This window comes from Hydrogenophaga sp. PBL-H3 (genome assembly GCF_010104355.1).
In the GTDB taxonomy this organism is placed as follows: domain Bacteria; phylum Pseudomonadota; class Gammaproteobacteria; order Burkholderiales; family Burkholderiaceae_C; genus Hydrogenophaga.
Genome location: NZ_CP044972.1, coordinates 3,766,099 through 3,820,311, shown reverse-complemented (window position 1 = coordinate 3,820,311; position 54,213 = coordinate 3,766,099). Strand labels below are relative to the sequence as shown.

At 65.8% G+C, this 54,213-nt stretch carries 60 protein-coding genes (2 of these 60 cut by a window edge); 29 read left to right on the top strand and 31 right to left on the bottom strand.

All coding sequences use genetic code 11. From position 1 onward, the window contains the following. On the top strand, positions 1–288 hold the final stretch of the coding sequence (locus tag F9Z44_RS17875; protein WP_159608060.1) for a 5-formyltetrahydrofolate cyclo-ligase. Its footprint begins 366 nt before the window's first position; 288 of the gene's 654 nt are visible here — the last part of the coding sequence; the start codon falls outside the window, past its left edge; it ends in the stop codon at positions 286–288. 88 nt (positions 289–376) lie between these two features. Here F9Z44_RS17875 and F9Z44_RS17870 read toward each other — a convergent pair whose 3' ends face one another. After that, positions 377–1,294 carry a DMT family transporter gene (locus tag F9Z44_RS17870; RefSeq protein ID WP_236574178.1) on the bottom strand — a complete coding sequence of 306 codons (918 nt, stop codon included), beginning with the start codon at positions 1,292–1,294 and terminating at the stop codon, positions 377–379. A gap of 5 nt (positions 1,295–1,299) precedes the next feature. Continuing rightward, positions 1,300–2,331, bottom strand: coding sequence for a LysR substrate-binding domain-containing protein (locus F9Z44_RS17865; RefSeq protein WP_159608059.1), 1,032 nt, complete (start codon positions 2,329–2,331; stop codon positions 1,300–1,302). A 126-nt stretch (positions 2,332–2,457) separates the two neighbouring features. On the opposite strand from F9Z44_RS17865, the gene F9Z44_RS17860 reads away from it, so the two are divergent. Further along, entirely contained in the window at positions 2,458–2,958 is a 501-nt protein-coding gene (locus F9Z44_RS17860; RefSeq protein ID WP_159608058.1) for a DUF2917 domain-containing protein, read from the top strand. 6 nt (positions 2,959–2,964) lie between these two features. Here F9Z44_RS17860 and F9Z44_RS17855 read toward each other — a convergent pair whose 3' ends face one another. After that, entirely contained in the window at positions 2,965–3,321 is a 357-nt protein-coding gene (locus tag F9Z44_RS17855) for a TfoX/Sxy family protein (protein WP_159608057.1), read from the bottom strand. A gap of 38 nt (positions 3,322–3,359) precedes the next feature. On the opposite strand from F9Z44_RS17855, the gene F9Z44_RS17850 reads away from it, so the two are divergent. The 3 genes from F9Z44_RS17850 to F9Z44_RS17840 all read left to right on the top strand — a co-directional run bounded on the left by F9Z44_RS17850 (position 3,360) and on the right by F9Z44_RS17840 (position 6,389). Beyond that, positions 3,360–3,971 carry a TetR/AcrR family transcriptional regulator gene (locus tag F9Z44_RS17850; RefSeq protein ID WP_159608056.1) on the top strand — a complete coding sequence of 204 codons (612 nt, stop codon included), beginning with the start codon at positions 3,360–3,362 and terminating at the stop codon, positions 3,969–3,971. Between the two features lie 69 nt (positions 3,972–4,040). Then, the gene (locus tag F9Z44_RS17845) at positions 4,041–5,021 is read left to right on the top strand and encodes an MBL fold metallo-hydrolase (RefSeq protein WP_159608055.1); all 981 of its coding nucleotides are present in this window, start codon (positions 4,041–4,043) and stop codon (positions 5,019–5,021) included. A gap of 87 nt (positions 5,022–5,108) precedes the next feature. Further along, the gene (locus F9Z44_RS17840; protein WP_159608054.1) at positions 5,109–6,389 is read left to right on the top strand and encodes an anion transporter; all 1,281 of its coding nucleotides are present in this window, start codon (positions 5,109–5,111) and stop codon (positions 6,387–6,389) included. Between the two features lie 12 nt (positions 6,390–6,401). Here F9Z44_RS17840 and F9Z44_RS17835 read toward each other — a convergent pair whose 3' ends face one another. Then, positions 6,402–7,322 carry a DUF6279 family lipoprotein gene (locus F9Z44_RS17835; RefSeq protein WP_159608053.1) on the bottom strand — a complete coding sequence of 307 codons (921 nt, stop codon included), beginning with the start codon at positions 7,320–7,322 and terminating at the stop codon, positions 6,402–6,404. Here F9Z44_RS17835 and glmU point away from each other — a divergent pair. After that, the gene (gene glmU / locus F9Z44_RS17830) at positions 7,321–8,721 is read left to right on the top strand and encodes a bifunctional UDP-N-acetylglucosamine diphosphorylase/glucosamine-1-phosphate N-acetyltransferase GlmU (RefSeq protein ID WP_159608052.1); all 1,401 of its coding nucleotides are present in this window, start codon (positions 7,321–7,323) and stop codon (positions 8,719–8,721) included. The genes F9Z44_RS17835 and glmU overlap by 2 nt on opposite strands. 28 nt (positions 8,722–8,749) lie before the next feature. Here glmU and F9Z44_RS17825 read toward each other — a convergent pair whose 3' ends face one another. Both F9Z44_RS17825 and F9Z44_RS17820 read right to left on the bottom strand, forming a co-directional pair. After that, positions 8,750–9,532 carry a DUF2726 domain-containing protein gene (locus F9Z44_RS17825; RefSeq protein WP_159608051.1) on the bottom strand — a complete coding sequence of 261 codons (783 nt, stop codon included), beginning with the start codon at positions 9,530–9,532 and terminating at the stop codon, positions 8,750–8,752. Positions 9,533–9,694: 162 nt separating this feature from the next. Beyond that, entirely contained in the window at positions 9,695–10,192 is a 498-nt protein-coding gene (locus F9Z44_RS17820) for an Lrp/AsnC family transcriptional regulator (RefSeq protein WP_159608050.1), read from the bottom strand. A 136-nt stretch (positions 10,193–10,328) separates the two neighbouring features. On the opposite strand from F9Z44_RS17820, the gene glmS reads away from it, so the two are divergent. Then, entirely contained in the window at positions 10,329–12,197 is a 1,869-nt protein-coding gene (gene glmS, locus F9Z44_RS17815) for a glutamine--fructose-6-phosphate transaminase (isomerizing) (protein WP_159608049.1), read from the top strand. 100 nt (positions 12,198–12,297) lie between these two features. On the opposite strand, the gene F9Z44_RS17810 is transcribed toward glmS, so the two are convergent. The 3 genes from F9Z44_RS17810 to F9Z44_RS17800 form a co-directional block, all read right to left on the bottom strand. Continuing rightward, complete coding sequence (locus F9Z44_RS17810) at positions 12,298–14,289, bottom strand: PAS domain-containing hybrid sensor histidine kinase/response regulator (protein WP_159608048.1); 1,992 nt, start codon at positions 14,287–14,289, stop codon at positions 12,298–12,300. 21 nt (positions 14,290–14,310) lie between these two features. Beyond that, complete coding sequence (locus F9Z44_RS17805; protein ID WP_201449984.1) at positions 14,311–14,850, bottom strand: methanogen output domain 1-containing protein; 540 nt, start codon at positions 14,848–14,850, stop codon at positions 14,311–14,313. 185 nt (positions 14,851–15,035) lie between these two features. After that, positions 15,036–15,518 carry a MarR family winged helix-turn-helix transcriptional regulator gene (locus tag F9Z44_RS17800; RefSeq protein WP_159608046.1) on the bottom strand — a complete coding sequence of 161 codons (483 nt, stop codon included), beginning with the start codon at positions 15,516–15,518 and terminating at the stop codon, positions 15,036–15,038. A 65-nt stretch (positions 15,519–15,583) separates the two neighbouring features. Between F9Z44_RS17800 and F9Z44_RS17795 the strand changes: the two genes are divergently transcribed. From F9Z44_RS17795 to gdhA, 7 genes are all read left to right on the top strand, one after another. Then, positions 15,584–16,111, top strand: coding sequence for a thioesterase family protein (locus F9Z44_RS17795; RefSeq protein ID WP_159608045.1), 528 nt, complete (start codon positions 15,584–15,586; stop codon positions 16,109–16,111). 39 nt (positions 16,112–16,150) lie between these two features. Beyond that, entirely contained in the window at positions 16,151–16,582 is a 432-nt protein-coding gene (locus F9Z44_RS17790) for a hypothetical protein (protein ID WP_159608044.1), read from the top strand. A 157-nt stretch (positions 16,583–16,739) separates the two neighbouring features. After that, positions 16,740–17,909, top strand: coding sequence for a branched-chain amino acid ABC transporter substrate-binding protein (locus F9Z44_RS17785; RefSeq protein WP_159608043.1), 1,170 nt, complete (start codon positions 16,740–16,742; stop codon positions 17,907–17,909). A gap of 342 nt (positions 17,910–18,251) precedes the next feature. Then, entirely contained in the window at positions 18,252–18,653 is a 402-nt protein-coding gene (locus F9Z44_RS17780) for a GreA/GreB family elongation factor (RefSeq protein WP_159608041.1), read from the top strand. Positions 18,654–18,727: 74 nt separating this feature from the next. Further along, on the top strand, positions 18,728–19,627 hold the full coding sequence (locus tag F9Z44_RS17775) for a universal stress protein (protein ID WP_159608040.1): 900 nt from the start codon (positions 18,728–18,730) through the stop codon (positions 19,625–19,627). Between the two features lie 112 nt (positions 19,628–19,739). Then, a complete protein-coding gene (locus tag F9Z44_RS17770) occupies positions 19,740–20,405 on the top strand; it encodes an N-acetyltransferase (protein WP_236574177.1) in 666 nt (221 codons plus the stop codon). A 4-nt stretch (positions 20,406–20,409) separates the two neighbouring features. Further along, on the top strand, positions 20,410–21,753 hold the full coding sequence (gdhA, locus tag F9Z44_RS17765) for an NADP-specific glutamate dehydrogenase (protein WP_159608039.1): 1,344 nt from the start codon (positions 20,410–20,412) through the stop codon (positions 21,751–21,753). 60 nt (positions 21,754–21,813) lie between these two features. On the opposite strand, the gene F9Z44_RS17760 is transcribed toward gdhA, so the two are convergent. After that, a complete protein-coding gene (locus F9Z44_RS17760; protein WP_159608038.1) occupies positions 21,814–23,265 on the bottom strand; it encodes a winged helix-turn-helix domain-containing protein in 1,452 nt (483 codons plus the stop codon). A 186-nt stretch (positions 23,266–23,451) separates the two neighbouring features. Here F9Z44_RS17760 and F9Z44_RS17755 point away from each other — a divergent pair, with 186 nt between their 5' ends. Genes F9Z44_RS17755 through F9Z44_RS22800 form a run of 3 tightly spaced genes read left to right on the top strand, consistent with a single transcriptional unit; the run spans position 23,452 to position 25,278 of the window. After that, the gene (locus F9Z44_RS17755) at positions 23,452–23,727 is read left to right on the top strand and encodes a DUF4242 domain-containing protein (RefSeq protein ID WP_159608037.1); all 276 of its coding nucleotides are present in this window, start codon (positions 23,452–23,454) and stop codon (positions 23,725–23,727) included. Positions 23,728–23,784: 57 nt separating this feature from the next. Then, entirely contained in the window at positions 23,785–24,366 is a 582-nt protein-coding gene (locus tag F9Z44_RS17750) for an OsmC family protein (protein WP_159608036.1), read from the top strand. Between the two features lie 12 nt (positions 24,367–24,378). Next, the gene (locus tag F9Z44_RS22800) at positions 24,379–25,278 is read left to right on the top strand and encodes a choice-of-anchor E domain-containing protein (protein ID WP_201449983.1); all 900 of its coding nucleotides are present in this window, start codon (positions 24,379–24,381) and stop codon (positions 25,276–25,278) included. On the opposite strand, the gene F9Z44_RS17740 is transcribed toward F9Z44_RS22800, so the two are convergent. Continuing rightward, on the bottom strand, positions 25,251–25,973 hold the full coding sequence (locus tag F9Z44_RS17740) for a gamma-glutamylcyclotransferase (protein ID WP_159608035.1): 723 nt from the start codon (positions 25,971–25,973) through the stop codon (positions 25,251–25,253). The two genes, F9Z44_RS22800 and F9Z44_RS17740, sit on opposite strands and share 28 nt — an antisense overlap. A 323-nt stretch (positions 25,974–26,296) precedes the next feature. Between F9Z44_RS17740 and F9Z44_RS17735 the strand changes: the two genes are divergently transcribed. After that, on the top strand, positions 26,297–28,477 hold the full coding sequence (locus F9Z44_RS17735; protein WP_159608034.1) for an ATP-binding protein: 2,181 nt from the start codon (positions 26,297–26,299) through the stop codon (positions 28,475–28,477). On the opposite strand, the gene F9Z44_RS17730 is transcribed toward F9Z44_RS17735, so the two are convergent. The 3 genes from F9Z44_RS17730 to F9Z44_RS17720 are packed head-to-tail and all read right to left on the bottom strand — an operon-like array spanning position 28,426 to position 31,072. After that, on the bottom strand, positions 28,426–29,391 hold the full coding sequence (locus tag F9Z44_RS17730; RefSeq protein ID WP_159608033.1) for an NAD(P)-dependent oxidoreductase: 966 nt from the start codon (positions 29,389–29,391) through the stop codon (positions 28,426–28,428). The genes F9Z44_RS17735 and F9Z44_RS17730 overlap by 52 nt on opposite strands. Beyond that, positions 29,388–30,071, bottom strand: coding sequence for an RraA family protein (locus F9Z44_RS17725; protein WP_159608032.1), 684 nt, complete (start codon positions 30,069–30,071; stop codon positions 29,388–29,390). Before F9Z44_RS17725 ends, F9Z44_RS17730 begins: the two co-directional genes overlap by 4 nt. A 26-nt stretch (positions 30,072–30,097) precedes the next feature. Continuing rightward, a complete protein-coding gene (locus F9Z44_RS17720) occupies positions 30,098–31,072 on the bottom strand; it encodes a Bug family tripartite tricarboxylate transporter substrate binding protein (RefSeq protein ID WP_159608031.1) in 975 nt (324 codons plus the stop codon). A 125-nt stretch (positions 31,073–31,197) separates the two neighbouring features. On the opposite strand from F9Z44_RS17720, the gene F9Z44_RS17715 reads away from it, so the two are divergent. After that, positions 31,198–31,974 carry an IclR family transcriptional regulator gene (locus F9Z44_RS17715; protein WP_159608030.1) on the top strand — a complete coding sequence of 259 codons (777 nt, stop codon included), beginning with the start codon at positions 31,198–31,200 and terminating at the stop codon, positions 31,972–31,974. 64 nt (positions 31,975–32,038) lie between these two features. On the opposite strand, the gene F9Z44_RS17710 is transcribed toward F9Z44_RS17715, so the two are convergent. Genes F9Z44_RS17710 through F9Z44_RS17700 form a run of 3 tightly spaced genes read right to left on the bottom strand, consistent with a single transcriptional unit; the run spans position 32,039 to position 33,182 of the window. After that, positions 32,039–32,311, bottom strand: coding sequence for a DUF2798 domain-containing protein (locus tag F9Z44_RS17710; RefSeq protein WP_159608029.1), 273 nt, complete (start codon positions 32,309–32,311; stop codon positions 32,039–32,041). 1 nt (position 32,312) lies between these two features. Beyond that, positions 32,313–32,762, bottom strand: a complete 450-nt coding sequence (locus F9Z44_RS17705; protein ID WP_159608028.1) for an OsmC family protein — start codon at positions 32,760–32,762, stop codon at positions 32,313–32,315. A gap of 6 nt (positions 32,763–32,768) precedes the next feature. Further along, a complete protein-coding gene (locus F9Z44_RS17700) occupies positions 32,769–33,182 on the bottom strand; it encodes a DsrE family protein (protein WP_159608027.1) in 414 nt (137 codons plus the stop codon). Positions 33,183–33,402: 220 nt separating this feature from the next. Between F9Z44_RS17700 and F9Z44_RS17695 the strand changes: the two genes are divergently transcribed. The 8 genes from F9Z44_RS17695 to F9Z44_RS17660 all read left to right on the top strand — a co-directional run bounded on the left by F9Z44_RS17695 (position 33,403) and on the right by F9Z44_RS17660 (position 41,687). Then, a complete protein-coding gene (locus tag F9Z44_RS17695; protein ID WP_159608026.1) occupies positions 33,403–34,266 on the top strand; it encodes a hypothetical protein in 864 nt (287 codons plus the stop codon). Positions 34,267–34,592: 326 nt separating this feature from the next. Next, on the top strand, positions 34,593–35,699 hold the full coding sequence (locus F9Z44_RS17690) for a BMP family ABC transporter substrate-binding protein (protein WP_159608795.1): 1,107 nt from the start codon (positions 34,593–34,595) through the stop codon (positions 35,697–35,699). A gap of 25 nt (positions 35,700–35,724) precedes the next feature. Further along, on the top strand, positions 35,725–36,810 hold the full coding sequence (locus F9Z44_RS17685; protein ID WP_159608025.1) for an ABC transporter permease: 1,086 nt from the start codon (positions 35,725–35,727) through the stop codon (positions 36,808–36,810). After that, a complete protein-coding gene (locus tag F9Z44_RS17680) occupies positions 36,810–37,730 on the top strand; it encodes an ABC transporter permease (RefSeq protein ID WP_159608024.1) in 921 nt (306 codons plus the stop codon). The genes F9Z44_RS17685 and F9Z44_RS17680 overlap by 1 nt, the downstream gene beginning before the upstream one ends. A gap of 28 nt (positions 37,731–37,758) precedes the next feature. After that, on the top strand, positions 37,759–38,775 hold the full coding sequence (locus tag F9Z44_RS17675; protein WP_159608023.1) for a formamidase: 1,017 nt from the start codon (positions 37,759–37,761) through the stop codon (positions 38,773–38,775). Beyond that, complete coding sequence (biuH, locus tag F9Z44_RS17670) at positions 38,775–39,461, top strand: biuret amidohydrolase (protein ID WP_159608022.1); 687 nt, start codon at positions 38,775–38,777, stop codon at positions 39,459–39,461. The genes F9Z44_RS17675 and biuH overlap by 1 nt, the downstream gene beginning before the upstream one ends. A gap of 10 nt (positions 39,462–39,471) precedes the next feature. Continuing rightward, a complete protein-coding gene (locus F9Z44_RS17665) occupies positions 39,472–41,031 on the top strand; it encodes an ABC transporter ATP-binding protein (protein WP_159608021.1) in 1,560 nt (519 codons plus the stop codon). Continuing rightward, a complete protein-coding gene (locus tag F9Z44_RS17660; protein ID WP_159608020.1) occupies positions 41,028–41,687 on the top strand; it encodes a cysteine hydrolase family protein in 660 nt (219 codons plus the stop codon). The genes F9Z44_RS17665 and F9Z44_RS17660 overlap by 4 nt, the downstream gene beginning before the upstream one ends. A gap of 6 nt (positions 41,688–41,693) precedes the next feature. Here the strand turns inward: F9Z44_RS17660 and F9Z44_RS17655 are convergent, their stop codons facing one another. The 9 genes from F9Z44_RS17655 to F9Z44_RS17615 form a co-directional block, all read right to left on the bottom strand. Continuing rightward, positions 41,694–42,434, bottom strand: coding sequence for a GntR family transcriptional regulator (locus tag F9Z44_RS17655; RefSeq protein WP_159608019.1), 741 nt, complete (start codon positions 42,432–42,434; stop codon positions 41,694–41,696). After that, the gene (hpxZ, locus tag F9Z44_RS17650) at positions 42,434–42,808 is read right to left on the bottom strand and encodes an oxalurate catabolism protein HpxZ (RefSeq protein ID WP_159608018.1); all 375 of its coding nucleotides are present in this window, start codon (positions 42,806–42,808) and stop codon (positions 42,434–42,436) included. The genes F9Z44_RS17655 and hpxZ overlap by 1 nt, the downstream gene beginning before the upstream one ends. Beyond that, on the bottom strand, positions 42,809–44,203 hold the full coding sequence (locus F9Z44_RS17645) for an AtzE family amidohydrolase (protein ID WP_159608017.1): 1,395 nt from the start codon (positions 44,201–44,203) through the stop codon (positions 42,809–42,811). A 9-nt stretch (positions 44,204–44,212) separates the two neighbouring features. Continuing rightward, positions 44,213–44,419: an AtzG-like protein gene (locus F9Z44_RS17640; protein ID WP_159608016.1), complete on the bottom strand. Its 207-nt coding sequence runs from the start codon at positions 44,417–44,419 to the stop codon at positions 44,213–44,215. Continuing rightward, a complete protein-coding gene (locus F9Z44_RS17635) occupies positions 44,416–45,237 on the bottom strand; it encodes an ABC transporter ATP-binding protein (RefSeq protein ID WP_159608015.1) in 822 nt (273 codons plus the stop codon). Before F9Z44_RS17635 ends, F9Z44_RS17640 begins: the two co-directional genes overlap by 4 nt. Beyond that, positions 45,234–46,073, bottom strand: a complete 840-nt coding sequence (locus F9Z44_RS17630; RefSeq protein ID WP_159608014.1) for an ABC transporter permease — start codon at positions 46,071–46,073, stop codon at positions 45,234–45,236. Before F9Z44_RS17630 ends, F9Z44_RS17635 begins: the two co-directional genes overlap by 4 nt. 5 nt (positions 46,074–46,078) lie before the next feature. After that, complete coding sequence (locus tag F9Z44_RS17625) at positions 46,079–47,095, bottom strand: ABC transporter substrate-binding protein (RefSeq protein WP_159608013.1); 1,017 nt, start codon at positions 47,093–47,095, stop codon at positions 46,079–46,081. A gap of 191 nt (positions 47,096–47,286) precedes the next feature. Next, positions 47,287–47,436, bottom strand: a complete 150-nt coding sequence (locus F9Z44_RS17620) for a DUF3096 domain-containing protein (protein ID WP_159608012.1) — start codon at positions 47,434–47,436, stop codon at positions 47,287–47,289. Positions 47,437–47,505: 69 nt separating this feature from the next. Next, positions 47,506–47,847 carry a hypothetical protein gene (locus F9Z44_RS17615; protein ID WP_159608011.1) on the bottom strand — a complete coding sequence of 114 codons (342 nt, stop codon included), beginning with the start codon at positions 47,845–47,847 and terminating at the stop codon, positions 47,506–47,508. A 163-nt stretch (positions 47,848–48,010) separates the two neighbouring features. On the opposite strand from F9Z44_RS17615, the gene F9Z44_RS23185 reads away from it, so the two are divergent. Beyond that, on the top strand, positions 48,011–48,142 hold the full coding sequence (locus F9Z44_RS23185; protein WP_268894198.1) for a hypothetical protein: 132 nt from the start codon (positions 48,011–48,013) through the stop codon (positions 48,140–48,142). On the opposite strand, the gene F9Z44_RS17610 is transcribed toward F9Z44_RS23185, so the two are convergent. Both F9Z44_RS17610 and F9Z44_RS17605 read right to left on the bottom strand, forming a co-directional pair. Next, positions 48,126–49,097, bottom strand: coding sequence for a PDR/VanB family oxidoreductase (locus tag F9Z44_RS17610; RefSeq protein WP_159608010.1), 972 nt, complete (start codon positions 49,095–49,097; stop codon positions 48,126–48,128). The genes F9Z44_RS23185 and F9Z44_RS17610 overlap by 17 nt on opposite strands. 3 nt (positions 49,098–49,100) lie before the next feature. Continuing rightward, positions 49,101–50,660: a Rieske 2Fe-2S domain-containing protein gene (locus tag F9Z44_RS17605; RefSeq protein WP_159608009.1), complete on the bottom strand. Its 1,560-nt coding sequence runs from the start codon at positions 50,658–50,660 to the stop codon at positions 49,101–49,103. A 154-nt stretch (positions 50,661–50,814) separates the two neighbouring features. Between F9Z44_RS17605 and F9Z44_RS17600 the strand changes: the two genes are divergently transcribed. Further along, complete coding sequence (locus F9Z44_RS17600; protein ID WP_159608008.1) at positions 50,815–51,465, top strand: GntR family transcriptional regulator; 651 nt, start codon at positions 50,815–50,817, stop codon at positions 51,463–51,465. 12 nt (positions 51,466–51,477) lie between these two features. Here the strand turns inward: F9Z44_RS17600 and F9Z44_RS17595 are convergent, their stop codons facing one another. From F9Z44_RS17595 to F9Z44_RS17585, 3 genes are all read right to left on the bottom strand, one after another. Further along, positions 51,478–52,200 (bottom strand): aldolase, encoded by a 723-nt coding sequence (locus F9Z44_RS17595; protein ID WP_159608007.1) that lies wholly within the window; start codon positions 52,198–52,200, stop codon positions 51,478–51,480. Between the two features lie 61 nt (positions 52,201–52,261). Next, entirely contained in the window at positions 52,262–52,576 is a 315-nt protein-coding gene (locus F9Z44_RS17590; protein WP_159608006.1) for a hypothetical protein, read from the bottom strand. A 130-nt stretch (positions 52,577–52,706) separates the two neighbouring features. Then, positions 52,707–54,213 carry the 3' portion of an AMP-binding protein gene (locus F9Z44_RS17585; RefSeq protein ID WP_159608005.1) on the bottom strand. The gene runs 17 nt beyond the window's last position, so the window shows 1,507 of its 1,524 coding nt (coding positions 18–1,524); the start codon falls outside the window, past its right edge; it ends in the stop codon at positions 52,707–52,709.

The following is a 54,213-nucleotide window of genomic DNA, read 5'->3' as shown; positions in this document are numbered from 1 at the left end:
GGCTGCCCCATGGAAGAAGACGCCTACGGGATTCCCAAGCCCAAGGACACAGAGATCGTTGTGCCCACGCTGATCTTCGTGCCCTGCGTGGGCTATGGGCCGGGTGGGTTCCGTTTGGGTTATGGCGGTGGTTTCTACGACCGCACGCTGGCGAGCTTGAATCCCAAGCCGTTCACGGTGGGGTTGGGCTACGACTTTGCCTACCTGCCGTACCTACAGCCCGAAGCGCATGATGTGCCCTTGGACGCCATCTTGAGCGACACAGGCGTGATGTGGCCAGAGAGATGACGCCCCCCACGCTTCCCCGCTGCGCGAGGTCCGCTGCCCCCCCCCGGGGGGGGGGCTGTTTCGGCTTGGGGCGGCCCGGCGCCGAAACCTAGGGATGCTCCGCGTTCGCGTGCACTTCGGTGATGCGTTTCTCGCGCCGCACCAGGTAGAGCCCGCTGCCGATGATGATGGCAGCACCCCACCAGGTGTGTGAGGCCGGCAGCGTTTGCCAGATCAGCCAGTCCAGTCCCAGGCCCCAGGCCAGTGCGCTGTATTCGAACGGCGCCACCGCCGAGGCCTGGCCGTGGCGGAAGGCTTCGGTGATGGCGAGCTGGCCACAAAAGCCCGTAATGGCCAGGGCCAGCAGCAAAGGGGCATCACTGCGCTGAATGACCACCCAGTCGGGCCAGGCCAGCGCGCCCCCGCCCAGAGACATCAGCACCATCATCCACAGCACCATGCTTTCGCTGCTGTCGGTGCGGCTGGCCAGGCGGCCGGTGACGGCGGCCACCGCGTAGCACAGCGCCGCACCCAGCGTGGCCAGGCCACCCACGGTGACGAAGCCGCTTTGCAGGTCTTCGCCGCTGGGGCGCAACGCAATCAGCACGCCGATGAAGCCGACCCCGATCGCCCACCAGTGCGCGGCCGGCACACGCTCCTTGAGCACCGGCACCGACAGCATGGTGATGAGCAGTGGCGAAATGAAGAACAGCGTGTACGCGGCCGACAGCGGCAGCTCGCGCACACCCATGGTGAACAGCGACAGCATGGCGATGCCGAGCAGTCCGCGCAGCAGGTGCAGCGGCCAGCGGACCTTGACGACCGTGTGCCAGGCGCCGCGCCAGGCGATGTAGAGCAGCACCAGTGGCATGGCGGTCATGCCGCGAAGTGCTGCGATCTGCAGCACCGGGTAGCGCGCCGAGAGCGTCTTGAGCACCGCGTCCATGAGGGCGAAGAAGCCCACGGCGACCAGCATGAAGACGATGCTGCGCAGGTTGCCGGCGGCGAGGTGGCGAGAGGTCGACATGGGCCTCAGTCCATCTGGTCCACGGTGTCGGGATCGGGCACATCGCCGATGGCCTCACGCGTGGCGGCGGCCTGCAGCAGCAGCCAGTCGCAGAACGCCTTCACCTCGGGTCGCTGCGCGCTGCGCGGCGCCACCATGAGCCAGTACACCAGCGGCGAATCCAGCCGTGTGTGGGGCAACGGCTCCACCAGTGCGCCGCTGGCCAGGCTCTCGGCCACCAGCGGCAGGCGCGCGAGTGCCACGCCTTGGCCGGTGAGCGCGGCCTGCACGATCTGGTTGGCGTAGTTGAAGTACATCCAGCGCTGCGGTGAGAGCTTGGCCGGCGGTGCGCTTGTGCGCGTGCGCTTGCCCGTGGCCGCGACGGGCTTCGCGCCAAACGTGTCGAGCCAGCGTTGCCAGGTGAGCCATTCGAGGTGGCGCGTGCGGTGAGCGTCGCCGGCCTCGATCAAGGCGCACTTGGAGAGGTCTTCAATGCTCTTGATCGGTTGCGCCTTGAGCAGCCAGGGGCTGGCCACTGGCGTGAGCTGCTCGCCAAAGAGCCGCTGTGCACTGGCCGGTATGCCTTGCGGCACCGCGTAGCGCAGGGCCAGGTCCACGTCGGAGGTGGCGAGGTCGACCGCGTTGTCGGTGGCGTCGATGCGGATGTCGATGTCGGGGTGGTCGCGCTGAAAGGCCTCCAGCCGCGGAATCAGCCACATCGAGGCGAACGAGGCCCAAGTTGTGATGGCCACGCTCTTGCGCCCGGCGCTCTGGCGTATTTGCCGCACGCTCGCATCAATGCGTTCCAGCGCGGAGGCGGCCGCGCGCAGCAGCTGCGAGCCCGCGCTGGTGAGTTCCACCGCGCGGGTGTGGCGCAGAAACAGGGCGGTGCCGACCTCGTCTTCCAGCGCCTGGATCTGGCGGCTGACCGCGCTCTGCGTGAGCGAAAGCTCTTCGGCGGCCGCGCGGAAGTTGAGGTGGCGAGCCACTGCTTCAAAGGCGCGCAGGTGGCCGGCGGCAATCGGCCGGGTGCGAGGGTGGCTGCTGGTGAGCTGCATGGGGGGCTCCGGGCATTGATGCGGTTATCGAATCAATAGCTTACTGCGGATTCATTGGACGGCATGGGCCAGTGGCGCGAACATTCATTCCCAGGATGAGCCGTCGTCCCTTCTCAGGAGCTTCACATGAACACCCGTTTCGCCCCCGCTGCCATGGCCTCAGATCGCATCGTTTGCGCCGCCGTTGCGCGCGGCTGGCGCCTGGACGCGCGACGCGCGATGACCCTGCGCCCGCATGTGCCCAGCCGCCTGCACATCACCCAGGGCCGCGCTTGGGTGACATTGGGTCTGCCGCACCAGGGCGCGGGCAACGAGTCGGGTGACCTCATGCTCGCGGCGGGCGAAAGCCTGGATGTGCCAGCCGGTGCGCGCCTGGTCATGGAGCCCTGGCAGCCCGGCGCCGGGCCGGTGCGTTTTGACTGGTGCGCTGAGCCCGAGGCCCGCGCCCGGGAACAGGCCAGCCGGTTTGGCCGCGAGGTGGTGACACCTTCGCGCGAACTCGGGGTTGCGCTGGGACAGGCCGGTCTGGCGTTCGCGCGCCTGGTGCGCGGGTTGTTCGGCTACAGCGAGTTTCTGGTGGCCGGCCGGGGCAGGGTGCTCACGCCCTTTGAATCCAACCCACCTTGAGCTGGGCTAGCCGCGCGTTCGCCGCTTCGGCTTGCGCGCGGCCACAGCCGCCTCCAGCGCCAGCCTTGCCCACGGCAGCATGAGCGCTGGCGATTCGAGCGCTTCATCGGGTGGCGTGTGGTAATTCAGTTTCATGGTCTTGCCCTTGGCCGCATACACGAAAGGCCGCCCGCCAGCGGCCAGCCACTGCGCCTCGGTCTCTGTGCTGGTCTTCAGGAACAGCGTGTCCCAGGCAATGATCGCGATGTTCATGCCGTCGGTGGAGATGCCCCAGCCGCCGAACATGCGTTTGGGAATACACGGACCCACGCCTGAGAGCAGCTCGCAAGCGTGCAGCGCAAAGGGATCGACCGGTTTGACCATGGGGGCATCTTAGAAGCCTCGTCCGGCAGAATGCGCCGATGGCCCGACCCAAATCTGCTTCTCATGACTTGAAACGCGACGAAATCCTCGACGTCGCGGCCAACTGTTTCGCGCGCCAGAGCTTCCCCGCCGCCAGCATGAACGACATCGCCGCGGCCTGCGGCACCAGCAAGGCGCGGCTCTACCACTACTACGAGAGCAAGGAAGCGATCCTGTTCGACCTGCTCGACCGCTACACCCAGCGCCTGCTCGCGCTCATCGGCGAGTCGGAGGCGCGCGCGCAGCGCAAGAACCTGAGCGAACGCGACGCCCTGAGCGAACTGGTGCGCGCCTTCCTCACCGAATACGAGACCTCGGCCACGCGCCACGTGGCACTGGTGTCCGACACCAAGTTCCTCGGCGAACTTCAGCGAGAACTCATCCTGAACCGCCAGCGCGATGTGGTGGCCGCCTTCACCCGCTTCCTCAAGCGCGCCTACCCCGAGCGGGTGACACCGGCCAACCAGACCGCGCTGACCATGATGTTGTTCGGCATGATCAACTGGACCTTCACATGGCTGCGCCCGGGCGGCCCGATGAGCTACGACGCCTTCGCAGACGAGGTGATCACCCTGATGGAACGTGGTCTTGCGGGCTCGTCCCAGGGTTGAAATTAGTTCACCTATGCGAAATGAATTTCGTTTAGGTAAAATCCGCCACTTCCCTACACGGAGACCGCCATGAGCAAAGCATTCGCCTCCCAGGCCGACCTGGACGACAAGAAAACCACCTTTGAACAGCTCAGCCCGCACTGCTGGGCCTACACCGCCGAAGGCGACCCGAACTCGGGCGTGATCATTGGTGAGAAGTTCATCATGGTCAGCGACGCCACCGCCACCCCGGCCATGGCGCAAGACCTGATCAAACACATCCGCACCGTCTCCGACAAGCCGATCAAGTACGTGCTGCTGACCCACTACCACGCGGTCCGCGTGCTGGGCGCGAGCGCCTACGTGGCCGAGGGCGCGACCGAAGTGATCGCCAGCCGCGGCACGTACGAACTCATCGTGGAGCGCGGCGCACAAGACATGCAGAGCGAGATGGAGCGCTTCCCGCGTCTGTTCCGCGGCGCCGACAGCGTGCCCGGCCTGACCTGGCCCACCCTCGTTGTCGGTGACGGCAAGCCGGGCCGCCAGGGCAGCCTGGAGGTGGACCTGGGCGGCGTGAAGGTCAGCATCTGGCACCCGGGCCCGGGCCACACGCGCGGCGACACCATTGCCTGGGTGGAAGAAGAGAAGGTCTTGTTCAGCGGCGACCTCGTGGAGTACGAGGCCGGCGTCTACACCGGCGACGCGCAACTGGAAGAGTGGCCCGCCACGCTGGAGGCGTTGCGCGCTCTGGGCGCCGAGTACATCGTGCCGGGCCGAGGCGAAGCCATGAAGGGCAACGCCGACGTGAACAAGGCGCTGGACTACACGAAGCGCTGGGTCACCACCCTGTTCCAGGCCGGCAAGGAAGCCGCCGCCGCCGGCATGGACCTCAAGACCGCGATGGCCCACACCCGCAAGAGCATGGACCCGGTGTTCGGCCACGTGTTCATCTACGAACACTGCCTGCCGTTCGACGTGAGCCGTGCCTACGACGAAGCCCAGGGCATCAAGAACCCGCGCATCTGGACCGCTGAGCGGGACAAGGAGATGTGGAGCGCGTTGCAGGCCTGAGCCTGCAGCCCACCGCAGAGCGAGCCGCCTTCGGGCGGCTTTTCTTTTGCGAAAGGCTACGATCCGCTGCGTTCATCCTTGCCGCCCATGCCCACCACCGTCCTGCACCACTCCGCCACCGACTGGGGCATCGTCGCCGTCTTCGCCACCGTCTACCTCGGCATGTTCCTCGGTGGCCTGCCGCGCCTGAAGCTGGACCGCTCGGGTGTGGCCTTGCTGGGTGCGATCGCGGTGATTGCCCTGGCCGGCTTGTCGGTGGAGGACGCCGCGCGCGCGATCGATCTGCCCACCATCGTTCTGCTGTTCGCCTTCATGGTGGTGTCGGCGCAGATGCGGCTGGGCGGCTTCTACGGTGCCGTGACGCGCCGCGTGGGGGCCATGCCGCTGTCGCGCAACGGCCTGCTGGCCGCGTTGATCGTGGTGTCGGGCGTGCTTTCGGCGGTGTTCTCCAACGACATCGTGTGTCTCGCGATGACGCCGGTGGTCGCTCGGCTGTGCCTGCAGCGCGGCCTGAACCCGCTGCCTTTCCTGATCGGCCTGGCCTGCGCGGCCAACATCGGTTCGGCCGCCACCCTGATCGGCAACCCGCAGAACATGCTGATCGGCTCCGTGCTGCAGCTGCCGTTCGCGGGCTATGTGCGGCAGGCGCTGCCGCCGGTGCTGATCAGTCTGGTGCTGTTGTGGGGGTGGCTGGCGTTCGGGCCGGGGGCGACGGCGGGGAGCCCTCACCCCAGCCCTCTCCCGCCAGCGGAAGAGGGAGCGAACAGCCAGGGCGTTGAAGAGCCCGCGTTTGATGCGTGGCAGACCACCAAGGGGCTGGTGGTGGCCGGCGCGCTGTTGCTGATCTTTCTGTTCACCGACTGGCCGCGCGACGTGGCCGCGCTGGTGGGCGCGGGTGTGCTGCTGCTGAGCCGGCGCCTGCACACCTCGCATTTCATGGGTCTGGTCGACTGGCCGCTGCTGATCCTGTTCATGGGCCTGTTTGTGGTGAACCACGCCTTCGAGTCCACCGGCCTAGCAGCCCAGGCCGTGGCCTGGCTGGGCGCGCAGGATGTGGTTCTCGCCGACCCCGGGCCGCTGTTGATCGCCAGTGCGGCGCTCTCCAATCTGGTGTCCAACGTGCCAGCGGTGATGCTGCTGTTGCCGCACCTGGGTGGCGGTGGCGAACAAGCCAGCGTGATGCTGGCGCTGGTGACCACATTTGCCGGCAACCTGCTGCTGGTGGGCTCCATCGCCAACCTGATCGTGGCGGACCTCGCTCGCCAGCAGGGCATAGCGATCGACTGGAAGCGCCATGCGATCACCGGCATTCCGTTGACGCTCGCCACGCTGGCCGTGGTGTGGGGCTGGATGCGCTTCGTTGCCTGAGCGTGGCCGCGTTCAGCGCTGGGCGCTGAGCACCCGGAGATCGTCCTCGTAGCCCTTGAGCACGCGAACGGCGTTGGCGCGCTGCTCGGGTGTGGTGGTGTTGTGCAGTTGTGCAAACTGGGCGCAGCCCTGGCGAACCAGCTCGTCTGCATAGGTCTTGTAGCCCGGCGTGGGCGACTGGCTGATGCGTGCAATGTGGCTGCGCACGCGCTCGGCGGCGGTGCCGGGTGCGGCTTGCGCCTGTTTCACTGTTTGCAGCAGATCAGCCTGGCGGCGCAGCCGCTCGGCCTGGGTGCGTTGCGGGTCAAATGCAGACGCCTTGATGTTGTTGCGTACCAGTTCCTTTTGAGCAGCGTTCAGTGAGCCGTAGAGCATCTCGCCGCGCTCCAGCGCGCGGTCAAAGCGCTTCTCGATGCGCGCATCTTCAGCCGCTTGAAGGAAGTCGTCTTCAAACTCCGCGTTGCTCTTGGCCTGGCGGCTCTTGAGGTGCTCCAGCTGAGCCGCATCAAGCTGAAGCGCCAGGCGCGCCATGGGCTGCACGCTGGCATCGGCCGCGCGGTCGATGCGCTGGCGGATCACGTCGAACTCGGCGCAGGCCTGAGCGCCGGTCAGATCTTGAGAGGCCAGCGTTTGCCAGCGCTGCAGCAGCCCGGCGTACACCGGCAGTTCGTTGGCGCGGTGCCATTGAAAGAAGGCGTTGATGTCGCTGCGCACCGGGGTCGACTGGCCGTTGTTGAAATCGACGTGGCTGTCGAGCCACCAGTAGGTGAGGTTGGGCGCCTGGTTGTAGGCCAGCCGTGCCGCGGTGCAGGCCGTGAGGGCCACCGCCATGGTTGCCAGCGCACAGATCTTCACCACCCGCAAGGCGATAATCCGGCGCACGTGAGGCCCGGCAAGAACGCCGCGCAACGATTCCCCTAAAGAGGTGTTCATGTCGTTCCCAGTGGATGTGGTGGTGATGGCGGCCGGCAAGGGCACGCGCATGAAAAGTCAGCGGCCCAAAGTGTTGCACCGATTGGGCGGGCGCGCACTGGCGCAGCACGTGATTGACTGTGCGGCGCGGTTATCGGCGCGCTCCGTGGTGGTGATCACCGGCCACGGCGCCGAGCAGGTGGAAGCCGGCTTGCAGGCGCCTGCTGCCACCGCGTTGCGCTTCGTGCGCCAGGAGCCCCAGCTGGGCACCGGCCACGCGGTGCAGCAGGCCGCTCCGGTGTTGCCCGACGATGGCGTGACCCTGGTGCTCTCGGGTGATGTGCCGCTCACCCGGCCGCAAACGCTGCAGGCGCTGCTGGACCTGTGCGATGGCACTCGCCTGGCTCTGCTCACACTCGACATGCCCGATCCGAGCGGCTACGGGCGCATCGTGCGTGCGGCCGATGCGTCGGTGCAAGCCATCGTGGAACACAAGGACGCCACCGAGGCGCAACGCGCCATCACCGAAATCTACAGCGGCATCATGGCGGTGCCCACGCGCTTGCTGCGCGGCTGGCTGGCGCGGCTGGACAACCGCAACGCGCAGGGCGAGTACTACCTCACCGACGTGGTGAAGTTCGCCGTGGCCGATGGCCTGAGCGTGGCCGCGCACCGCATCAATGACGCGGTGCAGGTCGCGGGCGTGAACAGCCCGGTGCAGCTGGCCGAGCTGGAGCGCGCTTATCAGCGGCGCGTGGCCGATACCTTGATGGAACAGGGCACGCGCCTGGCCGATCCGGCGCGCCTGGATGTGCGCGGCGAACTGCTGTGTGGCCAGGACGTGGAGATCGACGTGAACTGCGTGTTCGAAGGCCGCGTGCAGCTGGGCAATGGCGTTCGCATCGGCGCGAACTGCGTGATCGCCAACGCCGTGATCGACGCTGGCGCGGTGATCCACCCGTTCACCCACATCGACGGCGAGAAGCTGGGTGTGAAGGTGGGACCTGGCGCGCTGGTGGGGCCGTTCGCGCGGTTGCGCCCTGGTGCCGACCTGGGTGCTGAGGTTCACATCGGCAATTTCGTGGAAGTGAAAAACAGCACCCTGGCCGCTGGCGCCAAAGCCAACCACCTTGCCTACCTGGGCGACGCGACCGTGGGCGAACGGGTGAACTACGGGGCTGGCAGCATCACCGCCAATTACGACGGCGCCAACAAGCACCGCACCGTGATTGAAGCCGACGTGCACGTGGGCAGCAACTGCGTGCTGGTGGCACCCGTGACCATCGGCGCGGGCGGCACGGTGGGCGGCGGCTCCACCATCACCAAGGACACGGCGCCCGGTGCGCTGTCGGTGGCGCGCGGCAAGCAGGTCGGCATTGCCAACTGGCAGCGCCCCCAGAAAACAAAAAAGGCCCCCTGAGGGGCCTGGCCGGTGGAGGGCGGGGGTCTCAGCGCCCGCCGCGCACGTCCATCGAATCGAAGCGGCTTTCGCCAGGCAATTTGCTGTGGCCGCCGCTGCTGGAGCGGCGCTGGTTGAAGCCGCTGTTGCTGTAGGCGCTGCTGAAACCACCGCGCCGGCCTTCCTGATCCAGGTCCATCAGTCCGCTCAGGCCCATCACCTCGGAATCCCGGAAAGCCGTGTTGGTGTTGATCGAGTCGAATTCCGAGAACTGGCTCTCCAGTTGCTGACGGCTGTTCTCCCGGGGTTCTTCCTTGTCTTTCACTTTGGGCTTGGGCAGTTCGGCCAGATTGAGCTGTTTGCGAAAGTCGGAAGGCGACGGCATGCGGTGCAAGCTGTTCTTCAAGAAGACAAACCGAACGCCCGCTGTCTTCAGGATGCGGTTCTTCATCTTCACCAGATGCGCCTTGTGCTTGGCATTGCTCAGCGGGTGCTGTTCAATGTCGAAGGCAAAGGTGGGTTTGCCGTCATCGCCGCATACCACGAAGTCCACCCGTTGCTGATCCAGGCGCTCTACAGCGCGCTTTTGGTTGGTCGCGCGGCGCACCGCCAGCATGTTTCTCAACATCATGTTGGGCAGCACCACCTGGCCTGGAAACGTGTCTTGCAAGTAATCCAGCATCTGGGCCTGTTCGGGTGTCATCAGGCGCTCCGGGCTGTACCGGTCATCGCGCCCCGACGATTGGCTCATCAGTTGGTAACGCCAGTACCCCAGCACAAACAGGCCCAGCACGGCCAGCGCTCCAAGCACCGCAATCCACGTCGTGTTCATCAAAAACCTCCTTGACCCAAACCAGTCGTTCAGTTGGGCTAAAAACCGAGGTTGTTACATAAAGTATTTTTCGTCAACTCTTGGTTGGGGGAAGCCGTGCGACAGCTGTGCGGTATGTATCAATTTTTCGATCCCGTTGAATACCAATGTGGTCAATTCGAGTCAGTTGATGATCTTGCTTGGCAGCGCCAGGCGCGGTTCGAATTTGGCGCGCTTCAGACTGAAGAAGGCCTTGATGTTGCGCACATTGGCATCGCTGGTGAACAGACGCTGGGCCAACGCCAGGTAGTCGGGCATGTCCCGGCAGTGCACCACCAGCACGAAATCCGGGCCCGGGCTGACGCGGTAGCACTGTTGAATCTGTGCAACAGGGAGCACCCGTTCTTCAAACGCATCCAGCAGTTCGGCGCCCTGGCGTTCCAGCGTGATCTCCACCAGCGCCGTGAGCCCCTGACCCAGCAGGGGGGCCATGCGATCGACGCTGAGCAGGGCCACTTCACGCTCGATCAGGCCCAGCTGGCGCAGGCGCTTGACGCGCCTGAGGCTGGTAGGTGGTGACAGGTGTGCCCGTTCGGCCAGAGCCTGGTTGCTCAGGGATGCATCGGTTTGCAGGAGATCCAGCAAACGCAGGTCGGCCTCGTCAATGGTGATTTGTTCCATGTTTTCTAATGTTTTGACTTTTTCTGCCGTGTCTTTTGATACTGGAAATTATTGTTGATGAATCGTGAGATTTTGAGCTTTTATTTCAGCAACTTGTCACTAGCATCGGCGTTCATCCATTTTCGGGAGCAGCAGTATGTGTGGCATCGTCGCAGGGGTTTCAGGGCGCAACATCGTGCCCGTGCTGGTTCAGGGCTTGCAGCGGCTGGAGTACCGCGGCTATGACTCGTGTGGTGTGGCGGTGCACACCGGGGGCCTGCAGCGCGCGCGCAGCACGGCGCGGGTGGCCGAGCTGGCGCAGCAAGTGCAGGCGGACGGCATCGCCAGCGGCACCGGCATTGCCCACACCCGCTGGGCCACCCACGGCGCACCCGTGGTGCACAACGCACACCCCCACTTCAGCCATGGCCCCGGTGCGGTGGCTGGTACGGCGGGCCGTGTGGCCCTGGTGCACAACGGCATCATTGAAAACCACGACGAACTGCGTGCGGCCCTGCAGGCCAGGGGCTATGTGTTCGAGAGCCAGACCGACACCGAAGTCATCGCTCACCTGATTGATTCCCTGTACGAAGGCGACGTTTTCACCGCGTTGCAGGCCGCCGTGGTGCAGCTGCACGGCGCGTATGCGCTGGCGGTGTTTCACAAGGACGAGCCGCACCGCGTGGTGGGCGCGCGCGCCGGGTCACCCCTGGTCCTGGGCGTGGGCAACCTCGACGGGGTGCGCGGCGGCGAGCATTTCCTGGCCAGCGACGCGATGGCTCTGGCCGGCGTCACCGATCAGATCGTCTACCTGGAGGAGGGCGATCTGGTCGACATGCAGCTGGGCCGCTACTGGGTGCTCGACGCCCAGGGCCGTGCACTCGATGCGACGCAGCGCCCCGTGAAGACCGTGCAGGCTCACAGCGGCGCGGCCGAACTCGGCCCCTACCGCCACTACATGCAAAAGGAAATCTTCGAGCAACCGCGCGCCATCGGCGACACGCTCGAAGGCCTGGGAGGCATCACGCCCGAGCTGTTTGGCGACGGCGCGTACAGCATCTTCAAGGACGTCGACAACGTGCTCATCCTGGCCTGCGGCACCAGCTACTACAGCGGGTGCACCGCCAAGTACTGGCTGGAGAGCATCGCGAAGATTCCGACGCAAGTGGAGGTGGCCAGCGAATACCGCTACCGCACCAGCGTGCCCAACCCACGCACCCTGGTGGTGACCATCACCCAGAGCGGCGAGACCGCCGACACCCTGGCCGCGCTGCGCCACGCCCAAGGCTTGGGCATGAAGCACACGCTGACCATCTGCAACGTGGGCACCAGTGCGATGGTGCGCGAATGCGAACTGGCCTACATCACGCGCGCCGGCGTTGAAATCGGGGTGGCCTCCACCAAGGCCTTCACCACCCAGCTGGCTGGCCTGTTCCTGCTCACGCTAGCACTTGCGCAAGTGCGCGGCCACCTGAGCGAGGAAGACGAAGCCAGCCACCTCAAGGCCATGCGCCACCTGCCCGTGGCCTTGCAGGCCGTGCTTGCGCTGGAGCCGCAGGTGATCAGCTGGTCCGAGGACTTCGCGCGCATGGACAACGCGCTCTTCCTTGGTCGTGGCCTGCACTACCCGATCGCCCTGGAAGGCGCTTTGAAGCTCAAGGAGATCAGCTACATCCACGCCGAGGCCTACCCGGCCGGTGAGCTCAAGCACGGTCCGCTGGCCCTCGTGACGGCGGCCATGCCGGTGGTGACGGTGGCGCCCAACGACACCCTGCTGGAGAAGCTCAAGAGCAACATGCAGGAAGTGCGCGCGCGCGGCGGTGTGCTGTATGTGCTGGCCGATGCCGACACCCGCATCACCAGCAGCGAAGGCATTCACGTGATCCGCATGCCCGAACACTATGGCGCGCTGTCGCCCATCCTGCACGTGGTACCGCTGCAGATGCTGGCGTATCACACGGCGCTGGCAAAGGGGACGGATGTGGACAAGCCACGCAACCTGGCCAAGAGCGTCACGGTGGAGTGAGGCGTTTGGCGGTGGCTGAGGTGTCGAGCCCTCGGGCTCGGACACTTGCGATCCCGCTGTTCACGCGGTGCTTCTCTGCCCGCGATCAAGACCCGGCGCTTCAAGCCCCAAGCACCTCTGCGAGCAGGCTGCCGATGCACTCGAAGCAATCTTCCTTGTTCAGCAGCCGCGTGTGGCCCAGGGCTTCCGAGCCCTGCTGCAACTCGTCCGTGACGTAGCCCGAGGTGATGACCACCGGCAGCATGGGGCGCAGCCGCCTCAACTCTCGGGCCAGGTCCAATCCGCTGGTGCGCGGCATGTTGAAGTCAGTAACAACCACGTCCCAGCTCGTGGCGGGCAGCTCCAGCGCGGCCAGCGCCAACTCGGCACTCTCGTAACTGCTGACCCGGTAACCCTTGCGTCGCAGCAGGCGCTCGATGACGTTGCGCATCGACTCATCGTCGTCCACGTAGGCGACATGGCGTTCATTGCCCCCCGAGCTCGACTCCTCCAGGGCCAGCTCGGACGGGGGTGGCACCAGGTCGGGAGTTGTCTGCATGTCATCGACCAGCGCCGGCAGTCGCACGGTGAAGGTGCTGCCTTGCCCGGGTGAACTCTCGGCCTGCAGCGACCCTTGGTGCTCCGCGACGATGCCGTGCACCACAGACAGCCCGAGGCCGGTGCCCTCACCGGTCGGCTTTGTCGTGAAGAACGGTTCAAAGATGCGCTCGCGCGTCGCCTCGTCCATGCCACAGCCATCGTCGGTGACGCGCAGCCGCGCCATCGGACCCTGGGATGCACAAGCGGGCTCCAGGTCCAGCGCCACCGTGACATCACCGCCGCCCGCCGACAAGGCGTGCCAGGCGTTGGTGCACAGGTTCATCACCACCTGCTGGAACTGCATCGCGTCGACCAAGGCGTGAACCGGCTTGACAACACATTGCACCTCAAGCCTGACGCGAGCGGGCAGCGTGCCGCGCAGCAGCCCGACAGCTTCTTCGACCAATGGCTGCAACCAATGACGCTCCCGTCTCTGCGGATCCTGTCGGCTGAAGGCCAGGATTTGCCGCACCAAGGCACGCGCGCGGTCGCCAGCGCGGTGGATCTGCAGCAGAGGCTGCTGCGCCGTGTGGTCGGTCGGCAGCTCCATGCGCGCCAGCGCGGCATTGGCGATGACGGAGCCGATCACGTTGTTGAAGTCGTGCGCGACACCCCCCGCCAGTGTGCCGATGGCTTCCATCTTTTGCGCCTGGCGCAGTTGATGTTCCAGCGCTCGGCGCTTGAGTTCCGCGCGCACCTCTTCATCAATGGAGCGCAGAACGAGCACCGCGCCGCAGAGCTGACCGCCCTCGTCCAGCAGCGCTGACGCCGAGGCCTGCACCAGGTGCTCGGTGCCGTCCCTGGCCACCAGGCGCAGGCGCCTCTGGTCGCGTCCGCTGCCGCTGCCTCGCAGGATGCAACCCACCGGGTCCTCAGCCGTGTCCAGATCGCTCTCGTCGGTCAGACGGACCAGCGCGTTGATGGGTCGGCGCAGTGACTGGGCCAGCGTCCAGCCTGTCAGGTCGGCCGCCGCCGGGTTCATCAGCAACACGCAGCCGTCCAGATCGGTGGCCACCACACCCTCCGCGATGCCAAGCAGCACCGCCTGCAGCCACTCGCGCTGTTGACGCATTTCGGACTCGGCCGCCTGCCGCCGCCCAACTTCCAGCCGCAGGGCAGCGATCTGGTGGTTGAGCACCTCGAACTGGCTGTTGCCTAGCCTTTGCGGAAGCAGCCGGCACCACAACTGCGATGGCACACCCTCGGCGGCAGGGCTGAGCAGCGCGATCTCGCAGCGGCAGGGCAACTCGTCGCCCCCGCTGGTGCGCAGCCGCAGACGCGCCGGCGTGGGCACCGTGCTGCGGCGACCCTGGCGCAGCACGGCGGCGCAGTGCTCGGGGCCATCTGCCACCAGGTGATCGATGTGCACACCCAGAATATCCCCCGCCGGACTGCCCATCAGCCGCAGCGCGGCGCGGTTGGCGTGCGTCAGTACGCCCATCTCGTCGATCAACCAATGCGCGTCGGGATGCGCATCCAGCATCTGGGCGCAGGCTTGGGCCGGAATTCTCATCTCTGGGAGGCGCCCGTGGCCTCAGGCACGGAAGTATTCGCGTCCGTCTGCGGCGTCGGCCTCCGCGCTCGCCTTGAGGTAGAGCACGACGCGGCAGCTCGTCGAGCCTTCGGCGATGGTCTGCTGCAAAACCACCTTGGCCTGGCCCAGGTTCTGTGCCGCGATGGTGCCGAAAACGTTGGAGGTCATCATGCACATCGAGGGCCGTCCGATCACCTTGTCTGCGAAGGGGCAGACACGGTTGCCGAGAACAATGCGCGACTCATCGGCCTCGATGACAAAAAAATCGCCCTGTATACGGCGCTTGAGGTCCACCAGCACCTCGATCACCTGCGCCCGGTCCAGTTGCGCCGTGCCCAGCGCCTGTCGGTACTCCGTGTCGATCCACTCACCAATGCGCTGGCCCACCACGCTGATGAAACCAGAGGCCTCGTGGGTGCCCACAACGGACTCAAGCGTGCCGGCCAACTCCCGCACCAGCGTGCGCAGGAAGATGTCCCGGTCAAGCGAAATGTCGGCGGTGCCGGGGGTGAATGCCAGGGAGGAGGTGGATGGGGTCATGGACGTGTGGGGGCATTGAAGGCCGTCGTTTGGCGCAGTGAGCATCCCTGGTGTAACAAATTATTGACGGTGTGCCTGTATACGTGCGGTATGTTCTGAATGGGCAGGTTGGAAGAAGGGGCATCGGAACGCCCGGCCCGGCCAAGCAAGACGAGTTCGGGTTTCGAGTCGTCACCCGTCACCCGTCACGCGCCCTCAGCCGCCCGATGGCCAAGCGCGCCCTGCAGCTTCTGGCTGACCTCGGCCATGGTGGCGCGCACCCGCTCGAGCTCTTTGTCCGTCGCCCCATCGGTCATCAGTGCCACCACCTCGGCCTGCACGGCTGCTGTTCGCTCGGCCATGCTCAAGCCGGCAGGGGCCAGAACGAGGCGCTTCACGCGCCCATCCGCCGGGTCGGGCTCGCGCTTCACCCAGCCGCGTGCCTCCATTTCGCCGAGGAGGTTGCTGACATGGCTCTTGGCGGTGAAACAACGCGCGGCAAGCGCCTGCTGGCTCAGACCCGGCTCGCGCCGCAGGTTGGCAAGGATTTCATGCTCCGCGGTCCGCACGCCCACGGCGCCCAGACGCAGGGCCATCAGCTCGCTGCACAGGTTGTAGGCGCGCACGACAGCGAGCCAGCTGCGGGTGGCGTTGTCTTCGGCTTGTGCTGGTCGTGGGGGCTTGGTCATGGATGCTTGCAGATAGTTCGTTTGCGAACTATATTGTTCGGAGCAGAACTATTCTAGGACCAATCATGAATCTCTGGCTGCGCCTTGCATGGGCGCTCCTGCGCGCCTGGCGGCTACCTCGGATAGAGCCTGGCACAACGATCGAGCGGTGCTTGCGCGTGTGGCCCGGCGACATCGACATCAACGGCCACATGAACAACGGACGCTATCTCACGATCATCGACCTGATGCTGGTGGAGTACTTCGTGCGCAGCGGCTTTGCGCGCGTGATGGTCAAGGCCGGGTGGCGGCCGATGAGCGGCGGGGCGGTCATCACCTACCGCAAGGGCCTGATGCCGGGGCAAGGCTACCGGCTGCGCTTCGCGCTGGCGGGCGCGGACCAGGCCTGGAGCTTCATGCGGTTCGAGTTCCTGCGCGAAGACGGCACGCTGTGCGCGGCCGGCTACATGAAGGGGGCCGCGGTCGGACGCGGCGGACTCGTGCCGAATGCGGAGAGCTACGCGCTCATGGGACAGGCGTTCAAAGCACAGCCTTTGCCTGCGGCGGTCGAGCACTGGCTGGCGGCCGAACGCGCGGTGATGGATGGGCGCTGAGCGCTGGTCCGCCACGCAACTCATGGTGTCCCCGGAATCATGACCAGCACGGGCGCTCAGGCGCTGATCCTTGGCGGGGCACTCACCTCGCTGGCGGCCATCGCACACCTGGCCTGCGTTGTGCTGGGCCCATCGGCCTTCCGCTTGATGGGCGCCGGTGAGCGAATGGCCCGCGCCGTTGAGGCTGGCAAGGTCCGGCCCATTCTCGTCGCGCTCGGCATTGCGGTTGTGCTGGCGGCCTGTGCTGCATATGCGTTCTCTGCGGCCGGGCTCATCAAGCCACTGCCTTTCACCCAGTGGGTGCTGTTGGCCATCACCACGGTATTCCTGGGCCGCGGCTTCGGCTTTGCGCTGCTCAAACCGGCGTTCCCGGAGAACTCGAACACCTTCTGGCTGGTGTCTTCGGGCATCTGCCTCGTCATCGGCGCTCTCCATGCCTGGGGAACTGCAGCGGTCTGGGCGCCCCCGTGAGGCCGCTTGCAGGTGCGCACGCGAGCATCTGCAAGCGGCCTTCTTCGGTGTCTTCCTCCGGCACGCTCTCCACGTGCCCGAAGATTTGCTGTAAAATGATAAGTACACTGTCTATATCGTGACGTTGACCTGTCGGGTCGTAACAAGGAGAGATTGCATGCGTGTTGAACTGAACTGGGCCCTGGTTGCTGCTGCGGTGGCTTTGGTGGCCTGTGGCGAGAAGGAAGAATCCGCTGCATCCTCGGGTGCGGACGCGCCGCTGGTGGTCAAGATCGGTCACGTCGGCGCCACCAGCGGCGCTGTGGCCCATCTGGGCAAGGACAACGAAAATGGCGCTCGTCTGGCCATCGAAGAACTCAATGCCGCGGGGCTGAAGATTGGCGAGAAGACGGCCCGGTTTGAACTGCTGGCTGAGGATGATGCAGCTGACCCCAAGCAGGCCACTGCCGCCGCCCAGAAGCTGGTGGACGTCAATGTGAACGGTGTGGTGGGGCACCTCACCTCCGGCGCCACCCTGCCGTCATCTCAGATCTACAACGATGCGGGGATCCCCCAGATCACCCCCTCGTCGACCAACCCCAAGTTCACCCGCCAGGGCTTCCAGGGGGCTTTCCGTCTTGTGGCCGACGACGTGCAGCAGGGCGGCGCCCTGGGCCGTTACGCGGTTCAGTCGCTCAAGGCCAAGACCGTGGCGGTAATCGACGATCGCACCGCTTATGGGCAAGGTCTGGCCGATGAATTCGAGAAGGCCGCAGTGGCTGCGGGCGCGCAACTGGTTGCGCACGAATACACCAATGACAAGGCCATCGACTTCAATGCCATCCTGACCACGCTCAAAGCCAAGCAGCCCGACGTGATCTTTTTCGGCGGCATGGATTCGGTGGGTGGCCCGATGCTGCGTCAGATGCGGGCGCTGGGCTTCAACTCGAAGCTGGTGGGTGGTGATGGCCTGTGTACATCCGAAATGATCACCCTGTCTGCGAACGCACTGGGCAATGAAGACGTGTTCTGTGTTGAAGCTGGCGGCGTGGATGGTGACGAGGTGGCCATCAACGACAAGTTCCGCACCGATTTCAAGGCCAAGTACGGCGTTGAAGTTCAGGCATACGCCGGCTACGCCTACGACGGTGTGAAGCTGCTGGCGGCGGCCATGCAGGCCGCTGGCTCAGCGGACCCCCAGAAGTACCTGCCAGCGCTCAAGGCCATCAAGTACCAGGGCGCTTCCGGCAACGTCGAGTTTGACGAAAAGGGGGACCGCAAGAACGCTGCGCTGACGCTCTACACGTTCAAGTCAGGTCAGCGGCTGAAGCTGGCCGTGATCCGCTGATCGCCCCTGGCAAACGACACGGTGCTGTTCATCGGCGTGGACTTGCCGAGCACGAATGACCGGGTTGCTGCCGTCAATGGCGAGCCACCCTACAATGCCTCGATGGACTTTCACCCAACCATCACTGCCCACACGGCAGCTCGCGTGCCGCTTGCGGCAGGCGACGCCGTGGCTGGTCGCAAGCTGATGGGTTCGGCGGGACTGCGCCAGCCGGCCGCACATTCTTAAGCCCGGCGATACCTCTTCCTCCTTTTTGCGCAATCCAACCATCGCCGGGCCCCAGCCCAGCGCGATCGCGGGCGCCGCCTTTTCTCGGCGCGTCTGCACCTGTTGGAGTGCAACATGCACAAGAACCCTGATGGTGAGCGTCTGCTCACCGAGATCGACTATGCGCGACTGAACAAACTGCACGGCGCGCAATTTCCGCCCGAGCTGATCGAGACACTCGACTCCCTCGATCTCGTTCCTTCGCGCGAGATACCACCCGACATCGTCACGATGTACTCGCAGGTGATCGTGGAAGACCTCGATTCTCACAAGCGACAAAAGCTCACGCTGTGCTATCCCGGTGACGCGGAGCCGCACCTGGGCTTCATCTCCGTGCTCTCCCCCGTGGGAGCGAGCCTTCTTGGCCAGCGCGTGGGCGCCATCGCGCGCTGGCGCACGCCCAACGGAGATGCGTGCGCGGCCGAAATTGTCACGCTGCTGTTCCAGCCCGAAGCCAGCGGCGACTACACCACCTAGCCGCCTCGTCGACATCGATCACACCCCGCCGGCCGTGCGCTGCGGGGCAGGCCCACGCTCGTCCAGGAATTTCCATGCACTTCGACTCCATCCTCGCCGTCTCCGACTTCACGGCGCTCTCCTCGCACGCGCTGGAGCGCGCTGCCCAGCTGGCCCGGCAACACCAGGCCATCCTGCGGCTGGTCCATGTTGCCGAGGGACCGACCACCTTTCTCACCGATCCCGTGGCGCGCCTGGCGCATCGGGCACGCCAGCTGGCCAGGCGCCACGAGATCTCGGCCCATGCGATTGAGCGGTCTGCGTCGCTGAACGAGGTGTTGGCCGAGGCCAGTGCCTCCACCTTGCTGGTGATGGGGCCGTTGTTGCAGCGAAGCTGGAAACGGTTTCACCTCGGCACCACGCTCGACCAGGCGGTGCACGGCAGCGTGTGTCCACTGCTGGTGGTGAAGCAGGCGCCTGTCCGCCCGTATGAGAAGGTGCTCGTGGCCGTCGATCTGTCGCCACACTCGAAATCCCTGATCGACTTTGCCAGTCTGTTTTCGGCGCCCACTGTGCTGAAGCTGTTTCATGCGATCGACACCATCGAAGACGCCAAGCTGCGTTCGGCCAACGTGTCGCCAGACGTGATCCAGGCCAGCCGGCTCGGTTCGCGTCATCAGGCCCGAGACCGTCTCATGCAGCTCGTCGGCGGGCTGACGGTGGAACGGCCTGCATCAGCGGGTCCGCCCCTGGTTTTTGAGGTCGGCAACGGTGACCCGGCCTATTCGACCGCACTGCATCAACAAGCCACGCAGGCCGACTTGGTCGTGGTGGGCAAGCGGCGCGGCTCTGCGCTGACGCAGTTCTTCACCGGCAGCGTGGCACAGCGCCTGGCCAAGTGGGCGGCCGGCGATGTGCTGATCGCACCGCTTGATCAACTGCACGCAGCCGCGACCGCAGACACCGGCTGGTGGATGGGGGGTCGCGATGTTTGAGCCAGGGTTGCTGGCCATGCTGGCATGGCCCTTGTTCAGCGATCGACTGGCCCGGCTCCGCGAACGGTGTGCAATCCACGGAGCGGTACGACCTTGTGCACGGCGACACACCATGGAGTTGCGTGTGGATGTGCAGTGGGGTGCTGCAGAGGTTGAAGATGAGTTGAAGTTGCTTCATGCACGCCTTCAGCGTTCAGGGCTCCTGGAACACGGAACCAGGATCATCAAGACCCCGATCCCCGATCTGATCTTTCGTCACCGCGAGGCCGACGGGGAGCACTACATCTACGTGGAAGACGTGGCTCGCGGCTGTCTGGCCGGATACACCGTCTTCAATCGGCTGATCGAGGTGAATCGGCGCCTGGATCGATTCGTTCGCGCGCCGCATTCAAAGTATGCGGGTGCGTACCAGCGTCGAGGCATTGCAACCGCTGTGTACGAATGGGCGCTGGGCCAAGGCATGTGCTTGATCAGCGGCGCGCGCCAGTCCCAGGGCGCCAACGCGCTGTGGCGGTCACTCGCCACACGTCATCGGCTCGAGTACATCGACATTCGGAACAAGTGCATCCACCTGCTGGGGGCGTCCGTCGATCAGGCAACGCAGGACAGTCTGCAGACCCGCATGTTGTTGTTTGGAGATGGGTGGGATGTTGACCGTGGCCGGTCGCAGCCATCGCCACGGCCTCCACCATTCATTCAAGAAAAGGCACCAACACGGGGCATTTTTCCTGACTCGATGCAGTTTGCGCATAATGCCATGCACATTTTTAGGGCATAACACCATGAAGTACACATCGGCGCATCACTTTCTTGACCACGTTGTCCAACACAACCCCGGGCAAACGGAATTCCACCAAGCCGTCTCTGAAGTGACGGAGAGCCTGTGGCCCTTCATTCAGGCGCACCCCAGGTACGCCGAACAAGGCTTGCTTGACCGCCTCGTGGAACCCGAGCGTGTGTTGATGTTCCGCATTTCCTGGGTCAACGACCACGGTGACGTGCAGGTCAACCGGGGCTACCGCATCCAGCACAGCTCGGCCATCGGCCCGTACAAGGGCGGTATGCGCTTCCACCCGTCGGTGAACCTGTCGATCCTGAAGTTCCTGGCTTTTGAACAGACCTTCAAGAATGCCCTGACCACGCTGCCCATGGGTGGCGGCAAGGGCGGCTCCGACTTTGACCCCAAGGGCAAGAGCCCTGGCGAGGTGATGCGGTTTTGCCAGGCCTTGATGGGCGAGCTGTTCCGCCATGTCGGCGCAGACACCGATGTGCCGGCGGGCGACATCGGCGTGGGTGGACGGGAAGTCGGATTCATGGCCGGCATGATGAAAAAGCTCAGCAACCGCGCCGACTGCGTGTTCACCGGCAAGGGTCTGTCGTTCGGTGGCTCGCTGGTGCGGCCTGAGGCCACTGGCTACGGCACGGTGTACTTTGCGCAGGAAATGCTCAAGCAACGGGGCCGTGGTTTTGACGGCCTGCGCGTGAGCGTTTCGGGCTCGGGCAACGTGGCCCAGTACGCAGTGGAAAAGGCCATGGCGCTGGGAGCCAAGGTCGTCACGGTGTCCGATTCCAGTGGCACCGTGATCGATGAAGACGGCTTCACCCCGGAGAAGCTGGCCGTGCTCATGGACGTGAAAAACCACCTGTACGGCCGCGTGAGCGACTACGCCGAACGAACCAGGAGCCGGTTTGAGCCCGGCGTGCGCCCCTGGGGCGTGCCGGTGGACGTGGCACTGCCCTGCGCCACGCAGAACGAACTCAACGCCGTGGATGCCGCCACCCTCATCAAGAACGGCGTGATCTGTGTGGCGGAGGGGGCCAACATGCCCACCACCATGGAAGCCGTGCAGTGCTTCGAAGCCGCTGGCGTGCTCTACGCACCGGGCAAAGCCAGCAACGCGGGGGGCGTGGCCACCTCGGGACTTGAGATGAGCCAGAACGCGATGCGCCTTTCATGGCCTCGCGACGAAGTCGACAACCGCCTGCACACCATCATGGTGGGTATCCATGAGGCCTGCCTGGTCCACGGACGCCGCCCGGACGGCTCTGTGAGCTATGTGGACGGTGCGAACATCGCCGGCTTCGTCAAGGTGGCCGACGCCATGCTTGCGCAGGGTGTGATCTAAGGCCTGTGCGGTGAAGCGCTCACCTTGAATGGCACCAACCGAACCTTGCGCCCCACAAGGTCACTGAACCCACAGCAGCGCCAGCCTGTCACCCACACGGCGGCCGTGGGTCAAGGCGATTTCGTTCAAGGTGAGTGATGCGCACAACTGGCGAGCCATCGCCAGCGAGGCGCTGGCTTCTGCGGGGTGTCCCTGGCGGTCCAGAATGGCGGCCTCAAGAACGCGAGCGAGATGGAACCTGGGATCGCGCCGACAGGACGTGCGCGCTTCCTCCAGGGCCTCGCTGGATCGCTCGGCCCTGAGCAGAAAGACCCCCAGGGCCCAGCCCCAGAAGCCCAGGCGCCGGTCGCGCGGGCTGATCGCCATGCCGAACCGCATTTGCTCGATGCCGGCCTCCAGTTTCCCCGTCAAGACCAAAGAAGCGCCCAGCGCCACATGGGCTTGTGCATTGCTGGGGTCGATCTCCAGGGCTTGATGAAGGACTTCAACGCCCCGGTCGTGATGCCCCAGATCACACAGGGCGCAACCGGCGTAGCCCAAGACCTCTGAGCTGCCGTCGTCCAGCCCGATGGCATGGTTGGCGGCGCCCAGCGCCTCTTGCGCCAGGCTGGCCGCGGTGGGCAGCACCCCGATGTTCATGGACAAGGCGGTCAACAAGGCATAGTGGGCGTGCCCCAGACCAAACGCCGGATCCAGGGCAACGCTCTTTTGAAGCTGCGACCGTGCCTCGGCCATGGCCTCCCTGCCCCAGCCCTGATTCGCTATCGACCCGATCGCCTGGTGGTAGTGGGCCCAGACATCCAGGTTCTCCGGGCGCTGGCGGCGTATGTGGGCAATCTCGGCTCGGGTGAGTTCGGGTTCCAGTTCCGACATGATCCCGCGCGCAATGTCTTCCTGCAGATCGACAGCTTCACCTCGGCGGCGATCGAAGCGACCGGTCCACAGGACGTGTCCCGACCCTGCCTCGATCAGCTGTGTCGAGATGCGAACGGTCTCGTTGCTCAGACGCACGCTGCCCTCGACCACGAAACGAACGCCGAGCTGATGGGCGACTTCCGGCACGGTGACATCGTGACCCCGAAAGACGAACGAGGACGCGCGGGAAATCAGCACAAAGCCCGGGACTCGGGCCAGCAGCGCGATGACGTCTTCGGCCAGGCCGTCGGCCAGAAAGCGGATCTGCGGCTCAGCGGACAACACGTTGAACGGCAGAACCGCGATCGTGGTCCCGGCAACTGCGACCGCGCGGGGCTGATGCTCCGCGCCCTGTGACGCCTCGCTGCCCTGTCTGACCCCCAGAGCAAACCGGTAACCCCGCCCGGAGATCGTGGCGATGGCATGAGTGCCCAACAGCTTGCGAAGGGCTGAGACCTGCACCGACAGGTTGTTTTCCTCCACCACCAGGCCAGGCCAGACGATGTCGAGCACCTCATCCTTGGAGATCACGCGATCCCGATGCGCCAACAAGCACAGGAGCAAGTCGAAAGCGCGGGCGCCCACCGCCGTCGGCACGCCACCCACCAGCAACAAGCGCTCGGCGGGCCTGACTTCAAAGCGATCAAAGTGGTAGTGGTCTTGCATGGGCCTTCCTCGGCAGCCTACTTAGGAACGTTTAGCGGATTCTTGGGAACTTTAAAGGTCTGGGATGGGCCGGCCTTGTACCGTCGGGTTGTCATCCACCCACCGAAGGAAATCCCCATGCCCAAGTATGTGATCGAGCGCACCATCCCCAAGATTGGGGAGGTCAGCGCCGGTGATCTCCAAGCCATTTCCCAGAAGTCCTGCAGCGTGCTGCGCGGCATGGGACCCGATATGCAGTGGGTCCACAGCTACGTGACCGGGGACAAGATTTACTGCGTCTACAACGCTGCCAGTGAACAGCAGGTGCGCGAACACGCGCGGCTCGGAGGATTCCCGATCGACAGCGTGGCGCGCGTCGTGACCACCATCGATCCGATCACGGCCGAGGTGTGAACCACTGGCCTGGTGTCCCATGCGTCCATCCCTGAACTGTCGAAGTGGAGAGTTGCAATGAAGAACAGCGTATCCGAAGCCCAGGCAAGTTTGCGAGCTCAGTACGAAGAGACCCCCGAACTGGCCATGGTCACCGATCAGGCGATCACCTGCGGAACCGATCCGTCCGACCCTTTTCATTTGCTGGTCAGGCCGATGAACACCAGCGCAGTGCCGGTGGCCGTCGGCGTGCATCGGGCGGTGGGCGGTCCTTACGACGCGCCGTGCCCTGGTGACCTGCTGTGCGCCGCCCTGGCCGCCTGCCAGGACTCGTCGGTCCGCATGGTGGCCAATCGGATGGGGATCGAACTGATCGCATTGGAGGTTCAAGTCAGGGCCACAGTCGATGTGCGAGGGGCCTTGGGCATGCACAAGGATGTTCCCGTGGGTTTCCAGTCCATCACGTGCGACATCCAACTTCAGGCCAGGGAGGGCACGCCGCCCGAGATGCTGGAGAAACTGCGTGTGGCGGCGCAGAGGTGCTGTGTGGTTGGGCAAACGCTGCAGTCACCGCCTTCCGTTCAAACCACGCTTCATACCGCTCCAGTTGCCGATCCGCAGCTTGAGCCGTCCGCATCACATCCTCGGTCCACACACTGAAAGGAAATCACGATGTTTCGCCAGCGCCTGCAAGTCCTCTTTCACACATCCGGTCCGCGCCATCACAACGCTCGCAAAGCGTCCACCGCCCGCGGCACATTCGCTGCCGCCTGCGCCCTGGTCGCTGGCTTGAACATGGGCGCGGCATCGGCCGCCGTGGTCACTTACCAGACCAGCTTCGAGGTGGACCAAATCAGCCTTCTGGAAAGGCTTGCCACACGTCAGCAAGATCTGGTCACCACGACCTTCGACCTGGGCAGCCTGAGTCGCTTCGACGCCACCTTGGGCACGCTCACCGGCGTGTTGTTCGGCTTCATGTCGACGGTCGATCTCAATATTCAGGGTGGTGCCGGGGATTCCTCTACAGGCTATGCCGGTGAACTGTTCCCATCCGACGCCGCCTTCGATGCCTTGCTGCGCGCGGATTTGACACTGGGTCTGTTCGATCCGTCGGGTGCCACGAACTTCACGGGCGGCGCGCAGCTGGCTGACAGCTGCCAGGCGCAAAGCGATGTCGAATACGCGCGGTGCTCGATCTCCAGATCGCAGACGCGCAGCCTGAATGCGGAACTGGGGCTCGCTGGTGTGGCGCTGGATGCCTTCATCGGCACCGATCCGATCAACTTCTTTGCTTCCGTCGTGTCGTCATTGACGTCGAACTGCCAGGTGGACTTCGATGGTGTGGATACCTGCTATTTCGTGAGCGGCACGGGTACACGTTGGAGCGGCTTGGCGACAGTTGCGTACACCTACAACGCGGTGGGTGGACCAGGCGGCGTCGGTGGCGGCGGGGCGGGCAACGCGGTGCCCGAACCCTCCAGCCTCGCGCTGCTGGCACTCGGCGGTCTCGGCCTAGCCGGTGCCGCTCGCACCCGGCGCGGCGGTTATGTGCGAAGCGCCAGGAGTTTTTGAGCCACAACACGCTGCAGGCGCCAGAGGTTCGCATCTCGAATGCCAAGGCGCTCCATCTGATCAACCGTCTGCATGAGGTACTCGGCACCCGAACCCCAATGACCGACCGCTGAACACAGCACGGTTGCCATCTCATCGTTGGTGAGTCCCGTGACAAAGTTGGGCCCCTGTCGATTGGCGGCAAACGTGATGGCACGCACGGCAACGCCGCCGGCCTGCGCGACAACCCATCGTGGCGGTGTGTTCGGCGGCTTGACCGTCATCTCGCGTCGCCACAACTTGCGCAGGCTGTCCATGGCTTGCGGGCCGGGAATGCGCAGCAGCGCTCCGCGACAACTGCCACCCGGGACCAGCGACATCATCAGCCCGGGTTGGGCCGGCGTGCCCCGAAACCGCGTGAGGCGGATGCAGAACGCGCGGTGCCAGCCCGGCAGGACGGCGGCTTTTTGTTCAGCCACCTCGAAGGCCGGATTCCAGAGCAACGAGCCGTAGGCAAACACCCACACGTCCCCACCGGCCCAGAAACCCGCGGCCAGCAAGGCTTGGAGCGAGGCCTCGTAGTCTTCATCGTCGTGAACGACGACACCGGGTGCTGGTCCTTCATCCTCGACCTTGCGCGCGATGAGCGCCACCAGTTCAGGCGTCAGGCGCGGAGGCCTGGAGACACGGGATTGCGCAATCGGTACGGCGGCCATGTGCTGTTCTCCTTTGCTGCAGCACAGACTACACCCGGCGTATCGCTGGTGGGCACAAATGGCGGCGCGGACACGGTGTCCCTGGTGCACCTTGAACGGCGTGGCACGGAACCGCGCTGCGACCGCCGGTATGTCCGACCGGTTCACAGTTGAACTCAATGGTAGGGCGTTGTATTTGATCGTCTTTGGGACCTGGGCGAGCGTGTTCAAGACCGATCAAGGTAATACCGCACGGTGACCGCGTTGGAATATCCTCGCTCGGCCTGTGTCCTGCCGATGATCACGCATCTATGAAACTTCAGTACAAAGCCTGGCTCCTGGTGGTGGCGACCATCGGCGTGTTGACCCTGGCATCGGTCCTCGTGTCCCGACACTCGATCTCGAGCTCCTTCGAAGAGCTGGAACGCCAACAGTTCCGGGTGGAAAGTGAACGTGCGGGCAGGCTGCTGAATCAGCAGCTGGAGGGACTGACCGCAACCGTGATGGACTACGCGTACTGGACAGACACGGTGGAGTTCACGCGCGGTTCGCGCCCCGCTTACTTCGCCGACAACTTCGGTACCGACAACATGAAATACCTGGGGATCAGCAATGTGCTGGTTCTCGATGCGCTGGGACGACCACTGGCCAGCGCAGAGCTGACAGCGGAGCCCGCCTTGCGGCCGATCTCCGAGAGCATGTCGCAGATGCTGCGCAGCCTGGCTGTGTCTGTGTTGTCGGACAAGACCAGCAACACGGTGATGCGCACCTACCGCCGGATGGACGGGAACCTCTACCTGGTTTCGATCGCAGCCGTGCGCAGCCAGTTCGCGCCGGGCACCGCCCCGACCGGAGCGCTGGCTGTGGTGCGGCGCTTCGACGCGAATGAACTGACTCGGTTCAGCGACATCCTCATGCACCCGGTGCGATTGAGTTTTTCAGAGCCACCGGCGGAAATTTCCGCGAGCGGACAGGATGGGCCCGATCAAGCCAAGGCGCAGTCCAGCGCCACCGTGCTCGATCACGAGGGCCGACCGGTGGCCTATCTGGTGCTGGAGCTGGACAGAGAGCTGCATCAGGCAGGGCGCTCGCTCGCGCTGGTCGCGGCGCTGCAGGTGGCTCTGGCGGGCCTGGTGGTGGGCACCCTGCTTGTGCTGCTGTTGAACCACCTGGTCCTGCGCCGACTGCAGCGCGTTCACAAAGAGCTGACAGAGGTGACCCGCCTTGGCATCGACGGCAACGGCCAGCTGTCTGTCAAGGGTGAAGACGAGTTGGCCGATCTGGCCAAGGGCATCAACGATCTGTTGATCAGGACGCGGGAAGATGCAGCCCAGCAACGGCAGGCGCACATCCGGCAGGAGGCGCTGCATCTGCAGCTGATGCAGAGCCAGAAAACCGAGGCGCTTGGCCGCTTCACCAGCGGCATCGCGCACGATTTCAACAATTCGCTGGCCGCCATCTCCGGCTGGGTGCGGCTGGCCAATGAGGATCTGACGGCCAACCACCCCAGCGCGCTGTCCCTGGAGCAAGCGCTCAAGTCCATACGCTATGCCTCCGGACTGATGAAGCAGCTCCTGTCCTTCAGCCGCCAGTCCGCACCGCGCATGGAGCGCCTTCGCCTGAGCGCCATGATCGAGGAGGCGCGCACCCTGGTTTCGCTGGGCCTGATGGGCCGGTGCACGTTGCAGGTGGACTGCCGCACCGTGGACGACTGGATTCAGGCCGATCCCACGCAAATGAAGCAGGTGATCGTCAACCTCCTCATCAATGCCTGTGACGCCATGAACGGCAAAGGCGCCATCACGCTCACGCTGGACTCGCAGGAGGCGGGTTCGGGTGCCTGCGAATCGGCGAATGCGCTGCTGGATCAGCTGCCGCAGGGCCGCTACATCACGCTCTGCGTTCGGGACGAGGGGCCAGGGATCGCACCGGAGCATCTGGACCGTGTCTTCGAGCCGTTCTTCACGACCAAACCTTCGGGCAAGGGAACAGGGCTGGGGTTGTCCGTTGCACACGGCATCATGGCGCGGCACTCAGGCGCTGTTCGCGTGAGCAGCACGCTGGGTGAAGGCGCCTGCTTCATGCTCATCCTGCCAGCCCAGGAAGATCCGGGTCTGCCATCGCGCAGTCACGAGCCGGCACACACATCGGCTTCCAGAAAGCTCCTCTTTGCAGAGGACGATGCCCTGGTTCGTGATGCCTGGAGTGCCCTGCTGGAACGACAAGGGTGGACGGTCACTCGCGCCCGCGACGGCGAAGAGGCCTGGGAACAATTCCAGGCCCACGCCGGGCGCTGGGATGCGGTCCTGACCGATCTGTCCATGCCCAAAATGACCGGGCTGCAACTGGCCCGTCGCATCGGTTCGACGGGCTCACCACCGCCCATGGTCCTCATGAGCGGACAGATCTCTGCTGAAGACGGCGCGCAGCTGATGGAGGCGGGATTCAGCGCCGTGCTGCACAAACCGGTGGATCAGGACGAGCTGCTGCGCGTGTTGAGTGAGGCGACAGCGAGTTCCGGCTGAGTCAGCGCGGTCAGCGCATTGCGCGCCGCGGCCACGCCCATGTTCACGTAGGCATCGCCGGTCACACCACCAATGTGCGGGCTCAGGATGAAGCCAGGCTGGTGATGGAAGATGTGCGGGCTGGTCATGGGTTCGATGCAAAAGCTGTCCAGGCCCGCCATGCCCACGTGTCCCGACTGCACGGCCGCCAGCAGCGCGGGTTCATCGATCAGTCCGCCGCGCGCCGTGTTCACCACGATCACGCCCGGCTTGCAGCGTGCCAGTGTCTGCGCGCTGAGCAGACCCTTGTTCTCGGGTGTGAGCGGGCAGTGCAGAGAGATCGCGTCGGCTTCGCGCCAGAGCGTGTCCAGGTCCACCGCAGTCACGTAGTCCGGCAGGTTCTTGGCGAACGGATCAAAGCCGATCACGCGCATGTCCATGGCGTGGGCCATCTTTGCAAAGCGCAGGCCGATCGCGCCCAGGCCCACCAGGCCCACCGTGCGCCCGCCCAGCTCCAGACTCTTGTGCGTGGCCTTGTCCCAGTGGCCATCGTGCATGCGCTGGTTGAGTTGCACGACCGACTTGGCGCAGGCCAGCAGCAAGGCCATGGCCTGCTCGGCCACGGCGGCGGCATTGGCGCCCACGGCGGCGGTCACGGCAATGCCGCGCTCGGCGGCTGCCACCTTGTCGATGGTGTCGGTGCCGCTGCCGTGCTTGGAGACCACGCGCAGCGCGGGCGCGGCGTCCATCACCTCGGCGTTCACGCCGCTGTAGCGCACGATGATGCCCACCGGGTTGTGCTGGCGCGCCAGCGCCGCCACGTCGGCCAGCTGCGGCGTCTTGCCGGCAAAGACCACCTCATGGTCTTTCAGCAAGTCCAGGGCCTGGGGCGCGAGGTCGGCGCCGGTGACGAGGATGACCGGGCGCGCGCTCACAGATGTTCACCTTGTTTGAGCACACCGGCCGCGACCAGCGAGGCGGTCAGCCATGAGGCTGAGGTGTTGCCTTCTTTGATCTGGGCGATGCGCTTGGCCTCGGCCTTCACCTTGTGGTCGGCCAAGGGCAGCAGGGCGGCCAGGGCTTCGCGTTCGATCACAACCACGCCATCGGCGTCGCCGATGATGAAGTCGCCTGCCCGCACCGTCACGCCGCCCACGCTGACCGGGTGGCCGATGCGCCCGCCGTTGTTCTTGGTCGGTCCATTGGGGTTGGTGCCGACCGAGAAGACGGGGTAGTCCATCTCGTCGATCTCCAGGCTGTCGCGCACCGCGCCGTCCACCACCACACCAGCCAGGCCGAGCTGGCGGCAGGCGGTCATCATGATGGTGCCCATGAGCGCGGAGGTCTGGTCGCCCTTGCCGTCGATCACCAGCACGTCGCCGGGCTTGGCCAAGGCCATGGCCGCGTGGATCATGAGGTTGTCGCCGGGGCGCACCTCCACCGTGAAGGCGGGGCCGGCCACTTTCATGCGTGGACGCAGGGCGGTGATGCGGCCGTGCAGTGCGCCACGGCGGCCGTTGATGTCGGAAAAAATGGCCGGCTGGTACTGGGCCGCTTGCGCGACCAGATCGGGCGCGACGCGCGGAAAGTCTTTGACGATGTCGGACTGGGACATGATGTTCTCTATCGGTCGGGTTGTATTCAGTCCAGCGTGGCGCCCGACTTCTTGATGATCGGAGCCCAGCGCGCGAGGTCGCTCTTGATCAGGTTGCCGAAAGCCTCGGGGGTGCCGCCCAGCACGTCGGCGCCCTGGTCGCTCAGCTGCTTCTTCAAGTCGGCCGACTGCAGCGCCTTGTTCAGCTCGCTGTTGAGCAGGGTGACCACGTCCTTGGGCGTGCCCGTGGGCGCGACGAAACCGAACCAGGTGACGGCTTCGAAGTCCTTGTAGCCCGACTCGGCGATGGTGGGCACCGAGGGCAGATCGTCCACCCGCTTGAGCGAGGTCACGGCGATCGGGCGCATCTTGCCGTTCTTGATGAAACCGATCAGCGTGGGCACGGACGACAGGTACAGCTCCACGCGGCCGCCGACCAGATCGGTCGATGCCTGGGCGGCACCCTTGTAGGGAATGTGGGTGAAGCTCACGCCCGCCATGTTCTGAAACAGCTCGCTGGCCAGGTGGGCCACGGTGCCGTTGCCAGCGGTGGCGATGTTCAACGAGTCGGGCTTGGCCTTGCTGGCGGCCACCACGTCGGCCAGGGTCTTGAAGGGCGACTCGGCCGACACCACCAGCACCAGCGGCGCGCTGGCCACCAGGCTCACCGGGGTCAGGTCTTTGACCGAGTCGTACGGCATTTTTTTGTACAGCGTGGGGTTGATCGCCAGGTTGCTGGTCTGGCCCAGCGCGATCGTGTAACCGTCGGCCGGCGACTTGGCGGCCGCATCGACACCGATGTTGCCGCCGGTACCGGGGCGGTTCTCGACGATGAAGCTCCAGCCCTTGTTGGTGGTCTGGATCTTGTTGGTCACCTCGCGGGCGATCAGGTCGGTACCGCCACCGGCGGGGAAGGGCACCACGACCTTGATCGGCTTGCTGGGATAGGTCTGGGCCAGGGCGGCGCCAGTGGCCAGCAACAGACTGGCGGCGGCAAGGACGTGGCGGCGGGAAAAGTTCATGTTTGTCTCCATGGGTCAGCTTGGGCAAGAGAGCCGCTGCGCTGTGTTGGGCGGCTGGGGCGGACTGTACGGTTGTGTTTCACTGAATACAATGCTGTTCCACTTGTTGAAACATGGGCCATCCAATGAAACCTGTCAGAAATCAAGTCAAGGCGCCCGATGGAGCGGTCGGTGAAACGACCACTGGCAGCGTGATCGCGGTGACGCGCGCCTTGCGCCTGATGGAGAGTTTCGGCATGGACGACCCGCAACTCACGCTGGCCGAGATGAGCCGGCGCACCGGCATGCACAAGACCACCACGCTGCGCCTGGCGCGCACGCTGGCGGCCGACAACTACCTGGTGCAGAAAGAAGATGGAAGCTGGCGGCTGGGCCGCGCAGCGGGCTGGCTGGGCGCGTGTTACCAGGCCGTCTTTGATGTGCACGACGTGGTGGAGCCGGTGCTGCGCGCGCTCACCGTGCAGACGGGCGAAAGCGCTTCGTTCTACGTGCGAGAAGGTTTGCAGCGTCAGTGCCTGGCGCGGGTCGATGGCCCGCAGACCATTCGCCACCACGTGCGCGTGGGCATCGGCCTGCCACTGGATCTGGGCGCGCCGGGGCGCGTGATCCTGGCGTTTTCAGGGGAGGCTGGCGAGCCCTACGAATCGATTCGCCGCCGGGGGTTTCACCTGTCGATGGGCGAACGCGAGGCCGAGGTGTCCAGCGTCTCGGCGCCGGTGTTCGGACTGCAGTGGCGGCTGCTGGGTTCGGTCTGCATTTCGGGCCCTACGGCGCGCCTGCCCGAGGTCCGCCTGCTGGAACTGGCGCAAACGGTGATGACCGCCGCCAACGAGTTGTCTTACGCCATCTCGGGCGCGCGCAGGCCGTCTTCGTCCGCTGCGGCGGCCAAGTGGCACCCTTGAAACGCCATCGCCCCGATGGCGTGACACCCGATCGGCTGGTATGGCCCCTGGCGCAGCCAGCGCATCAACGGGATGGCGGCGCCGTCTTGCCCGGCGTTGGTGCCAGACCTGGTCCATGGACCGTCTTGCCCATCAGGAAAACGACGACTGGCCTGAAGATCACCACGCAGGTGAATGCCACTGGAAACGCCACGGCGTAGGCTTGAAAGACGCGCAGGACAAAGCCGTTTCCCAGGCCGGTGTTGATGGCGGTCAGCACGGCACTCATCACGAACGCAATGATGCCGGCCATGTAGGCGGCGAATGCGAAACCCGCGAATTTGTGCGGCAGCTTCATCTCAGGTCTGATCTCTCAACAGGAGCCCATCCACGTCAAGGACCGTGACCCGCACAGGCAAGGCCTGCCTGACGCTTTGTGTGACGGTGCAGAACTCCTCGAACTGCGCCAGCGCCCTGTCGAGGTGTTGCAGGGCGTTTGCCGGCACACCCAGGGTCACGGTGGCGTGGAGACCCAGAATCCGCAGTCGACCTTCCGGGTTGCGCCCCACGTCGGCTTGCACTTCACAGCGGATGGGTTCGGGCGCCTGCTTGAACTTGCGCAAGGCAAAGAGGAGCGAATCGCTCAAGCAGTTGCCTACGGCGGCGCACAGCAATTGCGCAGGGGCGGGGCCTTCACCCTTGCCCAGCGGTGGTGGTTCATCGGCCATCAAGCCGGGAATGCCAGCCCCGAAGTCAACCTCGAAGCGGTAGTCGGCCTGCTGTGCGAGCGAGACGGAAACGGTGGTCATCGCGCTTCAGGGCTTGACGTAAGCAAAGCCCTGTTTCTGCAGCTTGGCGATACGGACCACCCCGGACGGCGTGAAATCGGCCTCCTGGATGAACTGCTCCTTCTTGAGATCGCGGTTCTTCAGCGTGATCTCGCAGATTTCGAAGTTGACGCCCCGGCTCTTGAGGGCCGACACCAGAGGTGCAAATTCGGTACCGTTGACCGCCTTGGCGCCCTCCATCAGCATGTCCACCCCCTCGGCGTGGGTGACGATGGTGATCTTGGCCTTGGGGTCGGTGTCGAGGTGGTTGCGAACGTTGCGCAGGCCTTTGAGGCCTTGCGCGACGGTGTTGTCGAAGTGGTAGACCACGGTGTCTTGCGCACAGGCGGCGCCGGCGGCCAGCGCCAGGGTGAGGCTGGCGAGCAATGATTTGAGGTGCATGGGTTCTCCTGGATCGGGGGTTGGGTGCGGGTGCGTCTAAGTTCACCGGAGTGCCTCAAGCGTGCCAAAACCGTCACGCTCTTGACCCACCGAGGCCTGGCCTCGCAGCATTCAAGGTGTCTCAGGCATCGGTTCGGAACTATGCTTGCCACTGTACCGGGTATCGGAGGCCACTCATGGCCACGCGCCCATTTGCGTGAATGTCGGCCTGGAGGGGTTTATGGCGAGTGATCTGGACACCGTGCGGGTGCTTCGTGCTTTGTTCAACGACATGCCTCGCGCGCCGCAGGGCCTCTCGGGCCTGGAGCTGATGGCGTGGATCCAATCCTCGATGACCGACTACGAGGGCGGCGAGATGGCCTACATGGTCGAGCACATCACCCGCAATTCCATGCTCGACATCGTGCTGCACATGCGCGAGTCCGGGCACCTGCAGGACGACGCCGCGTTTGACGAAACCGTGGCCCTGATCTCCACCGAAGAAGGACGCCGCACCTTCCGCGACCGCTGCATCAATGCCCAGAAGACGGTGGATGCGACCGATCGACTGCTCAAGCGGGCGCGCCGATCCACGCCGGCCGACCAGGCGCTGTTCGTGGCGGATCCGCAGGAGATCGAGCGCTTCGTCAACGGCCAGGCCAGTGGCCCCGGCCCGTTGTTTGCCGAATTCGCAGCGCGCGAGGAAGTGCGCGAGATCGGTGTGTTTGACCAGGTACCCGCCCAGGTGCACGAATTCGCCTGGGGTTTCGTGGTGGAGCACCAGGGGGCGTGGAACCTGTACGTGGCCGAGGTCTGGCGCCAGGGCACGGTGGGCTATTTCGACCGCTTTCTCAACGCCTGGAAACTCGAAGCCGGCAGGCCCCTGGACGATGCCGGCTCGGCACCCACCGTGCCCGCTGGCTTGCTGGTGGACGACGGCATCGGCAGCTTCAGCAGCCTGAGCTTCGAGCTGGAAGCCGGTGCGTCGGCGCCGCAGGTGCGCCAGTGGCTGGGCGAGGCCTTCATTGGCCGCATGCTGCCGCGCATGGCGGCCAAGGTGCTTGACGACACCTACGACTTCCCGGTGAACGGCCTGGCGAACTGAGTCGGGCGCCCAGCGCTCAGCGCTCCGCTGGTGCGGGGCGTGCGGCCCATGCACCGCGCATGGGCATGCGCATGCTTCACGCACTGCAGCCGTGCCCGACGGGCGGTGCGGTGCGCCGGCCCACATCCCGGCGTGAACGCCCGTCGAACCGTTCTACGCCCTTGAAGACCACCGCACCGAAGCGATCGCGCTGCCGCGTGGCACGCCCATTGCTAGGTGTGCATCGTCTTGAATACAAGATGGTGTTATTTCAATGCCCATCCCGACGCAAGACCACCGATCACCCAACCACCGGAACTGAAAAGAGGTCTTTCATGGACAAAGCAATGTGGAACCGTCGCGACTGGATTCTGGGCTCTGGCGCCATGGGCGCTGGGCTGGCATTGGGCGGCCTGCCGCTGGCGGCACACGCGCAGGCTCCCATCACCGTGGGTTTCCTTTACGTGGGCCCGCGCGATGACTATGGCTACAACCAGGCCCACGCCGAATCGGCCGCCGTGCTCAAGAAGATGCCGGGCGTGAAGGTGGTTGAAGAAGAAAGCGTGCCCGAGACACAGGCAGTGCAGCGCAGCATGCAGGGCATGATTTCGCAGGACGGCGCCACGCTGCTGTTCCCCACTTCGTTCGGTTACTTCGACCCCCACATCCTGACCGTGGCGCCCAAGAACGCGGGCGTGCGCTTCGCGCATTGCGGTGGCCTGTGGACGGCCGGAAAGCACCCGGCCAACGCGGCGAGCTACTTCGGCTACATCGAAGAAGCCCAGTACCTCAACGGCGTGGTGGCGGGCCACATGAGCAAGAGCAAGAAGCTCGGCTTCATTGCCGCCAAACCGATTCCGCAGGTGCTGCGCAACATCAACGCCTTCACCATGGGCGCGCGCTCGGTGGACCCGAGCATCACCACCACCGTGATCTTCACGGGCGACTGGTCGCTGCCGGTGAAGGAAGCCGAAGCCACCAGCAGCCTGGCCGACCAGGGTGTGGACGTGTTCACCATGCACGTGGACTCGCCCAAGGTGATCGTGGAGACCGCTGCGCGTCGGGGCAAGATGGTCTGTGGCTACCACGCCGACCAGTCCAAGCTCGCGCCCCAGGCCTACCTGACGGGTGCCGAGTGGAACTGGGTCACGCCCGTGACCACCATGGTCGACGCCGCCCGCACCGGCAAGCCGCACCCCAACTTCGTGCGCGGTGGCCTGCGTGACGGTTTCGTGAAAACCTCGGCCTACGGCCCCACCGTGAGCGAGCCGGCGCGCAAGCAGGCCGACGCGATCAAGGCCCGCATGCTCAAAGGCGACTTCGACATCTTCGCGGGCGAAGTCAAGGACAACACCGGCAAGGTGGTGGTGCCCAAGGGCAAGGTCTTCAAACAGACCGCGATCGAACTCGAATCGATGAACTACCTGGTCGAAGGCGTCATCGGCAAGGTCTGACGAACCCCGCCGTGCTGGCCCCGCCATGACGAGCCGTTTCACCGACACCGCCGAGGCCGTGCTGCTGCCGGTGCTCGCCATCGCGGGCGCCTTGTTGCTCTTCGGCTTGTTCGTGGCGCTGGCCGGGTTTGATCCGCTGGAGGTCTGGCGGCTGCTGTTCTTCGGCGCGTTCGGCGACGCGTTTTCGCTGCAGAACACCTTGCAGCGCGCCGCGCCCCTGATGCTCACCGCGCTGTGCGTGGCGCTGCCGGCGCGCGCCGGCCTCACCATCATCGGTGGCGAAGGCGCGCTCATCGTGGGGGCGCTGGCCTGCGCCGGTCTGCCCTATGTGTGGGCCGTGCCCGAGGGCGTGTTCGGCACCACCAGCCTCATGCTGGCCGCGGCCCTCGGCGGCGCGGCGTGGATCGCGCTGGCGGGCTACCTGCGCCAGTACCGCGGTGTGAACGAAACCATCAGCAGCCTCTTGCTGGCCTACGTGGCGGTCAATGTGTTCAAGCACCTGGTCGAGGGCCCGATGCGCGACCCGGCCAGTCTGAACAAACCGTCCACCTTCGCGCTCAAGGACGGCCTGCTGATCGGCCCCATCGGTGGTTATGACGTGCACTGGGGGCTGGTGTGGGGCGTGGTGTGCTGCGTGCTGGCCGCCATCTGGCTGGGCCGGACCACCCACGGGTTTGCCACCCGCGTGGTGGGGGGCAACGTGCGCGCCGCCGGCCTGGTGGGTCTGCCGGCGGGGCGCCTGGTCATCACGGCGTGTGCGCTGGGCGGCGCGGCGGCGGGTCTGGCGGGCGGCATCGAGATCGCGGCGGTGCACACGGCGGCCAATGCGTCGGTGATCGCCGGGTTGGGCTACACCGGCATCCTGGTGAGCTTTGCGGCGCGCCACCACCCGCTGGCCATCATCCCGGTGGCCATCGTGCTCGGGGGTTTTGGTGCGGCGGGCAGTTTGCTGCAGCGCCGTCTGGGCCTGCCCGATGCGTCGGTGCAGGTTTTGCTGGGCTTTGTGTTCGTGCTCATCCTTTCGGCCGAAGCCGCGCGCGGGCGCATCCGCTGGGACGTGCTCAAGCGTGTGTCGGCTCCGCAGCCCGCGCCACAGAAGGGAGCCGCCTGATGGACATGGACGCGATCGGTGCGGTGCTGCTGGCCATCCTGGGCGGCGCGATCCGGGTGGGCACGCCGTTTCTGTTTGTGAGCCTGGGCGAGTGCCTCACCGAAAAGTCGGGCCGCATCAACCTCGGCCTGGAAGGCGTGCTCGTGTTTTCGGCCATGAGCGCGTTCGGCGTGGCGTACTGGAGCGGCTCGGCCTGGCTGGGTGTGCTCGCCGGTTCGGCCAGCGGTGCGCTGCTGGGGCTGCTGCACGGTCTGGCGTGTTCCATGAAACGCGTCAACGACATCGCCATGGGCATCGGCGTGATGATGCTCGGCATCGGCCTGGCCTTCTACCTTGGCAAGCCGCTGATCCAGCCGCAGGCGCCCACGCTGGGTTCGCTCCCGCTGGGCAACTGGAGCGACTCCCCGCAGGTGCGCGCCGCGCTCAACATCAACGCGCTGTTCCCCATCGGCGTGCTGCTCGCGCTGCTCATGGCCTGGGCCTTTGCCAACACGCGCTGGGGCATGCTGGTGCGCATGGTGGGGGACTCGTCTGACGCGGCGCGCGCGTTGGGTACCTCGGTCACCTGGGTGCGAACGCTGGCCACCACCGTGGGTGGCGCCATTGCCGGCCTTGGGGGTGCGTCGCTCTCGCTCTACTACCCCGGCAGCTGGAACGAGGGCCTGTCCAGCGGGCAAGGCCTCATTGCCGTGGCGCTGGTGATCTTTGCGCGCTGGCGCCCCATGGCCTGCCTGTGGGCGGCGCTGCTGTTTGGTGGCGCGGGCGCGCTCGGCCCGGCGCTGCAGTCGGTCGGCGTCACCGGCTACTACTACCTCTTCAACGCCGTGCCTTATGTGATGACGCTGGTGATATTGGTGGTGACCTGTGCGCCGCAGCGCGTACTGCGCGGCGCCCCGAGCGAGCTGGGCGTGCAGCGTTGACCGAACTCTGAAACGGGAGCAATTGACGATGAATGGATTGAGTGGCTTGAACAAGTCGCCCGGGGGCGTGGTGGTGGGCCTGGCCCAGCTGCAGTTGCCGCTGGTGGAGACACCGGCGCAGCTGGCCGCGCAAACGCAGAAGATCGTGGACATGGTGGGCAAGGCCCGCCGAGGCTATGCCCACATGGACCTGCTGGTGTTCCCCGAGTACGCGCTGCATGGCCTGTCCATGAGCACCGCGCCCGAGCTCATGGTCAGCATGGACGGCCCCGAGGTCGGGGCCATGCGCCAGGCCTGCATCACGCACCGCATCTGGGGTTGCTTCTCCATCATGGAAGCCAACCCCGGCGGCAACCCCTACAACACCGGCATCATTTTTGATGACCAGGGCGTGCTCAAGCTCTACTACCGCAAGTTCCACCCCTGGGTGCCGGTGGAGCCGTGGGAGCCCGGCAACATGGGCATCCCGGTGATCGAGGGGCCGCGCGGCATCAAGCTCGCGCTCATCATCTGCCACGACGGCATGTTTCCCGAAATGGCGCGCGAATGCGCCTACAAGGGCGCCGAACTCATGCTGCGCACCGCCGGCTACACCGCGCCCATCCGCCACGCCTGGCAGATCACCAACCAGGCCAACGCGTTCCAGAACCTCATGGCCACCGCCAGCGTGTGCCTGTGCGGCAGCGACGGCAGTTTTGATTCGATGGGCGAGGCCATGGTCTGCGACCACGAAGGCACCGTGGTCACGCAAGGCGGTGGCCGGCCCGACGAGGTCATCTGCGCCGAGATCCGCCCCGACCTGATCCGCGAAGCGCGCCTGCACTGGGGTGTGGAAAACAACCCCTACCAGTTCAGCCACCGCGGCTATGTGGCGGTGAAGGGTGGCGCGCAGGACTGCCCCTACACCTTCATGCAGGACATGGTGGCCGGGCGCTTCAAACTGCCGTGGGAAGCCCAGGTGGTGCACACCGACGGGCGCTCCTGCGGCTTCGAGCCGCCCACGCGCACCTTCGTGGGCAACGTGCCCAACCTGCTGGAGAAGTGATGGCGGTTTTTGCCCAGGCCCACCCCTACGCCTGGCCGTTTGATGGCGACCTGCGCGCGGCCAATACCGCGCTGGTCATCATCGACATGCAGATCGACTTTTGCGGTGTGGGCGGTTACGTGGACACCATGGGCTACGACCTCTCGCTCACGCGCGCACCCATCGAGCCCATCGGTCGGGTGCTTGCCGCGGCGCGCGCCGCTGGCCTGCACGTGATCCACACCCGCGAAGGCCACCGCCCCGACCTGTCGGACCTGCCGGCCAACAAGCGCTGGCGCTCGCGGCAGATGGGTGCGGGCATTGGCGACGCCGGGCCTTGCGGTCGCATCCTGGTGCGCGGTGAGCCGGGCTGGGAGATCATTCCCGAGCTCGCGCCCTTGCCCGTCGAACCCGTCATCGACAAGCCGGGCAAGGGCTCGTTCTACGCCACCGATCTGGAGCTGATCCTGCACACGCGCGGCATCCGCAACCTGATCCTCACCGGCATCACCACCGACGTGTGTGTGCACACCACCATGCGCGAGGCCAACGACCGCGGCTTCGAGTGCGTGATGCTGTCCGACGGCACCGGCGCCACCGATCCCGGCAACCACCAGGCCGCGCTCCACATGATTCCCATGCAGGGTGGCGTGTTCGGCGCGGTGAGTGACACGGCGGCCATCGTCCAAGCCCTGCGGTCGTTGTGAAGGACACCCCATGCACGCCCTGCGACTCGACACCTACCAGCTGACCAAACGCTTCGGCGCCTTCACCGCGCTCGATGGCGTGTCGCTCACCGTGCGCCCTGGCACCGTGCACGCGCTGCTGGGGGAAAACGGCGCGGGCAAGAGCACGTTTGTGAAGGCCGTGGTGGGTTACCACCGGGGCGACGAAGGCGCGGTGCTGATCGACGGCCGCGAGCAGGACATCCACTCGCCGAGTGTGGCGCGCGATCTCGGCATCGGCATGGTTTACCAGCACTTCACCGTGGTGCCCGGCATGACCGTGGCCGAGAACCTGCTGCTGGCGCGCGGCGCGCTGCCCGCCGTGATCGACTGGAAGGCCGCGCGCGCCGAGCTCAGCGCCTTCATGGCCAGCGCGCCGTTCTCGCTCGACCTTGACGCCTACCCGATCGATCTGTCGGCAGGGCAGAAGCAGAAGCTGGAGATCCTGAAGCAGATGCTGTTGAAGCCGCGCCTGCTGATCCTGGACGAGCCCACCTCGGTGCTCACGCCACAAGAGGCCGACGAGGTGCTGGGTGCGCTCAAGGAACGTGCGCATGCCGGTGACTGTTCCATCGTGATGATCACGCACAAGTTCCGCGAGGTCACGGCCTACGCCGACGACGTGTCGGTGCTGCGGCGCGGTCAGCTGGTGCTGAGCAAGGCCGTGGCGCAGACCGACCCCGACGAACTCGCGCATGCCATGGTGGGCCAGGCGGCCGAGAAGGCCTTGCTGGAGAAGACCGCGCAGCCTCTGGATGCCGAGTTGACGCTGGCGGTGGACGAGCTCACCGTGATGGGCGACCGCGGTGACCTCGCCCTCAACGGCCTCTCGCTGCGGGTGCACGCGGGCGAAATCCTGGGCATCGCGGGCGTGTCGGGCAACGGGCAGAAAGAACTGATGCAAGCCCTCACTGGGCAGCGCGCGCGCCTGGGGGGTGAGGTGACGGTGCGTGGCGAAGCCTATGCCGGCAAACGCCAGCAGAACCGTGTGCTGCAGGTGCGCAGCCTGCCCGAGGAGCCGCTCATCAACGCCTGCGTGCCCGACATGAGCGTGTCGGAAAACATGGCGCTGCGCCTGTTTGACGAAGCACCGCTGGCCCAGGCAGGCTGGATCCAGTGGCCGCGTCTTCGTGCCATGGCGCAGCGCTGGGTGGACGAATACCGCGTGAAGGCGCCGGGCATCGACGCACCCATTCGCGCGCTGTCGGGCGGCAACGTGCAACGCGCGGTGCTCGCGCGCGAGCTGGCGGGCGAGGCGAAACTGCTGCTGGTGAGCAACCCGACCTTCGGTCTGGACTTCGCCGCCACCGCCGAGATCCACGCCCGGCTGGTGGCCGCGCGCAACCGGGGCGCGGCCGTGCTGCTCATCAGCGAAGACCTCGACGAACTGATGCAGCTGGCCGACCGCGTGGCCGTGATCAGCGGTGGACAGCTCGTGTTTGAAACCCTGGCCGTCGGCGCCGACCGCAAGCTGCTCGGTGCCCATATGGCCGGGGGCCATGGCGACGATGCCATGCAGAGCGAACCCCAGCCCGAGGAGCTCGTCGCATGAGCCTTGTCACGGCCCGCCCGTTCAACTTCGAACTCGACCCGGCGCACGCCGCGCTGCTCATCATCGACATGCAGCGCGATTTTGTGGAGCCCGGTGGCTTCGGTGAATCGCTGGGCAACACGGTGGAGCCGCTGCAGGCGATCGTGCCCGCCATTGCCAGTGTGCTCGCTGCCTGGCGCGCCATGGGCGGCCTGGTGGTGCACACGCGCGAGTCGCACGCGCCCGACCTGAGCGACTGCCCGCCCGCCAAACGGCTGCGCGGCTCACCCAGCCTGCGCATCGGCGACGTGGGCCCGATGGGGCGGGTGCTGGTGCGTGGTGAGCCGGGCAACCAGATCGTGCCCGCGCTGGCGCCGGTGGCCGGCGAGGTGGTGATCGACAAGCCCGGCAAGGGCGCGTTTTACGCCACCGACCTGCAGCACCAGCTGCAGGCGCACGGCATCACCCAGCTGGTGGTGGCCGGCGTGACCACCGAGGTCTGCGTGCAGTCCACGCTGCGCGAGGCCAACGACCGGGGTTACGACTGCCTGGTGCTGGAAGACGGCACCGCCAGTTACTTCCCCGCGTTCCACGCAGCGGCGCTGGCCATGATCACAGCGCAAGGCGCGATCGTGGGCTGGTCGGCGACGTCGACGGAATTGCTCGCAGGGGTGTGACCCGCCTCAACCCGCTGGCGCCACCTGCTGCGCCAGGTACACCTGGTGCAAGGTGATCTTGCGCACTTCGGTCTGGCTGGTCTGGATGTGCGAGCGCAGCAGCAAATCAGCGCGGTCGGCCTTGCGCGCCAGGATGGCGCGCAGGATCTTGGCGTGTTCGTCGTAGGTCGCGTCGATGCGCACCTGCTGCAGGAAGTCGAGCCGGCGGATGATGCGGATGCGTTCGGTCACCTCGTGGTGCACGCGCGCCAGCTCGGCGTTGCCGGCCGCACTCACCAGGGTTTCGTGAAAGGCCTCGTCCCAGGCCGCCACCTCGGCCGGGTCGGCGCTGCGCTCGGCCACGGGCACCAGCCAGCGTTCCTTGAGCGCCTGCAGCTGCGGCGATGAAGCCGCCATCTCGTGCAGACACAGTCGCTGCACGGCGGTGGTCTCCAGCACCATGCGCAGGTCGTAGAGCTGGTCGAACTTGTCGAAGTCGAACGGCAGCACGCGCCAGCCGCTGCGAAACATCACCTCGACCAGGCCATCCTGCTGCAGGCGAAAGAGCGCCTGGCGCACCGGCGTGCGCGAAACGGTCAGCCGTGCGCAGAGTTCGTGTTCGGTGAAACGGTCGCCAGGCACGAGGCGGAAGTCGGCGATGTCCTGCTTGACCTGGCGGTAGACCTCTTCGGCACGCGACTGGAAGGGCTCGACGCCGACGGCCTTGGCTGCGCGTGCGCGCACCGGGCGCAGGGTGCGCGTGACCATCAAGCCATCCAGCTCACATGAGCGGACACCACACGCCAGCCCTCGGCCATGCGCACCCAGGTCTGGCTCTGGCGGCCGATGCGTGGATTGCCTTCGCGCTGGAACTCGATGTTGGTGGTGGCCGCGTCACGCCCGTGAGTGGTGATGGCGGTGCGCAGCACCGTGCGCTGCAGGCCGACGGCGGGCCGGCCGTTGCGAAACGCGCGGATCTCGTCGATCCCGTAGAGGTTTTCGGTGGCGCCATAGCGCAGGGTGTGCGGGCTGTCCCAGAACAGCTCGTCGAGCACGGCCACGTCGTTGCCGACCAGGGCTTGCTCATAGCGCTCAAAGGCGGCCGTCACCTCGGCCATCACATCGGGCAGATTGGTATCCATTCAGAACTCCACGGGTTTGCAGTGGGCAAGGCCCGCATTGTGCAGCGCCATGCCGGCGCGCAGCGCGAGGTCTTCGCGCCAGGGTGCCGCGATCAACTGCACGCCGATGGGCAAGCCTCCGGTGCCTTGTGGCCACAAGGGCGCGGCCACCACCGGGCAGCCCGCGAACGAGATGGGCTGCGTGAGCAGGCCGATGGAAGGGCGGCATGGCAGGCGCTTGCCGTTGATCTCGACCCACTCGGTGCCGATGGGTTGCGCCGGCACGGGCGTGGCGGGGGCGATCAACACGTCCCAGTCGCGGAACAGCGCATTGACCTTGTCGCGGTAGACGCGGCGAAAGCGCTGCGCGCGCACATACCAAGCGGCGGGCTGCAGGGCACCCGAGATGAAGCGGTCGACCGACAAGGGTTCAAAGTCGGCAGCCTGTGTGCGAAGGCGGTGCAGGTGCAGGGCGCCGCCTTCGCTGGCGCTCACGATGAAGGCCGCCGCGCGAGCCTGCACCGCATCGGGCCAATCCACGGTGGCGCTGGCGCCCAGCGCCTGCGCAGCGAGCGCGACCACCTCGCGGGCGGGGGCGGTGGTGTGCTCGGTGAAGTAACCCCCCAGCACGCCCACGCGCAGGCCCTTGGTACCGAGTGTCAGCGAGCGCACGGTGGACTGCACCGCGGTGGCGTGGCAGCCCGGGTCCAGCGGGTCGGCGCCTTGCAGTGCGTCGTAAGCCAGGGCCAGGCCATGCAAATCGTCGGCAAACGGGCCCAGGTGGTCCAGGCTGTGCACAAACGGGTAGCTGCCGCGCCGCGAGAGCCGGCCGAAGGTGGGCTTGAGGCCCCACACGCCGCACAGCGACGAGGGCACGCGGATCGAGCCGTTGGTGTCCGAGCCGAGCGACAGCGGCACCTGCCCCGCGGCCACGGCTGCGCCCGAGCCGCCCGACGAACCACCGGCGGAGCAGTCCAGCCTGTGCGGGTTGTGCGTGGGGCCGTAGTGGGTGTTCTCGGTGGTGAATCCGTAGGCGTATTCGTCCATGTTGAGCGAACCCACCAGCACCGCACCGGCGGCCTGCAGGCGTTCCACCAGCACCGCGTCTGCAGCGGCAGGCGGGTGGGTGCGGTTGAGCTTGGAGCCGGCCAGGGTCACTTCACCAGCGATGTCGAACAGGTTCTTCACCGCAAACGGCACACCGGCCAGCGGACCCAGCGGATCTCCACGCGCGCGCTGCGCGTCCACCCGCGCGGCCTGCGCACGGGCGGCCTCGAAGCGCGTGCCGGTGAACGCGTTCACGCGGGCTTCGGTGGCTTCGATGCGCGCGATGCAGGACTCCAGCACGTCCGCTGCACGCAGCGTTCCGCCAGCCACCGCCTGCGCGGCTTGGCTCAGGGACAAGGGGGCGTTCATGGCGCGCCTTCAGTGGGGGGAAGGCTGGAACGGCGCCGGGCAGTAGATCTCGGCCGGTTCGTCGTCCACTTCCAGCTCGAAAGCGTCCAGCAACGCGGCCAGCGCGGCGGTGCGCTGCAGGTGGGTGGCCACGCGCTGCGCTTGTGCTTCGTTCAGCGGCAGGGCCACGGCCACCGATGCGGCCTGCACATAGGCCAGGGTCTGTTCCTCGGTCATCGGCGCACCTCGCGCTGAAAGATTTCCAGGCTGCGCTTTTTCGCGGCGATGAAACTGGCCTCGGACAGCGTGGCCGTGGTACGCGGGCGCGGGTCGTCGTAGGGCAGGATCTCGGCCACCTTGGTGGGCCGCTTGGTGAGCAGCAGCACCTGGTCGGCCAGGTAGACGGCTTCTTCCAGATCGTGCGAGACCAGCACCATGGTGGTGCCGGTCTGCATGAAGACCTCTTGCAGTTTCTCGCGGATGAACAGCGTCATCTCGAAGTCCAGCGCCGAGAAGGGTTCGTCCAGAAACAGCACCTCGGGCTTGGGCGCCAGCGCCCGCATGATGGATGCCGTCTGCTGCTGCCCGCCCGAGAGCTCGTAGGGGTAGCGGTTGAGGTCGAACTTCACGTCGAACGAGGCCACCAGCTCGGCCATGCGGCGGTCCACCTCAGCCTTGCTCTTGCCTTCGAGCTTGAGCGGATAGGCGATGTTGTCGATGGTGCGCATCCAGGGAAACATGGCCTCGCGGTAGTTCTGGAACACGTAGCCGATCTTGGTGTCCTTGAGGCTCTTGCCATCGAACAGGATCTCGCCGCTGTCGATCGGCACCAGGCCCGCGATCATGTTGATCAGCGTGCTCTTGCCGCAGCCGTTGGGCCCGAACACCGACACGATCTTGTGCTTGGGGATGTCGAGATCGAAGTTCTCGTACAGCGGCCAGCCCGCGAAGTACTTGGTGAGGCCGCGGATGGTGATGTGCGTGCCGGCCGGGCCGGGCTGGAAGGCGGGCACGGGCACATCGGCAAAGACCGGGGCATTCAGGACAGTGCTCATCTTCCACTCCAGTGCACGATGCGGCGTTCGACGACCAGAAAGAGAACATTCAACGCATAGCCCAGTGCACCCGCCGCCAGGATGGACGCGTACATGTCCTTGACGTTCATCACCTGCTGCGAGTTGATGATGCGGTTGCCCAGGCCACTGTCTGCGCCAATGAACATCTCGGCCACGATCACGATCACCAGCGCCATCGACACGGCCGAGCGCAGGCCCACGAAGCTGGGCTGCAGGCTCTCCCAGATCAGCACATCCTTGAACACCTGCCAGCGCGTGGCGCCCATCACCTTGGCCGCCATCACCCGCTGCTTGCGCGCGTTGATCACGCCGTACGCACTGTTGAAGATCACGATCAGCAGCGCACCAAACGCGGCGATGGCCACCTTGTTGATGTCGGACACGCCGAACACCATGAGGAACAGCGGGATCAATGCCGACGAGGGCGTGGAGCGGAAGAAGTCGATCAGGAACTCCACGCTGCGGTAGGCCTTCTCGTTGCTGCCGAGCAGCACGCCCAACGGCATGCCAACGATGGCGGCGATCAGGAAGGCCTGCACCGTGCGCCAGACGGTCACGAGGAAGTCGCTCAGCAGCGGGCCACCGGCCAGGCCGCCGACCAGGGCCCGCATGGCGTCCAGTGGCGGCGGCAGCAAGATGGGCTTGATGAATCCGGTGCGCACCACCAGGTCCCAGATGATGAAGAGCACGACCGGGCCCACGAAGGGCAGGGCGCGTCCCCAGTCGGTCTTGCGTTGAACCACCGGGGCCGCGTTCGCAGCCGGAGGTGACCAGGGCTTGGTGGATTCCACTGCTGCGGACGTGGCGGCTTCCATGGCTTTCAGCCCTTGTAGATCATGGTCTCGACCATGAGGCGCGAACTGAAGATGCCCTTTTCCGAGAACAGGTCGAAGAACTTCTGGAAGTGGCCGATGTCGGCGGGTGTGAACTCGTTGTACATGGTGTAGGCGGCCAGCGGCACCTCACCGGCGAGCGCGCCTTCGATGGGCGTGTAGCCGGCGAGGTACTTGCGCGCCTCCACCGGCTTGCTGCGCACATAGGCCACGCCCTTGGCGTAGGCGGCAATGAACTTCTTCGCCACCTCGGGGTTCTTCTTGATGAACTCCGACGACAGCGAGGCCGAGCCGCCGAACCACGGCGCCATGTTGTCGCCCAGCACGTACTTGGAGATCACGCCGGCTTCGAGCACGCGGCTGGTGCCGTTCAAGCGGCCGATGGTGCCCGTGGGCTCCAGCGTGTAGGCGCCGTCGATCTGGCCGGCAGCAAGAGCCGCCACGTGCTGGCCGATCGGCAACTCGACCACGGTGGCACCGACTGCACCGCCCCGCTCCAGGATGGTCTTGGCCAGCGTCACGTTCTGGATGCCGGGGCCCGAGGCCACGCGCTTGCCCTTGAGGTCGGCCATGACCTTGGCGGTGCTGGCCACCGGCACGATGACCTCATCGAGCACGTTCTTCACGTTGCTCGGGTTGGCGCAAAAAATCTTGAAGGTGCCGGGCTGGGCGAGTTCACCGATGGCCACGTTGGCCGAGCCGGTGCCGTTGGCCGTGCCGTCGGAGCGGCCCGAGAGCACGGCCTCCATCACCTGCTGCGCGCCGGCGAACTTGAGCGGCTCCACGTCCAGGCCGGCTTCCTTGAAGTAACCCAGTTCGATGGCCGCATAGAAAGGCAGGCCGGCGGCAATGGGCCAGTAGCCCAGGCGCACCTTGGTAGCGGCTTGTGCGCGCACGACGCCTGGCGCGCCCAGCAGGCCGATGGCCGCACCCGCAGCGCCGAGTTGCAACACGGTGCGTCGGTTGGTCGAGGTGGACAGGGCGGTGGCGGTGAATGTCTTCATGGGTGGGCTCCAGCAGGTTGAACAAGCGATGACGCACCAGGATGGAAGTGGCCCGCACCATGCGTGAGCATTCCGTCTTGTATTCAAGATGGCTTGCAAGCTTGATGCCAGCCCACAGACGTGAAAAAGCCCGCCGCACGGTGGGTGCAGCGGGCTTCGGTGGTCGGGTGTTGCGGCTCAGGCCGCGCGCATCACATGCCGAGGTTGCGGCCGAACAAGCCGATCAAACCGACGATGATCAGGTAGAAGGCGACGATGTAGTTCAGCATGCGCGGCATGATGAGGATGAGGATGCCGGCGATGAGGGCCACCAGCGGGCCGATGCTCAGGTGAAGGTTCATGGCGGTTCTGCTTGAAGGAAGGTCGTGCTGGCGCCGCAGAGGTTGCGGCGCACCAGTCCGTGCGGTTCATCATGCGTGGGCGCTGGCTACCTCGTCTGTGTGCCGACACACAGACCCGCCGGGGCAGACCCAGGGCGCGTTGCCCAGGCTTTGCCAGTCGGCCACCGCGATGCGGGCGACCACCGTCCAGCCGCTGGTATCGGGCCGGATCACGGCGGCTTCGCCCTCACTGAAGTGCGGGGCACCGGCGACGGCGTGAAAGGGCGTGCCGTGGCCTACGATCCAGCGGTTGGTGCCGGCCTTCACGGGCGTGGCCAGCAGCTGCTTGAGCCCCGCGTGGTTGTTGCCCTGCGCTTCGCGGATCTCGTTGCGCGGCGTCACCGTGGTGAGCATGCGCCGGGCGTGGTCCATGGTGCGGCAGTAGGGGCTGGTTGGCGCAGTCGCTGTGGGGCGTCATGACTGCGTCGCAGGCGAGCAGCAACACAGCGAAGGTGCATCGGTGGGGGATGAACTTGGGTGGCTCGGGGCGTGCGCGCGGGGGCGGGATGGGAAGTCGTGCGGGATGGCGGGTGGTTTGCCGGACCACCTTTGGGAGCACCTGCGCCGCTGGCTTGGCAACGACTGGGGCTTCAAGCGCCTGGCGCTCAACGGCGGCGGCATGTGGCGCTGGACTGAACCAGCGCCACGCCTCACAGGTGCAGCGTGATGCTGCGGCTCGTGACGCGCGACACGCAAGGCGTGAAGCACGTCGACTTTTCGTCGTCGCTCAGGATGAAATCGTTGTGTTCGATCGCTCCGTCGGCGTAGCCCGTCTTGCAGGTGCCGCACAGGCCGCTCTCGCAGGAGGTAGGCACGTGCACGCCGTTCTTTTTCAGCAGGTCCAGCAGGTTGCCGCCCTCGGGCAGCACCAGCGCTTGCCCTGATTGCGCCAGCCGCACGGTGGCGCCGGTGGTGGGTGACGCAGGGGTGGCGCTCGCAGGTGCCTGGAAATGCTCGGAATGCACGGTCCCGGGGCGCCAGTGCGCAGCGGCCTGTGCGCAGGCCCTCATGAAGCCCGGCGGGCCGCAGAAATAGAGGTGGGTGCCGTCGGGCTGGCTCGCCAGCAGGGCGACCAGGTCCAGGCCCGCGCCGATCTGGCCGTTGTCGAAATGCCAGCGCGCCGAGCCCGGAGCCCGCTGGTTGAGGGCATCGAGTTCGTCGGTGAAGGCGGCCACCTCGCTGGAGCGTGCGCAGTAGTGCAGCTCAAACGGCGTGCCCGCCCGCAGCAGGCTGTGCGCCATCGACTTCAGCGGCGTGATGCCGATGCCCCCCGCGATCAGCAGGGCCGAGGTCTGTTCTGGCCGCAGTTCGAACTGGTTGCGCGGCTGACTCACGCGCACCGTGTCGCCGACCTTCAGCGCTTCGTGCACGCGCACCGAGCCACCGCGTCCCTTGACGTCTTTCAACACGCCGATGACGTAGCGGTGTGTCTCGGCCGGGTCGTTGCACAGCGAGTACTGCCGCACCAGGCCGCCGGGCAGGTGCACATCGATGTGTGCCCCGGCGGTGAAGAGTGGCAGGCGCTCGTGGTCGAGTGCCCGCAGCTCATACGAGTGGATGCCGGTGGCCTCCAGGCGGATCTGGCGAACCTGCAGATCCAGTGGCGCGTCGAGTCCGGTCATGGCTCAGGCCGCCGTGGCGCTGGCTTTCATCTCCGCTTCAAGCGCCAGCATGCGTGTCTTGACGAACTGCTCGCGCTCGGCGCCCTTCAGGTGTTCGCTTTCGGCCAGCATGGCCACCACCGCCTTGGTCACGTGGCGGCGGCGCACGATCTCGTCTTCCACGCGAGCGCCCACCGGGATCTCCAGCACGTTGCCCGAACAGAAGCTGCGCGGCATGCCGGCGGCGTCGCGCAGCCACTCGGCAAAGCCCTCGGCGCTGGCGGCCTTGTTGGTGCCGCGCACCGCGTCGCGCAGCAGCTTGCGGAACATGTAGACCCCGGCATCGAGCTTGGTCGGGTTCTCCAGCGCGTGCACCGCGATCGGGCGCTGGCTGATGATGGCTTCGTAGTCGCCCGGCGCGTACTGCGCCTGCTTGTAGTTGGCGCGCATGCGGTGGTTGGTCGGGACCTCGGGCCGGTCGTTGATGGTGAGTTCACCAAAGCGCTCGGGCCGGCGCAGCGCCACCTGGCCTTCGAGGAAGTCGATCGACTCGTAGCCCACGAGCTCTTTGACGCCCACGCCGCGCGTATCGATGCCCGGGCCCATGACGCGCCAGCCGATCATCTTGCTGTTGACGTCGTCCACCGGCACCGTCCAGCGAACGATGTGGAAGCGGCTGAAGTGCTTTTGTGCCGAACCGTCCTCGGACGTGTAGGCGTGCAGGCTGAGGTTGGGCAGCACCTGGTGCTGCACGCGGATGAACAGGCGGTCGTCGCTGACGCGGCGCGCACCTGCGCAGGCCAGCGAGCGGCCACCCTGCACCGGCACGAACTGCATGTCGGGCGCCACTTCCATCGAAGGCGCGCCCACTTCGTCGAAGGTGGTGCCCTGGAAATTGCCACCCACCACGTTCTTGGCCGAGTGCAGCGTGGCGGTGTGGAAGTTGTCGGCGGCGTTGTCCTGCACCTGCAGCCAGTTGCAGTGCTGGAAGTTGCTGTAGGGCACGAGTTCGTCGCCGGGCAACACGGTGAAGTTGCCTTCCCACTCGGGAAACGGGGGCTCTTTCTCGGGTGGGCCCATGTAGGCAAACACCAGGCCGTTGCGCTCGAAGGCCTTGTAGGCGCCCTGGCGGATCGAGCAGGCGTAGCGCTCGGCGTCCGCCTCTTCGCCCTTGGGGAAGGGCACCTTCAGGCAGGTGCCGTCGATGTCGAACACCATGCCGTGGTAGCAGCACATGATGCCGCGCTCCTGGATGGAGCCGTACTCCAGCGAGGCCCCGCGGTGCACGCAGTGCGCGTGCAGCAGGCCGACGCGACCGCTTTTGTCGCGAAAGGCCACGAGTTCTTCGCCGAGGATCATCAGGAAATGCGGCGTGTCCGTGAGCTCCATGGACATGCAGACCGGCTGCCAGAAGCTGCGCATGTACTCACCCGTGGGCGTGCCCGGCCCCACCTCGGTCAGCTCCGGGTCGTGGCCCGGGATCTTGTTGGTGTGGTAACCGCCGTAGGGAATCAGCTTCTTCTCGATGGGTGCGGCGGTGCCGGTCGAGCGTTGGCTGTCCTGTTTGTCCATGGGCTGGGTCATGCGGTGTCTCCGGCGTGTTGTGGGTAAAAAATGATGAGTTCTGAACTCTGTATACAGAGTTCAAAGATAAAGGGAGTGGGCGAATCTGTCAACCCGAATCGGTTTACCCTTCGAACTGTTACTGCACTTTGAATCCAAAATACAGAAGGTCACCATGTCGTTCACGGCCAAGCTCCCCTCCCGCACCAACTACGTGGACGAGGTCTACAAGGTCCTGTTGGACGCCATCAGCGACGGCTCGTTGGCTCCGGGCGCCCGCGTCACGCAGGAAGAGATCGCTGAGCAACTCGATGTTTCGCGCTCTCCCGTGATCCAGGCCCTGCGCCAGCTCAAAACCGACGGGCTGGTCCAGGACGCGCCGGGGCGTGGCGTGCTCATCGCGCCACTCGACCCGCAGACCATCGGACACGTCTACAAGATCCGGGGTGTGCTGGACGAGCTGGCCGCCGGCCTGGCCGCCGGGCGCCGGGCGCGCATCGACCCCGAGGTCATTCGCAAGGGCCGCGAGGTCAGCACCGGCGACGATGTGCGCGCCATGATCGACGCCGACATGGCCTTCCACCGCGCGGTGTACCAGGCCAGCGGCAACCCGCTCATCGAAGACAGCTCCCGCATGCACTGGGTCCACCTGCGCCGGGTGATGGGTGGCGTGATCCAGCTGCACGGCTTGCGCCGACCCATCTGGGACGAACACCAGGCCATCGCCGATGCGATTGAAGCCGGCGACGTGGCCCTGGCGCGCGAACGGGCACTGCAGCACGCCGAGCGCGCCAGCGAAAACCTGCTCGCCCGCCTGGGCGCTTGACTCGGCAGCGCCCTAGACCGTGCGGCGCAGGGCCTCGAAAAACAGTTCGGACTGCAGGCGTTCGCTCTGCATCTGCTCAGCCACGCGCTCGGCGGTGGCCGCATCGGCCGCACGCAGTGGGCGCCCGGTGGACTGCGCCAGCACCTGCGCCATGCAGGCCCGCTCCAGGTAGTAGAGATCGTCAAAAGCGTGGTCCATGCGCGCACCGCACACCACCACGCCGTGGTTGGCCAGAAAAGCGATGTCGGCCGAGCCCATGGCGCGCGCAATGCGCTCGCCTTCGCCCTGGTCCAGCGCCAGCCCGTTGTAGACCGGATCGATCACCAGCCGGCCGTGAAAGCGCATGGCGTTTTGCGACAAGGCCGTGTCCAGCGCACGGTCTTGCGTGAGCGTGAGGGCGGTGGCGTAGGGCATGTGGGTGTGCAGCACCACGGCTTTGCGGGCGAGCCGGTGGATGCCGCTGTGTATGTGCATGGCCGTGGACTCGACGGGGTGCCGACCCGCCAGGGCCTCACCATCGGCGTCCACCATCACGATGTCGTCGGCCTGCACTTCGCTCCACAACAGGCCGCGCGGATTGAGCAGGAAACGGCCGGAGCCGTCGGGCAGCTCCAGGCTGAAGTGGTTGCAGACGCCCTCGGACAAACCGAAACGGGCGGCCGCCCGCAAGGCCAGTGAAAGGTCGACGCGCGCTTGCAGACAAGGGGGACTGTGAAAATCGGCTTCGTGGTTCATGGCAGAGCTTTGGGTGGACGAACCCCGCGATTCTGCCGGGCGCGACCGCCCCCTTTGCCGATCAGGAATGGTGCCCGGAAGGTGAACGCTCGAAAGCCAGGCTACCGTTCTGCGTGTGCCGGTAGTTGGCCTCGCTTACCTGAGAGCTGCTGCGCCAGCGGCGCACCACCTGGATGGTCCTGAGCCGATCCACCAGGCTCAGGCTGGGATAGACCAGTGTCAAGACGGACAGTGCGGCTTCCTTGGGCGTGAAATGCTCCCGCAGTGCCACGTCCATCACTTCGTCGCGAAACGCCGGATTCAGTTCTTCGGTCTCGATGCCAAGTTCGAGCAGGGCAGAGTTGAGTGAGCGGTGATACAGGAATTTCTTGAACATACCTTCAGTAGACGCCCGCAACCCGTGTCGGTTCCTCTGTTGCGGGGTAACTGAATGGGTCAGCTGTGCCCGTTCCTTACAAATCGCAATACCTGTGACCGCAGGCAACGACCCTCCCTGCATCAGTGCCTCACAGGCGGGCGCGCAGTTCCGTCTTGAGCACCTTGCCGTAGTTGTTCTTGGGCAGCTCGTTCACCAGCACATAGCGCTTGGGCCGCTTGAAGCGCGCCATCTGGGCCAGACAGTGCGCATCCATTTGATCGGGGGTCGGGCTCGCGCTGCCTTGAGCGACCACGAAGGCCACCACCACCTCGCCCCACTTGGCGTCGGGCGCGCCCACCACCGCCACCTCGGCCACGCCCGGCGCGGTCAGCAGAACCTCCTCGACTTCGCGCGGGTAGATGTTGGAGCCGCCGCTGATGATCAGGTCCTTGCTGCGGTCCTTGAGCGTGAGGAAGCCGTCGGCATCCAGGCAGCCCACGTCGCCGGTGAAGAGCCAGCCGTCGCGCACGGCCGCGGCCGAAGCCTCGGGGTTGAGCCAGTAGCCCGCCATCACGCTGTCCCCCTTGATCAACACCTCACCCACCTCGCCGATGGGCAGGCTGCGGCCTTGCGCATCGGCCACGCGCACCTGCACCGGCGTCTGCGCCACACCCACCGAGGCCATGCGCTCGGCCCAGCGCGGGTGGGTGGTGTCGGCCAGTTGCTGGCGCGAGAGCGCGGTGCCCACCATGGGTGTTTCGCCCTGGCCATAGATCTGCACGAAGCGTGGACCCATCACGCGCAAGGCGCGTGCGATGTCGGCCGCGTACATGGGAGCGCCGCCGTAGACGATGGTCTTGAAGGCGCGCGCCGAAGCGTCCGCGCCGATGCCGTGCTGCTCGGCGTGGTCCACCAGGCGCTTGACGATGGTGGGCGCGGCAAACGTGGAGAGCGGCCCCAGCGCCTCACCCAGCGCGAACAGCTCGGCCGGGTCCACACCGCCAGAGGCGGGAACCACATGGCGGGCGCCAGCCATCAGGTGCGGGATGGCGTAGATGCCCGCGCCGTGCGACATGGGCGCGGCATAGGCGATGACGTCCTGAGCCATCACCGGGTCCACGTCGACGAAGTACGTCAGCCCCATGGTCATCAGGTTGCGGTGCGTGAGCATCACGCCTTTGGGTCGGCCGGTGGTGCCGCTGGTGTAGAACAACCAGGCCACGTCGTGCGCGTGACGTTCGACAACGGGCACCGCGAACGCATCGATCACGGGTGCGAGCAGGTCGTCGCATTCGACCGCCGCCACATCGATCTGCCGCTCCAGCCCGGCCAGCGGCTCGGGCGCCACATCGTGCGTGACAAAACCCCAGCGCGCGCCTGCGTTGGCCACGATCCACTCGGCTTCTCGCGGGTGCAGCTTGGCGTTCACCGGCACCACCACGAGGCCAGCCCACCACGCCGCCCACAGCACTTCAAGGTACCGTGGGTGGTTGTGCATGAACAGCACCACGCGGTCACCCGGTGCAAGTCCGGCGGCCACCATGCGTTGCGCCAGGCCCGCGCTGCGTTGCGCCCACTCGCCATGGGTAGCCCATACTTTGGTACCGTGAAAAATCGCGGGGCGCTCGGGGTTCTGGCGCGCCTGGCGCAGCAGC

Coding starts and splice junctions, on each gene's coding strand:
- F9Z44_RS17870 (WP_236574178.1), bottom strand. CDS start 1,294: ATGTCGACCTCTCGCCACCTCGCCGCCGGCAACCTGCGCAGCATCGTC.
- F9Z44_RS17865 (WP_159608059.1), bottom strand. CDS start 2,331: ATGCAGCTCACCAGCAGCCACCCTCGCACCCGGCCGATTGCCGCCGGC.
- F9Z44_RS17860 (WP_159608058.1), top strand. CDS start 2,458: ATGAACACCCGTTTCGCCCCCGCTGCCATGGCCTCAGATCGCATCGTT.
- F9Z44_RS17855 (WP_159608057.1), bottom strand. CDS start 3,321: ATGGTCAAACCGGTCGATCCCTTTGCGCTGCACGCTTGCGAGCTGCTC.
- F9Z44_RS17850 (WP_159608056.1), top strand. CDS start 3,360: ATGGCCCGACCCAAATCTGCTTCTCATGACTTGAAACGCGACGAAATC.
- F9Z44_RS17845 (WP_159608055.1), top strand. CDS start 4,041: ATGAGCAAAGCATTCGCCTCCCAGGCCGACCTGGACGACAAGAAAACC.
- F9Z44_RS17840 (WP_159608054.1), top strand. CDS start 5,109: ATGCCCACCACCGTCCTGCACCACTCCGCCACCGACTGGGGCATCGTC.
- glmU (WP_159608052.1), top strand. CDS start 7,321: ATGTCGTTCCCAGTGGATGTGGTGGTGATGGCGGCCGGCAAGGGCACG.
- F9Z44_RS17835 (WP_159608053.1), bottom strand. CDS start 7,322: ATGAACACCTCTTTAGGGGAATCGTTGCGCGGCGTTCTTGCCGGGCCT.
- F9Z44_RS17825 (WP_159608051.1), bottom strand. CDS start 9,532: ATGAACACGACGTGGATTGCGGTGCTTGGAGCGCTGGCCGTGCTGGGC.
- F9Z44_RS17820 (WP_159608050.1), bottom strand. CDS start 10,192: ATGGAACAAATCACCATTGACGAGGCCGACCTGCGTTTGCTGGATCTC.
- glmS (WP_159608049.1), top strand. CDS start 10,329: ATGTGTGGCATCGTCGCAGGGGTTTCAGGGCGCAACATCGTGCCCGTG.
- F9Z44_RS17810 (WP_159608048.1), bottom strand. CDS start 14,289: ATGAGAATTCCGGCCCAAGCCTGCGCCCAGATGCTGGATGCGCATCCC.
- F9Z44_RS17805 (WP_201449984.1), bottom strand. CDS start 14,850: ATGACCCCATCCACCTCCTCCCTGGCATTCACCCCCGGCACCGCCGAC.
- F9Z44_RS17800 (WP_159608046.1), bottom strand. CDS start 15,518: ATGACCAAGCCCCCACGACCAGCACAAGCCGAAGACAACGCCACCCGC.
- F9Z44_RS17795 (WP_159608045.1), top strand. CDS start 15,584: ATGAATCTCTGGCTGCGCCTTGCATGGGCGCTCCTGCGCGCCTGGCGG.
- F9Z44_RS17790 (WP_159608044.1), top strand. CDS start 16,151: ATGACCAGCACGGGCGCTCAGGCGCTGATCCTTGGCGGGGCACTCACC.
- F9Z44_RS17785 (WP_159608043.1), top strand. CDS start 16,740: ATGCGTGTTGAACTGAACTGGGCCCTGGTTGCTGCTGCGGTGGCTTTG.
- F9Z44_RS17780 (WP_159608041.1), top strand. CDS start 18,252: ATGCACAAGAACCCTGATGGTGAGCGTCTGCTCACCGAGATCGACTAT.
- F9Z44_RS17775 (WP_159608040.1), top strand. CDS start 18,728: ATGCACTTCGACTCCATCCTCGCCGTCTCCGACTTCACGGCGCTCTCC.
- F9Z44_RS17770 (WP_236574177.1), top strand. CDS start 19,740: ATGGAGTTGCGTGTGGATGTGCAGTGGGGTGCTGCAGAGGTTGAAGAT.
- gdhA (WP_159608039.1), top strand. CDS start 20,410: ATGAAGTACACATCGGCGCATCACTTTCTTGACCACGTTGTCCAACAC.
- F9Z44_RS17755 (WP_159608037.1), top strand. CDS start 23,452: ATGCCCAAGTATGTGATCGAGCGCACCATCCCCAAGATTGGGGAGGTC.
- F9Z44_RS17750 (WP_159608036.1), top strand. CDS start 23,785: ATGAAGAACAGCGTATCCGAAGCCCAGGCAAGTTTGCGAGCTCAGTAC.
- F9Z44_RS22800 (WP_201449983.1), top strand. CDS start 24,379: ATGTTTCGCCAGCGCCTGCAAGTCCTCTTTCACACATCCGGTCCGCGC.
- F9Z44_RS17740 (WP_159608035.1), bottom strand. CDS start 25,973: ATGGCCGCCGTACCGATTGCGCAATCCCGTGTCTCCAGGCCTCCGCGC.
- F9Z44_RS17725 (WP_159608032.1), bottom strand. CDS start 30,071: ATGTCCCAGTCCGACATCGTCAAAGACTTTCCGCGCGTCGCGCCCGAT.
- F9Z44_RS17720 (WP_159608031.1), bottom strand. CDS start 31,072: ATGAACTTTTCCCGCCGCCACGTCCTTGCCGCCGCCAGTCTGTTGCTG.
- F9Z44_RS17715 (WP_159608030.1), top strand. CDS start 31,198: ATGAAACCTGTCAGAAATCAAGTCAAGGCGCCCGATGGAGCGGTCGGT.
- F9Z44_RS17710 (WP_159608029.1), bottom strand. CDS start 32,311: ATGAAGCTGCCGCACAAATTCGCGGGTTTCGCATTCGCCGCCTACATG.
- F9Z44_RS17705 (WP_159608028.1), bottom strand. CDS start 32,762: ATGACCACCGTTTCCGTCTCGCTCGCACAGCAGGCCGACTACCGCTTC.
- F9Z44_RS17700 (WP_159608027.1), bottom strand. CDS start 33,182: ATGCACCTCAAATCATTGCTCGCCAGCCTCACCCTGGCGCTGGCCGCC.
- F9Z44_RS17695 (WP_159608026.1), top strand. CDS start 33,403: ATGGCGAGTGATCTGGACACCGTGCGGGTGCTTCGTGCTTTGTTCAAC.
- F9Z44_RS17690 (WP_159608795.1), top strand. CDS start 34,593: ATGTGGAACCGTCGCGACTGGATTCTGGGCTCTGGCGCCATGGGCGCT.
- F9Z44_RS17685 (WP_159608025.1), top strand. CDS start 35,725: ATGACGAGCCGTTTCACCGACACCGCCGAGGCCGTGCTGCTGCCGGTG.
- F9Z44_RS17680 (WP_159608024.1), top strand. CDS start 36,810: ATGGACATGGACGCGATCGGTGCGGTGCTGCTGGCCATCCTGGGCGGC.
- F9Z44_RS17675 (WP_159608023.1), top strand. CDS start 37,759: ATGAATGGATTGAGTGGCTTGAACAAGTCGCCCGGGGGCGTGGTGGTG.
- biuH (WP_159608022.1), top strand. CDS start 38,775: ATGGCGGTTTTTGCCCAGGCCCACCCCTACGCCTGGCCGTTTGATGGC.
- F9Z44_RS17665 (WP_159608021.1), top strand. CDS start 39,472: ATGCACGCCCTGCGACTCGACACCTACCAGCTGACCAAACGCTTCGGC.
- F9Z44_RS17660 (WP_159608020.1), top strand. CDS start 41,028: ATGAGCCTTGTCACGGCCCGCCCGTTCAACTTCGAACTCGACCCGGCG.
- F9Z44_RS17655 (WP_159608019.1), bottom strand. CDS start 42,434: ATGGTCACGCGCACCCTGCGCCCGGTGCGCGCACGCGCAGCCAAGGCC.
- hpxZ (WP_159608018.1), bottom strand. CDS start 42,808: ATGGATACCAATCTGCCCGATGTGATGGCCGAGGTGACGGCCGCCTTT.
- F9Z44_RS17645 (WP_159608017.1), bottom strand. CDS start 44,203: ATGAACGCCCCCTTGTCCCTGAGCCAAGCCGCGCAGGCGGTGGCTGGC.
- F9Z44_RS17640 (WP_159608016.1), bottom strand. CDS start 44,419: ATGACCGAGGAACAGACCCTGGCCTATGTGCAGGCCGCATCGGTGGCC.
- F9Z44_RS17635 (WP_159608015.1), bottom strand. CDS start 45,237: ATGAGCACTGTCCTGAATGCCCCGGTCTTTGCCGATGTGCCCGTGCCC.
- F9Z44_RS17630 (WP_159608014.1), bottom strand. CDS start 46,073: ATGGAAGCCGCCACGTCCGCAGCAGTGGAATCCACCAAGCCCTGGTCA.
- F9Z44_RS17625 (WP_159608013.1), bottom strand. CDS start 47,095: ATGAAGACATTCACCGCCACCGCCCTGTCCACCTCGACCAACCGACGC.
- F9Z44_RS17620 (WP_159608012.1), bottom strand. CDS start 47,436: ATGAACCTTCACCTGAGCATCGGCCCGCTGGTGGCCCTCATCGCCGGC.
- F9Z44_RS17615 (WP_159608011.1), bottom strand. CDS start 47,847: ATGGACCACGCCCGGCGCATGCTCACCACGGTGACGCCGCGCAACGAG.
- F9Z44_RS17610 (WP_159608010.1), bottom strand. CDS start 49,097: ATGACCGGACTCGACGCGCCACTGGATCTGCAGGTTCGCCAGATCCGC.
- F9Z44_RS17605 (WP_159608009.1), bottom strand. CDS start 50,660: ATGACCCAGCCCATGGACAAACAGGACAGCCAACGCTCGACCGGCACC.
- F9Z44_RS17600 (WP_159608008.1), top strand. CDS start 50,815: ATGTCGTTCACGGCCAAGCTCCCCTCCCGCACCAACTACGTGGACGAG.
- F9Z44_RS17595 (WP_159608007.1), bottom strand. CDS start 52,200: ATGAACCACGAAGCCGATTTTCACAGTCCCCCTTGTCTGCAAGCGCGC.
- F9Z44_RS17590 (WP_159608006.1), bottom strand. CDS start 52,576: ATGTTCAAGAAATTCCTGTATCACCGCTCACTCAACTCTGCCCTGCTC.